This window comes from Microbacterium sp. (assembly GCF_031179285.1).
Taxonomy (GTDB): domain Bacteria; phylum Actinomycetota; class Actinomycetes; order Actinomycetales; family Microbacteriaceae; genus Microbacterium.
On record NZ_JAPSHY010000028.1, the window covers coordinates 1 to 41,195 of the forward strand.

At 67.5% G+C, this 41,195-nt stretch carries 54 protein-coding genes and 1 pseudogene; 32 read left to right on the forward strand and 23 right to left on the reverse strand.

Annotated elements, in window-relative coordinates; translation table 11 throughout:
- A pseudogene (locus RIN18_RS14435) lies at positions 1 to 359 on the reverse strand (ABC transporter substrate-binding protein); the annotation flags it as partial.
- A 261-nt stretch (positions 360 to 620) separates the two neighbouring features.
- Between RIN18_RS14435 and RIN18_RS14440 the strand changes: the two are divergent.
- Positions 621 to 1,097 carry a carboxymuconolactone decarboxylase family protein gene (locus tag RIN18_RS14440; RefSeq protein ID WP_309104682.1) on the forward strand — a complete coding sequence of 159 codons (477 nt, stop codon included), beginning with the start codon at positions 621 to 623 and terminating at the stop codon, positions 1,095 to 1,097.
- A gap of 80 nt (positions 1,098 to 1,177) precedes the next feature.
- Entirely contained in the window at positions 1,178 to 1,912 is a 735-nt protein-coding gene (locus RIN18_RS14445) for a MerR family transcriptional regulator (protein WP_309104683.1), read from the forward strand.
- Positions 1,913 to 1,974: 62 nt separating this feature from the next.
- Here the strand turns inward: RIN18_RS14445 and RIN18_RS14450 are convergent, their stop codons facing one another.
- Positions 1,975 to 2,658, reverse strand: a complete 684-nt coding sequence (locus tag RIN18_RS14450) for a GPP34 family phosphoprotein (RefSeq protein ID WP_309104684.1) — start codon at positions 2,656 to 2,658, stop codon at positions 1,975 to 1,977.
- 152 nt (positions 2,659 to 2,810) lie between these two features.
- Here RIN18_RS14450 and RIN18_RS14455 point away from each other — a divergent pair, with 152 nt between their 5' ends.
- Entirely contained in the window at positions 2,811 to 3,431 is a 621-nt protein-coding gene (locus RIN18_RS14455) for a small multidrug efflux protein (protein WP_309104685.1), read from the forward strand.
- Between the two features lie 53 nt (positions 3,432 to 3,484).
- Here the strand turns inward: RIN18_RS14455 and RIN18_RS14460 are convergent, their stop codons facing one another.
- The 7 genes from RIN18_RS14460 to RIN18_RS14490 form a co-directional block, all read right to left on the reverse strand.
- Positions 3,485 to 3,940, reverse strand: a complete 456-nt coding sequence (locus RIN18_RS14460) for an NUDIX domain-containing protein (RefSeq protein ID WP_309104686.1) — start codon at positions 3,938 to 3,940, stop codon at positions 3,485 to 3,487.
- 51 nt (positions 3,941 to 3,991) lie between these two features.
- Positions 3,992 to 4,393 carry an HNH endonuclease signature motif containing protein gene (locus tag RIN18_RS14465; protein WP_309104687.1) on the reverse strand — a complete coding sequence of 134 codons (402 nt, stop codon included), beginning with the start codon at positions 4,391 to 4,393 and terminating at the stop codon, positions 3,992 to 3,994.
- Between the two features lie 108 nt (positions 4,394 to 4,501).
- The gene (locus RIN18_RS14470) at positions 4,502 to 5,041 is read right to left on the reverse strand and encodes a pyridoxamine 5'-phosphate oxidase family protein (RefSeq protein ID WP_309104688.1); all 540 of its coding nucleotides are present in this window, start codon (positions 5,039 to 5,041) and stop codon (positions 4,502 to 4,504) included.
- A 212-nt stretch (positions 5,042 to 5,253) separates the two neighbouring features.
- The gene (locus RIN18_RS14475) at positions 5,254 to 6,165 is read right to left on the reverse strand and encodes an alpha/beta fold hydrolase (protein WP_309104689.1); all 912 of its coding nucleotides are present in this window, start codon (positions 6,163 to 6,165) and stop codon (positions 5,254 to 5,256) included.
- Between the two features lie 90 nt (positions 6,166 to 6,255).
- Positions 6,256 to 7,266 (reverse strand): alpha/beta fold hydrolase, encoded by a 1,011-nt coding sequence (locus RIN18_RS14480; RefSeq protein WP_309104690.1) that lies wholly within the window; start codon positions 7,264 to 7,266, stop codon positions 6,256 to 6,258.
- A gap of 50 nt (positions 7,267 to 7,316) precedes the next feature.
- On the reverse strand, positions 7,317 to 8,318 hold the full coding sequence (locus tag RIN18_RS14485) for an alpha/beta hydrolase (protein WP_309104733.1): 1,002 nt from the start codon (positions 8,316 to 8,318) through the stop codon (positions 7,317 to 7,319).
- A 17-nt stretch (positions 8,319 to 8,335) separates the two neighbouring features.
- Complete coding sequence (locus tag RIN18_RS14490; RefSeq protein WP_309104691.1) at positions 8,336 to 8,953, reverse strand: TetR family transcriptional regulator; 618 nt, start codon at positions 8,951 to 8,953, stop codon at positions 8,336 to 8,338.
- A gap of 126 nt (positions 8,954 to 9,079) precedes the next feature.
- Here RIN18_RS14490 and RIN18_RS14495 point away from each other — a divergent pair, with 126 nt between their 5' ends.
- Positions 9,080 to 9,694 (forward strand): TetR/AcrR family transcriptional regulator, encoded by a 615-nt coding sequence (locus tag RIN18_RS14495; protein ID WP_309104692.1) that lies wholly within the window; start codon positions 9,080 to 9,082, stop codon positions 9,692 to 9,694.
- Between the two features lie 50 nt (positions 9,695 to 9,744).
- Positions 9,745 to 10,563 (forward strand): MerR family transcriptional regulator, encoded by an 819-nt coding sequence (locus RIN18_RS14500; protein WP_309104693.1) that lies wholly within the window; start codon positions 9,745 to 9,747, stop codon positions 10,561 to 10,563.
- Here the strand turns inward: RIN18_RS14500 and RIN18_RS14505 are convergent.
- Entirely contained in the window at positions 10,541 to 10,855 is a 315-nt protein-coding gene (locus RIN18_RS14505; protein WP_309104694.1) for a LacI family DNA-binding transcriptional regulator, read from the reverse strand. The two genes, RIN18_RS14500 and RIN18_RS14505, sit on opposite strands and share 23 nt — an antisense overlap.
- Before the next feature lie 212 nt (positions 10,856 to 11,067).
- Between RIN18_RS14505 and RIN18_RS14510 the strand changes: the two genes are divergently transcribed.
- Together RIN18_RS14510 and RIN18_RS14515 are read left to right on the forward strand one after the other, a co-directional pair.
- Positions 11,068 to 11,478, forward strand: a complete 411-nt coding sequence (locus RIN18_RS14510; protein WP_309104734.1) for a VOC family protein — start codon at positions 11,068 to 11,070, stop codon at positions 11,476 to 11,478.
- Complete coding sequence (locus RIN18_RS14515) at positions 11,471 to 11,869, forward strand: hypothetical protein (protein ID WP_309104695.1); 399 nt, start codon at positions 11,471 to 11,473, stop codon at positions 11,867 to 11,869. Before RIN18_RS14510 ends, RIN18_RS14515 begins: the two co-directional genes overlap by 8 nt.
- Positions 11,870 to 11,899: 30 nt before the next feature.
- Here the strand turns inward: RIN18_RS14515 and RIN18_RS14520 are convergent, their stop codons facing one another.
- The gene (locus RIN18_RS14520; RefSeq protein WP_309104696.1) at positions 11,900 to 13,111 is read right to left on the reverse strand and encodes a sensor histidine kinase; all 1,212 of its coding nucleotides are present in this window, start codon (positions 13,109 to 13,111) and stop codon (positions 11,900 to 11,902) included.
- Between the two features lie 42 nt (positions 13,112 to 13,153).
- A complete protein-coding gene (locus RIN18_RS14525) occupies positions 13,154 to 13,849 on the reverse strand; it encodes a response regulator transcription factor (protein WP_309104697.1) in 696 nt (231 codons plus the stop codon).
- Between the two features lie 211 nt (positions 13,850 to 14,060).
- On the opposite strand from RIN18_RS14525, the gene RIN18_RS14530 reads away from it, so the two are divergent.
- Genes RIN18_RS14530 through RIN18_RS14540 form a run of 3 tightly spaced genes read left to right on the forward strand, consistent with a single transcriptional unit; the run spans position 14,061 to position 15,672 of the window.
- Positions 14,061 to 14,621 carry a dihydrofolate reductase family protein gene (locus RIN18_RS14530; RefSeq protein ID WP_309104698.1) on the forward strand — a complete coding sequence of 187 codons (561 nt, stop codon included), beginning with the start codon at positions 14,061 to 14,063 and terminating at the stop codon, positions 14,619 to 14,621.
- Positions 14,618 to 15,115 (forward strand): hypothetical protein, encoded by a 498-nt coding sequence (locus RIN18_RS14535; protein WP_309104699.1) that lies wholly within the window; start codon positions 14,618 to 14,620, stop codon positions 15,113 to 15,115. The genes RIN18_RS14530 and RIN18_RS14535 overlap by 4 nt, the downstream gene beginning before the upstream one ends.
- 32 nt (positions 15,116 to 15,147) lie before the next feature.
- Positions 15,148 to 15,672, forward strand: a complete 525-nt coding sequence (locus tag RIN18_RS14540; RefSeq protein WP_309104700.1) for an AAA family ATPase — start codon at positions 15,148 to 15,150, stop codon at positions 15,670 to 15,672.
- A gap of 38 nt (positions 15,673 to 15,710) precedes the next feature.
- On the opposite strand, the gene RIN18_RS14545 is transcribed toward RIN18_RS14540, so the two are convergent.
- Together RIN18_RS14545 and RIN18_RS14550 are read right to left on the reverse strand one after the other, a co-directional pair.
- Complete coding sequence (locus RIN18_RS14545) at positions 15,711 to 16,007, reverse strand: hypothetical protein (RefSeq protein WP_309104701.1); 297 nt, start codon at positions 16,005 to 16,007, stop codon at positions 15,711 to 15,713.
- Between the two features lie 123 nt (positions 16,008 to 16,130).
- Positions 16,131 to 17,165, reverse strand: coding sequence for a hypothetical protein (locus RIN18_RS14550; RefSeq protein WP_309104702.1), 1,035 nt, complete (start codon positions 17,163 to 17,165; stop codon positions 16,131 to 16,133).
- 187 nt (positions 17,166 to 17,352) lie between these two features.
- Between RIN18_RS14550 and RIN18_RS14555 the strand changes: the two genes are divergently transcribed.
- The 4 genes from RIN18_RS14555 to RIN18_RS14570 are packed head-to-tail and all read left to right on the forward strand — an operon-like array spanning position 17,353 to position 19,476.
- Positions 17,353 to 17,775 (forward strand): DUF6463 family protein, encoded by a 423-nt coding sequence (locus RIN18_RS14555; protein ID WP_309104703.1) that lies wholly within the window; start codon positions 17,353 to 17,355, stop codon positions 17,773 to 17,775.
- 37 nt (positions 17,776 to 17,812) lie between these two features.
- Entirely contained in the window at positions 17,813 to 18,526 is a 714-nt protein-coding gene (locus RIN18_RS14560; RefSeq protein WP_309104704.1) for a class I SAM-dependent methyltransferase, read from the forward strand.
- The gene (locus RIN18_RS14565; protein ID WP_309104705.1) at positions 18,523 to 18,996 is read left to right on the forward strand and encodes a DUF2867 domain-containing protein; all 474 of its coding nucleotides are present in this window, start codon (positions 18,523 to 18,525) and stop codon (positions 18,994 to 18,996) included. The genes RIN18_RS14560 and RIN18_RS14565 overlap by 4 nt, the downstream gene beginning before the upstream one ends.
- A gap of 45 nt (positions 18,997 to 19,041) precedes the next feature.
- Positions 19,042 to 19,476, forward strand: a complete 435-nt coding sequence (locus tag RIN18_RS14570; RefSeq protein ID WP_309104706.1) for a DUF6463 family protein — start codon at positions 19,042 to 19,044, stop codon at positions 19,474 to 19,476.
- A gap of 17 nt (positions 19,477 to 19,493) precedes the next feature.
- On the opposite strand, the gene RIN18_RS14575 is transcribed toward RIN18_RS14570, so the two are convergent.
- Positions 19,494 to 20,471, reverse strand: a complete 978-nt coding sequence (locus RIN18_RS14575; protein ID WP_309104707.1) for an NAD(P)-binding domain-containing protein — start codon at positions 20,469 to 20,471, stop codon at positions 19,494 to 19,496.
- Between RIN18_RS14575 and RIN18_RS14580 the strand changes: the two genes are divergently transcribed.
- Complete coding sequence (locus RIN18_RS14580; RefSeq protein ID WP_309104708.1) at positions 20,385 to 20,735, forward strand: MerR family transcriptional regulator; 351 nt, start codon at positions 20,385 to 20,387, stop codon at positions 20,733 to 20,735. The genes RIN18_RS14575 and RIN18_RS14580 overlap by 87 nt on opposite strands.
- A gap of 12 nt (positions 20,736 to 20,747) precedes the next feature.
- Here the strand turns inward: RIN18_RS14580 and RIN18_RS14585 are convergent, their stop codons facing one another.
- Entirely contained in the window at positions 20,748 to 21,533 is a 786-nt protein-coding gene (locus RIN18_RS14585; protein ID WP_309104709.1) for a DNA/RNA non-specific endonuclease, read from the reverse strand.
- Between the two features lie 140 nt (positions 21,534 to 21,673).
- Between RIN18_RS14585 and RIN18_RS14590 the strand changes: the two genes are divergently transcribed.
- The 4 genes from RIN18_RS14590 to RIN18_RS14605 all read left to right on the forward strand — a co-directional run bounded on the left by RIN18_RS14590 (position 21,674) and on the right by RIN18_RS14605 (position 23,399).
- Entirely contained in the window at positions 21,674 to 22,150 is a 477-nt protein-coding gene (locus tag RIN18_RS14590) for a nucleoside deaminase (RefSeq protein WP_309104710.1), read from the forward strand.
- 71 nt (positions 22,151 to 22,221) lie between these two features.
- The gene (locus tag RIN18_RS14595) at positions 22,222 to 22,560 is read left to right on the forward strand and encodes a hypothetical protein (protein ID WP_309104711.1); all 339 of its coding nucleotides are present in this window, start codon (positions 22,222 to 22,224) and stop codon (positions 22,558 to 22,560) included.
- The gene (locus RIN18_RS14600) at positions 22,557 to 23,015 is read left to right on the forward strand and encodes a MerR family transcriptional regulator (protein WP_309104712.1); all 459 of its coding nucleotides are present in this window, start codon (positions 22,557 to 22,559) and stop codon (positions 23,013 to 23,015) included. Before RIN18_RS14595 ends, RIN18_RS14600 begins: the two co-directional genes overlap by 4 nt.
- Before the next feature lie 30 nt (positions 23,016 to 23,045).
- Positions 23,046 to 23,399, forward strand: coding sequence for a YnfA family protein (locus tag RIN18_RS14605; RefSeq protein WP_309104713.1), 354 nt, complete (start codon positions 23,046 to 23,048; stop codon positions 23,397 to 23,399).
- 27 nt (positions 23,400 to 23,426) lie between these two features.
- Here RIN18_RS14605 and RIN18_RS14610 read toward each other — a convergent pair whose 3' ends face one another.
- Complete coding sequence (locus RIN18_RS14610) at positions 23,427 to 24,122, reverse strand: O-methyltransferase (RefSeq protein WP_309104714.1); 696 nt, start codon at positions 24,120 to 24,122, stop codon at positions 23,427 to 23,429.
- A 268-nt stretch (positions 24,123 to 24,390) separates the two neighbouring features.
- Between RIN18_RS14610 and RIN18_RS14615 the strand changes: the two genes are divergently transcribed.
- The 3 genes from RIN18_RS14615 to RIN18_RS14625 all read left to right on the forward strand — a co-directional run bounded on the left by RIN18_RS14615 (position 24,391) and on the right by RIN18_RS14625 (position 26,995).
- Positions 24,391 to 25,044 (forward strand): phenylalanine--tRNA ligase beta subunit-related protein, encoded by a 654-nt coding sequence (locus RIN18_RS14615; protein ID WP_309104715.1) that lies wholly within the window; start codon positions 24,391 to 24,393, stop codon positions 25,042 to 25,044.
- 78 nt (positions 25,045 to 25,122) lie between these two features.
- On the forward strand, positions 25,123 to 25,488 hold the full coding sequence (locus RIN18_RS14620) for a cupin domain-containing protein (RefSeq protein WP_309104716.1): 366 nt from the start codon (positions 25,123 to 25,125) through the stop codon (positions 25,486 to 25,488).
- Between the two features lie 163 nt (positions 25,489 to 25,651).
- Positions 25,652 to 26,995, forward strand: coding sequence for a DUF222 domain-containing protein (locus RIN18_RS14625; RefSeq protein WP_309104717.1), 1,344 nt, complete (start codon positions 25,652 to 25,654; stop codon positions 26,993 to 26,995).
- Positions 26,996 to 27,107: 112 nt separating this feature from the next.
- On the opposite strand, the gene RIN18_RS14630 is transcribed toward RIN18_RS14625, so the two are convergent.
- Positions 27,108 to 28,052, reverse strand: coding sequence for an NADP-dependent oxidoreductase (locus RIN18_RS14630; protein WP_309104718.1), 945 nt, complete (start codon positions 28,050 to 28,052; stop codon positions 27,108 to 27,110).
- A 242-nt stretch (positions 28,053 to 28,294) separates the two neighbouring features.
- Here RIN18_RS14630 and RIN18_RS14635 point away from each other — a divergent pair, with 242 nt between their 5' ends.
- Complete coding sequence (locus tag RIN18_RS14635; RefSeq protein ID WP_309104719.1) at positions 28,295 to 29,545, forward strand: MFS transporter; 1,251 nt, start codon at positions 28,295 to 28,297, stop codon at positions 29,543 to 29,545.
- Here the strand turns inward: RIN18_RS14635 and RIN18_RS14640 are convergent.
- Positions 29,538 to 30,230 (reverse strand): hypothetical protein, encoded by a 693-nt coding sequence (locus RIN18_RS14640; RefSeq protein ID WP_309104720.1) that lies wholly within the window; start codon positions 30,228 to 30,230, stop codon positions 29,538 to 29,540. The genes RIN18_RS14635 and RIN18_RS14640 overlap by 8 nt on opposite strands.
- Before the next feature lie 79 nt (positions 30,231 to 30,309).
- Entirely contained in the window at positions 30,310 to 31,473 is a 1,164-nt protein-coding gene (locus RIN18_RS14645; RefSeq protein WP_309104721.1) for an MFS transporter, read from the reverse strand.
- A 31-nt stretch (positions 31,474 to 31,504) separates the two neighbouring features.
- Here RIN18_RS14645 and RIN18_RS14650 point away from each other — a divergent pair, with 31 nt between their 5' ends.
- Positions 31,505 to 32,500 (forward strand): LacI family DNA-binding transcriptional regulator, encoded by a 996-nt coding sequence (locus RIN18_RS14650; RefSeq protein ID WP_309104722.1) that lies wholly within the window; start codon positions 31,505 to 31,507, stop codon positions 32,498 to 32,500.
- Between the two features lie 48 nt (positions 32,501 to 32,548).
- Here RIN18_RS14650 and RIN18_RS14655 read toward each other — a convergent pair whose 3' ends face one another.
- Together RIN18_RS14655 and RIN18_RS14660 are read right to left on the reverse strand one after the other, a co-directional pair.
- The gene (locus RIN18_RS14655; protein ID WP_309104723.1) at positions 32,549 to 32,761 is read right to left on the reverse strand and encodes a helix-turn-helix transcriptional regulator; all 213 of its coding nucleotides are present in this window, start codon (positions 32,759 to 32,761) and stop codon (positions 32,549 to 32,551) included.
- Position 32,762: 1 nt separating this feature from the next.
- Positions 32,763 to 33,263: a DUF2975 domain-containing protein gene (locus tag RIN18_RS14660; protein WP_309104724.1), complete on the reverse strand. Its 501-nt coding sequence runs from the start codon at positions 33,261 to 33,263 to the stop codon at positions 32,763 to 32,765.
- A gap of 226 nt (positions 33,264 to 33,489) precedes the next feature.
- Here RIN18_RS14660 and RIN18_RS14665 point away from each other — a divergent pair, with 226 nt between their 5' ends.
- From RIN18_RS14665 to RIN18_RS14685, 5 genes are all read left to right on the forward strand, one after another.
- On the forward strand, positions 33,490 to 34,482 hold the full coding sequence (locus RIN18_RS14665; RefSeq protein WP_309104725.1) for a hypothetical protein: 993 nt from the start codon (positions 33,490 to 33,492) through the stop codon (positions 34,480 to 34,482).
- 101 nt (positions 34,483 to 34,583) lie between these two features.
- A complete protein-coding gene (locus RIN18_RS14670) occupies positions 34,584 to 35,057 on the forward strand; it encodes an SRPBCC domain-containing protein (RefSeq protein ID WP_309104726.1) in 474 nt (157 codons plus the stop codon).
- Entirely contained in the window at positions 35,054 to 35,371 is a 318-nt protein-coding gene (locus RIN18_RS14675) for a metalloregulator ArsR/SmtB family transcription factor (RefSeq protein ID WP_309104727.1), read from the forward strand. Before RIN18_RS14670 ends, RIN18_RS14675 begins: the two co-directional genes overlap by 4 nt.
- Positions 35,372 to 35,452: 81 nt before the next feature.
- Positions 35,453 to 36,049 carry a PadR family transcriptional regulator gene (locus RIN18_RS14680; RefSeq protein ID WP_309104728.1) on the forward strand — a complete coding sequence of 199 codons (597 nt, stop codon included), beginning with the start codon at positions 35,453 to 35,455 and terminating at the stop codon, positions 36,047 to 36,049.
- Between the two features lie 113 nt (positions 36,050 to 36,162).
- Positions 36,163 to 37,908, forward strand: a complete 1,746-nt coding sequence (locus tag RIN18_RS14685) for an AarF/UbiB family protein (protein ID WP_309104735.1) — start codon at positions 36,163 to 36,165, stop codon at positions 37,906 to 37,908.
- A gap of 59 nt (positions 37,909 to 37,967) precedes the next feature.
- Here the strand turns inward: RIN18_RS14685 and RIN18_RS14690 are convergent, their stop codons facing one another.
- Positions 37,968 to 38,642: a hypothetical protein gene (locus RIN18_RS14690; protein ID WP_309104729.1), complete on the reverse strand. Its 675-nt coding sequence runs from the start codon at positions 38,640 to 38,642 to the stop codon at positions 37,968 to 37,970.
- A gap of 135 nt (positions 38,643 to 38,777) precedes the next feature.
- On the opposite strand from RIN18_RS14690, the gene RIN18_RS14695 reads away from it, so the two are divergent.
- From RIN18_RS14695 to RIN18_RS14705, 3 genes are all read left to right on the forward strand, one after another.
- The gene (locus RIN18_RS14695; protein WP_309104730.1) at positions 38,778 to 39,617 is read left to right on the forward strand and encodes a cytochrome c oxidase assembly protein; all 840 of its coding nucleotides are present in this window, start codon (positions 38,778 to 38,780) and stop codon (positions 39,615 to 39,617) included.
- Complete coding sequence (locus tag RIN18_RS14700; protein WP_309104731.1) at positions 39,598 to 40,116, forward strand: DUF2243 domain-containing protein; 519 nt, start codon at positions 39,598 to 39,600, stop codon at positions 40,114 to 40,116. Before RIN18_RS14695 ends, RIN18_RS14700 begins: the two co-directional genes overlap by 20 nt.
- Before the next feature lie 74 nt (positions 40,117 to 40,190).
- A complete protein-coding gene (locus RIN18_RS14705) occupies positions 40,191 to 40,943 on the forward strand; it encodes an MBL fold metallo-hydrolase (protein ID WP_309104732.1) in 753 nt (250 codons plus the stop codon).
- The last annotated feature ends 252 nt before the right edge of the window (positions 40,944 to 41,195 follow it).

Genomic DNA, 41,195 nt, shown 5'->3' on the forward strand with positions numbered 1-41,195 from the left:
TAGGCGGTGATGGCCTCTTCGGCCTTCAGCTGCTCGAAGAACATGTTGTTCAGGCCGAACACGACGTCGCCGACGGGGTTGTTCTTCTCGGCGATGATGCGGTTGGTGAGGTCGGCGCCACCGAGGCCGACGATCTCGATCTCGAAGCCGGCTTCAGCCGCCTGCTCGGTGATCCATTCGCCACGGCCGTCGCTGTTGGAGTTGGTGTAGACGATGAGCGTGCCGCCCTCACCGCCGCCTTCGCTGCTGCCGGTCTCTTCGCCGGTCGGCTCTGCACCGGCAGAGCATCCCGCGAGGGCGATCGCCGTCGCCGCCGTGATTCCGATGAGTGACCAGCGCTTCTTCCGCATGTCGACCATGTTCGTCCTTTCTCGCCTTCGAGGTGTGTCAGGGATGACATTACCTCTGAATTGTATTGAGTACACAAAGATCTGATGGATTCCTAGCCGCGGTCGCGCGGCCGCACTCAATCTAGGGCGAAGAGGTGAACGTCGAGACACGGGGGGGTGAACGTTCTGGCGTGGGAACTGCGGACCCCGATTGTTGACCATGTGCCGACAACAGGGAGTTCACTGCGCGGATACTGATATCAAGGAGTCCACGTCCCTAGGAGGAGTCACATGCGCCCGTTCATGGACAAGGTCATGCCCGACGCGTGGCAGGCCGCAGTGGCTTTCTCGGCAGCGATACGGGAGGGGGCGGCGCAGGGCGGGGTCTCGCCGCAGGAGTCTGAGCTCATCAAGCTGCGAGCATCGCAGATCAACGCATGCGCCTTCTGCCTCGATCTGCATTCCCGGGAGGCGAGGCAGTCCGGGATCCCTCAGCAGAAGCTCGACATGCTCCCGGCATGGCGGGAGAGCTCCCTGTTCGATGAGCGGGAGAAAGCGATACTCGCGGTGACCGAAGCCACCACGACGCTTCCGCTGACCGAGGAGTCGACAGCAGATCTGTCAGGGGCGCTCTCCGTCCTGGGAGAGACGACCTTCGTAGCAGCCGAATGGGTCGCGGTGATGATCAACGCGTTCAACCGCATCTCCATCCTCAGCGAGCATCCCGTCCGCCCTCGAGATGTCGACGGCAAGGTCATCCGATCGTGAGACCGCGAGGGTGCAGCCCTATCGCGTCCGAACCGGCGTGAGAATGAGGCAGGCGAAGAGAGCGGAAGGCGGGGCCGGTCATGGTGTGGAGCACGAGGCAGGTCGCTGAACTAGCCGGAACAACGGTGAACACGGTTCGGCACTATCACCGGGTGGGCTTGCTCGAGGAGCCGCAGAGGTCGTCGAACGGGTACAAGAGTTACGAGGTGCGGCACCTCGTCGAGCTGCTGCGCATCCGTCGTCTGCGCGAGCTCGGGGTGCCGGTCGATCAGATCGACCGTGTCGCCGCGGGTGACGATCGTGCGGCCGCGGCGCTGGAAGACATCGATGCCGAGCTCGCCGCCACGATCGAGCGTCTGCAGGAGGCGCGGATCCAGATCCGTACGATCGTCGATGGAGCGACGACCGCCGATCTGCCTCCGGGCTTCGAGAACATGGGTTCGCGTCTCACCGACACCGACCGTTCCTTGATGCTCATCTACTCCCAGGTGTACGACGACGAGGCCATGCGCGACATCCGCGCGATGCTCGAGTCCGACCCCGAGGACGTGCGTCTCGATTTCGATGCGCTTCCTCCGGACGCTGACGAGGAGACGCGCAGCGCTCTGGCGGTGAGATATGCGGTGGGCCTGGCGCATGACCTTCAGGCGTACCCGTGGTTGCGTGATCCGCTCGCTCACCACAAGAGAAAGCCGCGGATCACCTGGGAGATGGTGGCGGAATCGGTCGCCGCGCTCTACAACCCCGCGCAGCTCGACGTGATCGCCCGTGGCACCGCCATCGCGATGGCGGTGGTCGCCGCATCAGAGGAGTGAGCGCCTCACGTTCGGCCTGAGAGGCGCAGCTCACCGGCACCGACGGATGATGTGTACTCGGCTCACAGCCGGGGGAGCACCGTTGCCGCGATCACCGTGTTCATGATGACGGCATTCATCGTTCGCACCACCGCGCTCGAGGCCGCAGCTGCTCCCCAGTCACCGTTCTCCAGCGCTTTGGCTCGCGTGTGGACATCGCTGCCCCAGGGGATCTCCGCGTGGAACTGGGGGAGCGTGCCGCTTGCCGACAGCAGGGCGATGCTCGCCGCGGTCCGGGCGCTGGGCTGTTCGCCGTCGATGAGCGCGGCCCGCACGTTCCGGATCAGGCCGTCTCGGCGATCGCTCGCCAGCGTGATCTTCGTCGTGGGGAAGAATCGGAGGAACTTGCCCTCCGTGCGGCGCAGGTCGCCGCGGGCGATGACACGATCGAGGACCGGTTCGCGCAGGAGCGGACCCGCACCGGCGAGCACGGTCTGCACGTCCTGCGGCTTCTTCGACAGCGATGACAGTGCCGGCTCCAGCAGCGGGTCGGGGGCTTCACCGACTCCGACCGCCCGTACCCGAGTGACGGACCCATGTTCCTCCGCCTCGACTCGGCCGGCGAGAGCCAGATCGGCGAGCACCGCGCCTCCGAGCACATAGAAAAGGATGTTCTCTCCGGCGATGGTGCCGGAATCGGGCTGGAACAGCAGAAGCAGCGTGTCTTCGACGATCAGGGGTTCTTCCGACATCAGTTCATCTGTCATACGTCAAGTCAAAACCGCGCTCCCAGGACCAGGTCAAGCTCCCGCGGTGCCGGGACCCCTCGCTTGACCGTGTTCTGGGCACACGGTCTTGACTTCTGCAGAGCGACCGGCACCCGCCCGTCGCCGCACCCGACATGAGGAACGAATAACCGATGGACAACCCCTATCCCTGGCTTCAGGACTTCATCAACCAGGTTCCTGACCTCCTTCAGCCGGTGATGGTCGCGCTGGTCGCGTTCATCCCCTACATCGAGGGCGAGGGTGCCGCTGCCTTCGGCATCATCGCCGGCATCCACCCGGTGGTCGCGGCTCTTGCCGCGGTGGCGGGCAACTTCCTCTGTGTGGTCGGCGTGGTCCTGCTCGGGTCGCGCATCCGCGGAGGTGTCGTCGCGCGACGCGCGGCGCGATCGGCCGCGTCGGCCCCGGCTGCGGCCGGTACGGCGCCACAGGGTGACGCGAGCGCGGCCCCGTCGTCGACGGCCGCCACCGCATCGACGGTCACGGCCGATGCGCCGGAAGCAGACGGCGAAGAGGATGCGACGCGACGCGGCAAGGGGCGCACCAAGCTGCGGCGCTGGATGGTCAAGTTCGGCGTTCCCGGCGCCAGCATCCTCGCCCCTCTCGCGCTACCGACCATGCTCACCGCAGCCTTCTTCGTCGCATCCGGAGTGCGCAAGGAATGGGTCCTCCTCTGGCAGCTCATCGCGATCGTGCTGTGGACGGGCGCTGCGGCAGCTGTCGCAGCGGGCCTGCTCGCTCTCCTGGGGTGGTGAGACGCCGTCAGTCGGCAGCGACTCGGACGGCGTCCACCACGGTATCCGGCCGGCTACTCGTCGAACCGGCTCGGCTGGGGACCGGCATCGATGCGGCCGAGGAATGCTGCCTGACCTCCGCTGATGACATGCGCTTTCGCGAGGGGGATCCAGTACAACTCGAAACGGATGCGTTCGCCGACACCATCGTTGTCCTCGAACGCCTCCCACCGTTCGGGAATGTCGCTGTGGTCGGTCGTGAGGTGAAAGTAGTGACGAGCATGGATCGCGTCGGCGTAAGGGCGCATGTCGTACTCCCCGACACCCAGGTGTCGCACGATGCGCAGCCCATCCAAGCCGGTCTCTTCGCGAGCTTCTCGAAGCACCGCGTCCTCTGGTAGTTCGCCCGCTCTGATCGTCCCGGCCGGAACCTGAAACCCGGCTTCGTCCCAGGCCAGATCGGCGTGGCGCAGCACCACCAGCCGGCCGTCTCTGACGATGTAGGCGATCACTTTCTGCGGACGGTGCACGGTTTCCCCCGACTGTCGCGGTTCAAGCTCCTGATGAAGGGCGGGTGGCGTTCACGCGTCGCCCTGGTCTTCTGTGGGGTCGCCCTCGGACAGAAGCGCTTCCAGTATCGTCGCGTGGCGGATGAGGAAGGTACGCTCGTCCAGCCGCCTTCGCCGAAGCCAGGCAGTGACCTCGCCGTTGTGTTTGCTGGCGTTGCACGACGCGCAGGCCGGCACCACGTTCTCGAGGGTGTACCGACCGCCGCGAGAGATCGGCATGATGCAGTCGCGCTGCATGGCGGCATCCGTTGCCCGGCAGTATGCGCAGCCGCCCCACGCATCAAGGATACGGGCCCATTGGTCGGATGTCAGGTCGTTGTCGACGCGTGCCAGCCGTTGCTTCCGGCGCTTCGCATACCTCGCTTGAGCCGCAGGCGACCGCCGCGCAGCGGGGAACTTGCGACCGGAAGGCACGTCTTCACCGTAACGCGCAGACTGGTCGCCACCGGATCGATTCTGCCGCGTGGCGAGTGCTGTGAGGCGGACGACGGCGGTCTCTAGCGCACCGTTGGCAACTCTTCCCTACAGGCCCGGCAGGCCGTCGATGCTGACGGCATTCCTCTCGCGCCGGTAACCATCCATCCACTCCGGGCCCTTCGTCTCGGCTCGGCGCCGCAGAAGATCGCGCTCCTCGGTCACGTCCATGACAGGCACACCCCACCCGCACGAGTCGCTGATCCTGGTGACGTCGACGGAGATGACGGCACGCGTGCTCGGGTTGTCGGGGTGCAGATCGACGACCTCGTGGAAGCCGGGGTCGCCGGGGAGGAGGACGGAGCCCGTGCCGTGAAGGCGGACGATTCGGGGGCGGTGGCCGTACGAGGCGAACATCAGGCAGATGCGTCCGTTCTCGCGAAGGTGCGCGATCGTCTCGACGCCGCTGCCGGTGTAGTCGACCCAGGCGACGCGGCGTGGCCCAAGGACGGAGAGCGTGTCGTGCCCGCGCGGTGAGACGTTGACGTGTCCGGTTTCGGCGAGCGGGGCGGTGGCGACGAACCACAGTGGCTGTGCTTCGATCCACGAAGCCATCTTGGTGTCGATCTCATCGAAGAGTTTGCCCATGGTCCCACCGTAGTGCGGGCGTGAATCGCGGCTCGAAGCGCACAGGTGGTCGGACTCGCAAGCCGCCGGCATCCATCGAGTTCGACGGTGAAGCTCACCGCGTTCTGCGCACCGACGCTCACGTGCACGACGACGGACCCCGTCACGGTGGCGGCACAGGAGGATTCGGTAGGAGCGAGATGCGCGCGCGTCCGGTTCGCTCCGGAGTGTGTTCACACGTCCCCGTCGCCAGCGGTCTCGATGTGATCGTGATGGGCGAGAAATTCCTGGATTCGTGGGCGGACGAGATGTGGCAGCTGTGGGTGGACGCCATGCCCACCACCAGGAATGATGACGGTCTTGACGTCGCGGAGGCGCGTCGTGAGGCGTTGTGCCGCCGCTGTCGGCTGACTCAGGACCGACTCAGCGCCGAAGATGGCGAGCGTCGGCATTGTCAGGATTTCCAGATCATGGTCGGAGAGCACCTTCGCCCAGCCGATCCCGGGTCGGAACCGCATCGCCGCTTTCGCACAGGCTGCTTCTTCGGCGGTCAGGCTGACACCCGGCGTCAGCCACTCAGCCATCCGGCGCCAGCCCTCCGCTGTAGGTCGAGCAGACAACCGCGCGAACTTCAGCAGCGCACGAGTGGATGGGCGCACGATGAAGCCATTCGGCTCGATGAGGGTCAACGAGCGCAGACGTGAGCCTGCGCTCAAGGCGAGGCGCGCGGCATGCCAGGCGCCGTTGGACTCGCCGAGGAGGTGCACCTGTCCCAGGCCCAGCCCGGTGAGCATCTCGTCGAACCATTCACCGAAATCGGTTTCCCGCCCGAACGGTGTTGTCTGCACGCTCCGACCTGCGGTGCCCAGCACGTCCACCGCGATGACCGTACGCTCCTGCGCGAGGTCTTCGACTGCGAAATGCCATGACAGCCCAGTGCCGTTCAACCCGTGGAGCAGGATCAGCGGCGGACGTTTCCCTGAGCCGGACCGTCGAATCCGCGTCCTCCCGTACCTGGTGGGGATGTCGAGCAGTTCGACAGGGATCGGCCACAGACGCTCCATCGCCTCGTAGGCCAGGTGGTAGTCCTGTTCGGCGCGTTCGGTCACGAACCGACCGACGCCTTTCGCTGTCGTCTTCGTCATCACTACCTGCCCTCGCCGTTGATACGAACGTATCATGCTGATGATATGCACGTATCATAAACGATGGCGCGGCGGCCACCGCCACCAAGCTCAGCCGGCGATGGCGTGCGGCAATGCCAGGTTCACGAGACTCACGACGAACTTGCCGGGCTCTTCATGCATGCAAAGATGTGCGGAGTTCTCGAACCAGACGACGTCCTTCGACGGTGCCGTCACTCTTTCGATCCAGCGCTCGACGGGCGCCGTCGGTGTGGTGAAGTCATGGCGTCCGAGGAACATCAGCACGGGCACATCGAACGCGATGCGGTCCCGGGCGTCGAAGCCGAGCAACTGCGGAAGCACCTGCGGCATGGTCGCCTGCTGGCCGACGCCGATCAAGTCCAGATCGTCTTCTGTGTAGTACGGCGACAGTTCCGCCGATCCCATGAAGTAGTCGGATTCCGATCGATGCGCAGACAATCCGCCGTAGTGGTGCGCCCACTTCCGGCAGGTCACGATTCGTTCCAGGGTCAACGGCTGCGCGCCGGGATACTCGCCGAGCGCGTGAAGTTCGGCGAGGGCCTCCTCATTCTGATCGGCCGTCGCACTGCGGAGCGCATGTTCGAAGCTCTCGACCTCATTCTCGGGACCGGAGATCACCTGACCGACACCGATGTAGCCCCAGAGCAGGTCGGGTCGCTGCTCGGCCAGCGTGATGCCGATGATGGTGCCCCAGCTGTGTCCGAGGACGCCGACCTTCGTCACGCCGAGCTCACCCTGAATCCAGGTGATCAACTCCTCAAGATCATCGACGTACCGGTCGACACTCAGGTCCATATCGGCGGTCGCACCGGCCGCCGATTTACCACTGGCGCGCTGGTCATAGTTGACGACGGTGAAATACTCTTCCACTCCGCGCTGCCAGATCCATGACGATGCCAGCAATGTAAGGGCCGGGCCGCCGTGGCAGACGATGAGCACCGGATTCGTCCTGTTCCGACCTCGAATCGAGATGAACTGTTCGACTCCGCCGAGTTCGACGTATGTCGTGCGGTCGATCGCTTCCGGGTTAGGAATGCGACACAGATCCGCGATCACTGCTCGGCCGGATTCATCAGTCATGCCGGTCAGTCTAGGAGGACGGTCTCCCCGCGACTTTCACTCTCGCCTTCTCACCCGTCCGCGGCGGGGAGCACTGACTCGACGAGGAATCGCTCGAATGCCTCCGGGCGAGTGAACGCTGCGAGGTGTCCGCAATTCGGTGCCAGTTGCCATCCTTTTACTGGTGCGGTGACAAGGTCGAAGTACTCGCGGGCGAATTCGGTGGGAGTGACGGCGTCGGAGTCGCCCTGGAACACGAAGAACGGCACGGCGAACCGCGTCGCCACGGCCCTCGCGTCGAAATCGACGAGCTCCCGGTACAGCGCCGTCATCGAGTCTTCAATGCCCGTAGAAATGTCGTGAATATCGCGCATTGTGTGTAGCGGTGACGTCATCATCGCGGGGAACATCACGTCCATAACCATGTCCGGGATGCCCCGATCGGCCGAGATCGCCCAGCGGACGATCCGGTCGAACTCGGCCTGAGACCACCGGCGATGGCCGGGGCCAATCCGTTCGAGTTCGCGGACCCCCTTCGCCCGACCGCTCCGTCTCAGCGTCTCGAGCGTGAGCCGATAGGTCTCGTCGCCCGCCTCGGGAATGCTGTTTTGATCGACGCCGATGTACGCACTCACGAGGTCGGGACGCTCCGCTGCGACTTTGAGCCCGAATGTGCTGCCGACGGAGCTCCCCGCGAGGATCACGCGGTCGATGCCAAGCCGTCGCCTGAGTTCCTCGACGACTTCGACCACGTCCTTGGCCAGACGATCGAGCGTGAGCTCGCCGGGTGCTGGAGCGCCATTGCGGCGACGGGTCTTGCCGGTGCCGCGTTGATCGTACTCAACGATCGTGACGTGGTTCTCCCACCCGAGCGTGGTCCTTCCGAATATGGTCTGCGAGGCCCCGGGTCCTCCGTGGAGGAAAACCAGGACGGGGTTAGTTTCCCGAGTGCCTCTGATCGTGGCGAAGTGGTCAATACCGGCGGCCTGAATCCACACAACTTCGTCGATCGCTCGCCCGGCGTCGCGCAGCGCACGCGCGTTTCTCCGGCGCAGGAACGGGCGAAGCATCATCGTCGACACGATTCCGCTCATGACTCGCCCATCCCGGAGTTCCGTGGTGTACGTGGGCGAGCCACAGCGTCCGCCATCTCGAGCAGGGTGGAGGCGAAGGCGTCGACATCGAGATCGGGCCGGCGCGCGAAACTCGCGAGAAACTGAGTCTTGGCACCGTCCAGGATCCGCGCTGTCATGGACGCATCGAACGACCGATCGAAGGCGCCCGCGTCCTGCCCGTCCTGCAGTACAGCCCGGATAGTCGCCATCTTGCCGACTTCGTCGTCGCCGAGGTGGCGAAGCCGGCCGTCAGCAGACCGCAACTCGTGAAATGCCTCGACGACAGCACCGAACAGGGTCGGTTGCGAAGTGAGCGGCTCGAGATCGGCCGTGAGCACGGCAACCAGTTTCGCGCCATGATCGGCAGGGTCGATCATGGCGAGTGCTCGCTGGGTCGCATCTGCCCGGAGCGAGCCGACGTGCTCGAGGACCGCCTCGAGCAGTTCGACGCGGTCGCGGAAGTGGTAGGAGATGAGTCCGGGGCTGCTGAGCCCACCCGCCGCCACGATGTTGGCGAAAGTCGCGCGCACACCGTGCTCGGCCAACGCTTTGATCGCGGCTTCGACGATCTGATCCCGACGTGCACGCTGCAAGACTGACGGTTTTGTTCGCATGAACTAATAGTAGTTCAAATGAACAAGAATCGCATGTGATCCCGGTCAGGAGTTGCGTGCAGCGATGTATGTACACTTCAACCGGACCGAATGCGAGGAGCGCCGATGGGTGAGGCAGTCGTTCGTCGGACGCAGGCCGACCGGCGTGCGAAGACACGAGAGGCGCTGCTGACCGCTGCGGCCCGCGGGCTCGCGACCTACGGCTACGCCAATCTCGCCCTCGAACGCGTGGCGAAAGAGGCCGGATACACCCGTGGCGCGCTCTATCACCTGTTCGCGAACAAAGAGGAGCTCACCCTCGCGGTGGTGCAGTGGATCCAGGAGACGTGGGATGCCGAGGTGCGCCGCCCCGCGCTCGCCGAGGGCGATCCGCTCGCCTCGCTCCTCGCGATGGCGCGAGGTCATGCGCTGTACTGCCGCGAACACGACGGCGCCAGCGTGATGCTCACCCTCCGCGTCGAGTTCGCCGGGCAGCAGCACACGATCGGCGGCGAGTTGGGCGAGGTCTACGAACGGCTCGAGGGCGAGGTCAGCGACCTCATCAGCGCCGGCCGTCGCGACGGGACGATCCCCGTCGGACCCCCGGCACAGCTGTCGGCTGCCGCCTTCCTCACTGTGCTCGAGTCGCTCGGCATCGAAGTGCGCGGGCATCGACCGCACGACGTCGAACTGGTCGAACGCGCCGTGCGCGGCATCCTCGGGGTGGCGCCTTCGGCCTGATCCAGGGCACCGATTGACCCTCCTGCTAGGGGAGGCGGGATGCTGGATCCATGTTGGGAATCGGTGAGTTCGCGGGATTGACGGGGTTGAGCGTGAAGGCGCTTCGCCACTACGACGAAAAGGGCGTGCTGGTCCCCGCGGACAAGGATGAGCGCTCCGCGTATCGCCGCTATGCGGAGGCACAGGTACGCGCGGGTGTCGTGATCCGTGCGCTTCGGGATGCCGGAGTGTCCTTGCCTGCCGTCTCTGCGGCGATCGCTTCCGGTGGGGCAGAGGATGCGCTGGCAAACCATCGACGCGACGTTCTCGAGCAGCGCGAGCGCGAAGACCAGGCCTTCCGCGCAGCCGAGGGGGTCCTTCGCGCTCTCGCGGTACCGGTGGACGTCAGGGAGCGGACCATGCCGGCCCAGCCATTCGTCGGTCAAGCCATCATCGTCGCGGTGGACGACGCCGAGGCGGTGACGGACGACGACGCCAATCAGGTCTTCGCTGCACTATTTGCGCAGCTTCACGCATCAGGCCTTGGTCCGTCAGGTCAGTTCTGGACGGCGTTGCGCGCGGGCGAGCGGGGGACCATCGAAGTCGTGTGCTGCTGGCCGACTCTGACTCTCGCGCCCGAGGGCGCAGGTGGTCCGGAGACCTTCTCCGGCGTGCTTCCCGCGCGCACGGAGTTGGTGGCCACCTGGCGAGCGGTCGAGGGCGAGGAATTGCCCGAGGGCTCGCTTCACCCCGCGGTCGTCGGGCTTTTCGACTCGATCGCCGCGCGCAGTCTGAATCTCGGCGACGCCGAGGTGAGACAGGCCGTCATCGGTCAGAGTGAGGACGACTTCGCCGTCGAGGTGTCGGTCACGGTCTCGCGCCGAGCGTGACACTGACGTCAGCCCGCGCCTCTCGGGATCGGGGCGTGCTCCGACGGGCCAGCTGTCGCGCGTGCTCATTCGGCACGTAGTTCAGTGAGGCCATCGACTCGAGCACCGCATTCCGTGATTCCTCACTCAGCGCCGATGACCCGTTGAGCACGCGAGAAACGGTCGATCTTGACACGCCGGCAGTCCGCGCGACGTCCGCGATCGTCGGTGCTCGCGACAGGGGCTCCACCGCGCCCTGCACGTCACGGCGTTCATCCGGGGCGTTGCATTCGGCGGTCTGTCTCTCACGCACAGTCCGCTCCTTACCGGCATCGCGAGGTGCACGGCTTCGAGATTAGTCAGGCACCGTCGGGTCACGGAGGTGCTGAAGGTCACGACATCGCCATCCGAGGCGAGGCGTGACTGATGGCACCTGTATCGATGTGAGCGCCGCCATAGCCTCGGAAACGCTCATGACGAAAGAAAGGACCTGGGGTGAACGTGACGAGCATGTATCCCGTGTTGATGACCGCCGATGTCGCCGCCGGTGCGGCGTTCTACCGAGAGCATTTCGGATTCGAGGTGACGTTCGATTCCGAGTGGTATATCAGTCTCAAGAGCGGCCAGTGGGAGCTCGCCCTTCTCGACGCGCGCCACAGCACCATTCCCGAGGCGTATCGCGGCACGACGGCGCGCGGCATCCTGATCAATTTCGAGGTCGCCGACGTCGACGCCGTCCACGACCGCCTTGTGGCGGCAGGGCTCGACCCTGTGTTGCCGCTGCGATCAGAGGACTTCGGTCAACGCCATGCGATCTTCGTCGGGCCCGACGGCGTCCTGCTCGACATCATCACCCCCATCCCGCCCTCAGGCGAGTTCGTCGAGCAGCTCTCCGAGGCGGCGCTCGCGGAAACCGAAGGAGTCACACATGACTAGCACTGCCCCCACATCCACACCACGCCGTAGCGGCTACCGCCGATGGTTCTTGATCGATGGCGTCGTCACCGGTGCGAACGCCGTCCTGTACCTGGTGCTGAACCAGCTGCTCCCGGGCTGGATCGGCGGCACCAGCGCGCTGTATCTGACCGTCGGTGTCTTCCTGCTCGTCGTCACCGTGGGGCTGCTCGCCGTGGCGCGGTCGGCACGACGGCCCGCGGGGCTCGCGTGGCTGCTGGTGATCATCAACGTCCTGTGGGCTGCGACGTCGTTCGTGGTCGCGCTGGTCAATCCGTTCGGTGCGAACGGATTCGGGACGGTGTGGACCGTGTTGCAGGGTGTCATCGTGCTCGCTTTCGGGATCGTTCAGGCACGCTCACTTCGTGTCTAGCTCCGAGGGGTGGCACGGCGTTCGCGCATGTCACCCCTCGGCAGCTGTGTTCCCGGCATCCGTCGGTCGCGATCGCGTGCGCGGAATCACCGCCGAGACGGTGAACCCCGCCTGCGGCGCCGACTCCACCGCCAACGTTCCGCCGAGCAGCTCGACGCGCTCACGCATACCGGTCAAGCCGTGACCGGGGAATACTCGAGCCGTCCCGGCACCGTCGTCCGCGATGATCACCCGGGCATCCTGCGCGGTGACGTCTACGCGGATCCGCATCGATCGCGCGTTCGAATGCCGAAGGGCGTTGGTGATCGACTCCTGCACGCAGCGCAGGATGACGGTGGTCTGGGCTGTGGTGACGTGCGACTCGCCGGTCAACGCCAGCGACACCGCCAGTCCCGGAGCGCCGGCCACGAGCTGGTTCAGCGCGGATGAGAGATCGGATGGCGTCTCACGCATCTGGGTGACCGCGTTGCGAACGGTTCCGAGCAGGTCTTTCGCGATGGATCGCGCTCGAAGCACATGCGCGCTCTGGGCGTCGTCGTCGGCCAGGTGCGATGCCACCTCGAGTTCCAGGGAGAGTGCGGTGAGCTGATGGCCGGCCAGATCATGGAGGTCACGTGCGATCCTCAACCGCTCTGCTTCTCTCGTCGAGGACTCCAGCAGGGCTGCGGTCGACCGCAGCTCCGCGTGCGCGAGAGCAAGGGCATCGTGAGCCGACGCGAGCTCCTTGCGCGCTTCCGACTCGTTCCTCAGAGCGAACACCACCAGCGAACCGAACGCCTGGAAGTTGGCATACGCGAACACCCCCATCAGGACGTCGGCGAGCGGCCAACCTGCCAACCCGAAGATGAGCCCGACCGTCGCCGTCTGAGCTGTCGCTACCGCGACGACGGTGCGCAGGGGCCAGTAGTACGAGATCGCCGCCACCGTGACGACGCCGAACAGCAGCGCGTTGCCTCCCTGTTCGGGGTAGAGCGCGACGAGGGCGATGCCGATCGCGATCAGCCCGATCAGCAACGCGTTCACCCGCACCGACTGCGGCCGAGGCAATATGCCGTGAACGAGCATCAGGGTGAGGATGAAGAGGAGGAACGCAGACCACCACACCCACGGCAGGGCCGGGCCACCGAGATCGGTGAGGAGCGACTCGAGCAGCACGATGAGGGCAGGAACGTCCGCGCACGCAATGCTTGCCCACGCGAGTTTGCGTTGCGGAGTCCATCGCGACCGCCGTGCTCGGGTCATGGCAGCATCCCGACGCGACGCGACGGGACAGCGGGACGCCAGTCACGCATGGTGATCGCCTCCATCGATGGGCTGGTTCGATCCCGGGGTGAGGATGCCGAGCTCCAGCGCGCGCAATACGGCACGTGTCCGATCGGTGACGTCGAGCTTCATCAGGACGCTGGACATGAGGTTCTTGACGGTGCCCTCGGCCAGGAACAGCCCTCTCGCGATCTGGCGATTGGACCAACCGCTCGCCGCCAGGCGCAGCACTTCGCGTTCACGATCGGTGAGGTTCTCGAGTTGCGGCGCCGGAGCGAATTCGTGCGGGTACCGTGCGACCGCGCGCAGCAGGCGGTCGGTCAATGCAGGCTGAAGGAGGGTTCCGCCTGCGGCGACGGCATGAATGCCCGTGAGGAGGTCACCGAGGGTGACGTCCTTGAGCATGTACCCTTTCGCGCCGGCCTCGAGGGCGCTGAGGACGAGGTCATCGTCGTCGAAGGTCGTGAGCACGAGCACAGGAATGCTCAATCCCCGTCCGCGCATCGCCTCCAGCGTCGCGATTCCGTCCAGGCCGGGCATTCGCAGATCCAGCAGGATCACGTCCGCCTTGCCGGCCGTCATGTACTGCAGAGCTTCGTTGCCGTCAGAACAATCTCCGACGACCTCGATGTCCGGGCTCAGCTCGAGGAGGCTGCGGATGCCCTCACGGACCAGATGCTGATCGTCCACGACCAGTACGCGAAGCGGGGCAGTCACGTCGACCTCCTCCGTGGTTTACCAGGAGTGTAGACAATCGCCTCGCGGCGCGAACGTGCCATCAGTCACCTGTCACGCTTCCGGTCTCTCATCGCCGTCGCCGTGACGTGACCGTCGCCGTCGCCGTGACTTCTGGCACGTGTGACCCCGCTCCCAGCGAGATTACGTTGCGAGGAGCACATCGTCATCCATCTCGAGAGAAAGGGCCGCCATGGCCAAGCTGATCAATTCCACCTACATCACGTTGGATGGAATCATCAAGGACCCGCAGAACTGGCCGTCGCTCGGGAGTTTCAGCGACGAGGGCAACCGCGTGCAGATCGAACTGCTGGAGCAGTGCGACGCCGTGGTGATGGGTCGTCACACCTACGAAGGGTTCGTGCCCGTGTGGTCGAAGCTCTCCGGCGATCCGTTCAGCGACCGGATCAACGCCCTCCCCAAGTACGTCGCTTCCACGACGCTGACTGATCCGACGTGGCAGAACACGACGGTCCTGCGTGAAAACGCGGTGGATGCGATCCGCGAGCTCCGGAAGAAGGAGGGCGGCGACATCGTGCAGTACGGTTTCGGCGACCTCTCCCGCGATCTGCTCGCAGCGGGGATCCTCGACGAACTGCGCCTGTGGGTGCATCCGTTCCTGCTCGGCACAGGCACCTCGGACGACCTGCTGTACCGTACCGGGGTTTCAGGCTCATTCGACCTGACGGACTCCACTGTGCTGTCGAGCGGAATCATCATCCTCACCTTCGCCGCGAAGGAATCGGAGGGGTGACGCATCTGAGGTTGATCAGGCGGCTGATCACCCCTCCCGGCTGGCAGGCGCCGACCGTGCTGCGCCACGGTGGGCTTCGCGCTGAAGCGTTGACTCGCCATCACCTGGTTGACGACGTCCGCGGCATCAACGCCAGCATCCGCCTCATCCGCAGAACGCGCGGCGGCCGATGGCCCACCGCACCCGTCACCGAAGAGTCCAACTACGTCGATCTGGTCTGGCATGAATGCGAGTTCCGCGACAAAGAGTCCTTCGCGTATGCCGTCTTCGCCGAGGAGCGATACATCGGTAACTGCTACCTCTATCCCGTCGGACGCCGGACGCCTGCCACCCCCGAGCTGCTCGAGCACGACGTCGACCTCAGCTGGTGGGTGACTCCGGACGCCTATGCCGGCGGTCTCTATGCGGCCCTGCACCGAGCGCTGAACGAGTGGGCGACGACCGACTTTCCTTTCACCCATCCGCACTTCTCGAACATCGAGATGCCGGCCTAGCTGCCGAGCTCGTCGACGGGTAGACAGGAAACATGAGCACGGAGGCAGTCTTCATCAACGGCACTTCCGGCGTGGGTAAGAGCAGCACGCTGCAGGCGCTCTCCGCGGCGCTCAAGAGGAAGGGCACCCCGCATGCGGTCGTGGACTTCGACTACCTTCGGCTGGCGTGGCCCGCACCACCTGACGACCCGTACAACCTGCAGCTCGGCCTGGCGAATCTCGCCAATCTGGCCGACAACGCCAGGCAGGCAGGAGCGGAGAAGCTGGCGGTCGCCTACGTCGTCACTCGCCCGGAGGACGTCGCGGCGTTCGCCGCTGCGCTGGGGGTGCCGACGATGCACGTCATCCGGCTGCGAGCGGAACCGGAGGTCGTCGAGGCGCGGCTGCGCCGCCGTCACGAGATCGATGCTCCGTGGGAGCTGGCCGGATTCCTGGAAGGGATGCAGGAACTGCAGCACCGTCTCGACGCGGTCGCGCTCGATGATCTCGTCATCGACGTCACCGATCGCAGCCCGGCCGAGGTCGCGCAGGAGATCCTCGTCGCGGCGGGTTGGTGATGACGGATGGTCGATGACGCCGCTCGTGCGCCAGAGAGCTACATCAGTTGATCGAGTACGAGCTCTCCACGAGCGTTCAGGTGCTCCATCATGCGTTGAACCCGCTCCGGGTCGATCGTCGGCAGTTTTGCCTCATCGAACTCGAAGACAAGGGGGATGCTCGGGTGCATCCAGATCGTGAGACGACCGGCGGACGTGCTCTCTTCCGGAAGCCATGTCATCATGAAGCTCTCCTGGCGGCGCAGCTTCGTCCCGATCACGATCTTCAGGTGCGCCAGAGTACTGTCGTCCACCTCGATCGAAGGTCGAGCGCTGTTGTACTCGAGTTTTCCCATGGAGTGAACCTTACGCGTCCTTCGTCGATGCGTGCGCCCGGACAGCAATCGGGCTCGGCGGGGGTGGGTTCGACACCGGTCCCTTGCGCGCCTCCAGGTGCTGCGCCCCCGTGATGCCATTCCTCACCCGATGAGTTCGAGAGCCTCGTCGCACCAGCCGGCGAGATGGGACAACACGATGCCCCGCTGGCGGTAGAGCTGCCCAGCATCCGTACGCTGGTGGTAGGCGCTGTGCTGTTCGGCGCTTGCCCGCTGCAGCAGAAGAGGCAACAGCCAGGCGTACTTGACGCACGACGCGACCACGCCCAGCCGCGCCTCGCGCTCCGAGCCCGCCCAGCCCGCTGAGCGCAATCCCTCGAGATATGCCGGCCAGCATGCTGCCTCCAGCTCGGCCAACTGTTCGGCCGGCCAGAAAAGATCGAGGACGGCATCCGGCAGGTAGTTCCCCAAATCCTCACCGACAGCGCCGTCGCCGGCGAAGGCCCAGTCGAGCAGCACGACCTCCCCAGACGGGCGGCGGATGACGTTCGAGACCCAGGCATCCAGGTGGCAGAGCGTCCGCGGCAGATCCTCCATCACACTCAGCAGCTGCTCGCGGTGGGCGAGGAGCCGTGCCCACCCGTCGCGGAGTTCGACGGGCCAGGTGTCGCGGACCAGCGGCTGCCGCCACGCAGCGTCATCGTCGACGACGCTGATGTCGCCGGGCCGACTGGTCGAGTACGCGCGGAGGAAGCCGCGCGATGCGCAGGCCGGCGGGGGCTCGAGGGGACGAGCTTGCCAACGGCCCAAGGCGGCGGCGGTGGCGACATGGTCGGTCAGAGCGAACTCGACCCCAGCGGTGCCGCGAACATCCTCGAGCCACAGATCGACGGTCTCGTCGTCAGTGGTGACGTCCGCCGCCGGAAGGTCGAGGCCGGTGCCCTCCAGTGAGGCCCGCAGGCGCCGGTCGGCGTACACCTCTGCCTCGCGTGCCCAGTAGTTCCACTCCTGTGGGTTCGCGGAAGAGTTCCAATGAGAGGGCGTGGTGGGAACCGTGCCGGCACGCCGCAGCTGCTTGTGCACGCGGCTCGACCCGTCGGCGGCGAAGACGCGCTCGACGACCCCGGTGGTGGCGTTGTTCGGATTGAACCGCAGCGTCTCGCGCCGCTCGGATGGCATCCCTCGATTCTGGCAGCACCGGTGGCGTCGAACGGCCGGATCGCGCGGGGCCCGACATGCATACGTACACGTCTGTATGTTATGGTGAGCAGGCGGGCCATCGCATGGCTCGTTCCTCCCGCTCACCCGAGCGGTCGATCCGTCTGAGCCGCGCGTCCGGGCTCGGCAGCACGAATGGAGCGTGCGTATGGCGAAATGGGCTGGTTGGATCATCACCCTGGCCGGTGCCGGGCACACCGTGGGAAGCCTCATAGAGACGGTGCCCGCTCATCTCGGCACCTGGTTCGACGGGCAGCTGTGGAGCGAGACAACGTACACGGCGCTCAGCGAGGCCGGCGTCGCGTTCTGGTACTCGGCATTCAGCTTCGGCCCGCCGCTGCTGCTCGTCGGCGTAACTGTGCTGTGGCTCGACCGCCGCGGCATCACTCCGCCCGAATTCATCGGCTGGGCCATCGCCGCCTGGGTGGTGCTGACCTTCGCCGCGACCGGACCATCGCCCCTCCTCCTTCTGCTGATCGCGGCCACGCTGCTGATCATCGAGGCTCGCGGAAGCAGCCGGCGAGCAATCGGGCGGACGGCTTCGACCGGCCAGCTCAGCACCGCCGCATGAGCGCCGCCTACGGCGCGACCGCCGTATGAACGAGCGGATGCCGGAAGCCACGCGTCCCGGCCTCGATCGGCAGCCTGCCGCCGTCACCGCGATGTTCGACCGCGTCGCGCCGCGATACGACCTGCTGAATCTCGTGATGACCGGCGGCTACGTCACGCGGTGGCGTCGAGCGGTGACGGCAGCCATCGCGCCGCAGCCGGGCGAGCGCATCCTCGATGTCGCTGCGGGCACGGGCACCTCCGCCGTGCCGCTCGAGCGGGCCGGCGCCGAGGTGGTCGCGTCGGATCCGTCGCCGGGGATGCTGGCGGCAGGCCGGCGCCGGCATCCGCACCTCACCTTCGCGAATGCGGACGCGCTCGACCTGCCCTTTGCCGATGCGAGCTTCGACGCCGTCACGATCTCGTTCGGGCTCCGCAACATCGGCGACGCCGAGCGGGCGCTGCGTGAGATAGCTCGCGTGTGCCGACCCGGCGGACGCCTCGTGATCTGCGAGCTCTCAACACCGACGACCCCGCTGTTGCGCGCGGGCCACCGTGCCGTGGTGCAGAGGTTGCTTCCCGCGCTCGGGCGCCTCGCGTCGGCTGATCCGCCCGCCTACCGGTACCTCGCCGAGACGGTGCTGACCTGGGCTGACCAGCGGGCGCTCGCCGCCGTGATCAGGGAGTGCGGCTGGCATGACGTCGAATACCGCAACCTCAGTCGCGGCGTCGTCGCCATCCATCGCGGCACTCGTCCGATGGATGCCGCGTGACTCGGTCGCGCGGACGGGGCTCTGCCTTCGCCTGCGAGATCACGCCGCTGCTTGCAGCATCCGGCGTCCGTGGCGACTGGATCAGCTGGCAGCGCCAGCAGGTGACTTCCGGCTCCTCGACGGACCCGGCCGAATGGGCTCGGCGGATCTTCTCCGACCCGCCGCGATGGGTCGGCGCCGCCCTGGCGTTGCGCGACCGGCTGGTCGGGCTCGTCGGCATCCGGCCCAGCTCACGCGAGACGTTCGCCGTGCTGGCGCGAAGCGGGGACGAGGTGATCGTCGGCACCGACGACCGGCACATCGACTTCCGCGCATCAGTGCGCTGCAGCGACGGCTTCGTCGACGTGACCACGATCGTGCAGGTGCACAACCGGCTCGGGTGGTTCTACCTGCTGCCGGTGCGGCTGGTGCACGCTTCGATGGTGCGGAGCATGCTCGCTCGCGCCGCGCGACTCGAACGCGCCGCGTGATACCCCGGGCCGAACATCATTGGGATCAAGAGGAAGAGGACGCAGATGAAGAAGCCAGGTTTCACGGCCGCGGGCGGATGGATCGCGATGGCGGGCGCGCTCGTTCACCTGACCCTGACGTCGATCGCCCGCGCCGAGGTCTGGCAGCGGATCGTCGCAGAGGGATGGTGGAGCACCGTCAGCATGCGGCCGGATGCCGAGCAGCTGCCGATCGCCGAAGCGTTCTGGATCACTCCCGGAAGCTTCGCCGTGCCGCTGTTCGTCGTCGGCCTCCTCGCCGTCACCGCGGCGCGCGAAGGACGCGGGATGCCGCGCATCGTCGGCTGGATCTTCATCGTCTGGGGCGTGTTCTGCACGAGTCTGCTGCCGGTCTCCGGCGCGCCGCTGTTCGCCGTGGTCGGTGCACTCTTCCTCACCGGGGCGTCAGGGAAGGAGCGCGCCCAAGCCTTGGCCGCCGACGGCATCCGAGCGTCCGCCTGACCGCGCGACGCCGCTGATCATCGCAGCGTCGCGAGCCTGCCGAACCCCTCGGAGCCGTAGCCCGCATCCACGGCCCTCTGCACATGCGCCCGAGCGGCCGTCAGCACGCTGTCGTCCAAGCCATTGGCGCGAACGGTGTCGAGGATGTTGTCCATCACGACTGCCGCCGAGTCGATCGAGCCCGCCTCGCCTGCGAACTCGCCGGAGCGCAACTGCTCGTCGAGCATGTCGATCATGTCGGGGAAGAACCCGACCAGCCCCTTCGCGTGCGTCGAGACGAACTGCGGGGAGATGCCCTCCGCCGCCGCGAGCGAGAACATGTGCGCCACACCGGTCATCGATGTCCAAAGCATGTCCTGCAGAGCCACATCGAGTGCGGCAGCCCGGCCGGCATCCGCGCCGAGGAATTCCGAGTTCGGGCCGAGCGCTGCGAGAGTGTCGCGGTGCCTCTCGAGCGCGGTCTCGGATCCGCTGTAGAAGAACGCGGCACGGTCGCTTCCGATGGCATCCGGAGTCGACATGATGACGCCGTCGAGATAGGCGATGTCGTGAGCGGACGCCCAGGCCGCCATCGCTCGCGCCTGAGCAGGTGACCCGCCCGTGATGTTCAGCAGGGTCCGGCCCTTGAGCGCGGATGCGTCGATGACCGACGCCACGACGTCATAGTCGCGCAGGCAGGCGATGACGAGCGGACTGGATTCGATGGCTACTGCCGCGGTTGCGGCGACGGTAGCGTCGAGGTCTTCCGCTTTCGAAGGGGTGCGATTCCAGACGGTGGTGCGATGGCCCGCGGCTGCGAACGTGATGGCAAGGGCGTGTCCCATCGGGCCGAGCCCGAGAACGGTAACGGATGTCATGGCGGTTACGCTAAACCGTGACGCCAATGTCAGAGTCAAGAAGAGGTCGGGATGCGCATCGGTGAGCTGTCGCGACGGTCGGGTGTGAGCGTTCGGGCGCTGCGGTACTACGAGCAGCAGGGGTTGCTTGCACCGCAACGACGACCGAGCGGATATCGCGTCTACGGTGCGGATGACGTCGCCACGGTCGGCCGTATCAGGACTCTGCTGGCTGCAGGACTCAGCACCGCGCAGATCCTCGAGGTGCTGCCGTGCGTCGTCGAGATCGAAGACCTGCTGGCCCCTGGATGCGAGGGGCTGGTGACAGGGATGATCGAGCAACGCGACCGGATCGACGGCGCCATTCACGAGTTGCAGACGACTCGCGCGCGTCTGGATGACATCATCGCCCGGGCGATGTGAGCGGCCCGCTGGTCACACGATGATGTCGGCGGGCGACGCCAGTGGTCGCCACGCGGCGGGTTTCGCTGTTCGCCTCGGCAGGACGTCGGCATCCGGCAGCGGCCCGAGGTCGATCCTGGTGATCTCGGCGATGTCGGACACCGGCACCTGAAAGGTGCGGAAGGCGCCGAGCGGAGGCGCGGCGAGCAGTCCCTCGGGTGTGCCGACAAGTTCGGTCTGGTCGAGCAGGAAGCCGGCGGCGGCGAGCCCGGCCGATCCCTGCCAGGCGGCGACCTTCCAGAAGCGGAGGGGGATGCGGATGCCGCGGTACGGCGGGTCCGCCTCGGCGAGCACCGGTGCGGTGAAGACCGACAGGCGCTGGTCGGTGGTCTCGGCATACGCGAGGACATGATCTTCGAGGCCGAGCCAGAGCTCCTTCGACTGGTTGAAGCCGGCGGCTTGCGGGGCAGCATTCGGGTAGAAGAAGGTCGCTTCGGTGGCATCACGAGCCTCACCGGCGTCTCCCCACCCGGGGTCGCGGCGCCGCACGAGGTGCCCGCGGTCGAGGTCATTACGGGCGTAGACCGCAGGTCCCGTCTGCTCGCGGTCGTCGACGCGCGGGTCGAGCTGCCAGTCGCCCGTACGCGGCACATTGCGCAGCGCCGCGCCGTCGATGTTCACCCCGGTGACGGCGGCCAGACGCCGCTCGGGGTCGAGCAGCACCGAGAACCGCGGATAGGGGAGAGTGCGCACCTCGTTCGAGGGCCGAGGCATCGGCAGCGCGGTCGTCAGGAAATCGGGGTCGTAGCCGTCTGCCATGACTCCATCGTGTCGGATGCCGCCGACACCTGGCGCGCTGCTGTACGAGGTGTTCACCCGCCTGTTGCCTGCGGAGGAGCCGCTCCCTTGCGGACGCAGAGGAGTAGCGTTCCGTACCACCGGTGCACGAAAGGGAAGTCATGACTGTTTCTGATGTCGATGTGCAGCACCTGCGGCGCTGCGTCGAGCTCGCGCGGGAAGCGCTCGACGACGGAGACGAGCCGTTCGGGTCGATCCTCGTCTCAGCTGACGGCGAGACGCTGTTCGAAGACCGCAACCGGGTCAAGGACGGAGATGCGACGCGGCATCCGGAATTCGAGATCTCGCGGTGGGCCGCTGAGAACCTGACCCCGAGCGAGCGCGCCTCCGCCACCGTCTACACCTCCGGTGAGCACTGCCCGATGTGCGCGGCCAGTCACGGCTGGGTGGGGCTCGGGCGCATCGTCTATGCCGTCTCGTCGGAGCAACTCGGATCCTGGTTGCGCGAATGGGGCGTTCCCCCGGGGCCCGTCGCTTCGCTGCCGATCACCGCGGTCGTGCCCGGCGCCGTGGTCGACGGACCGGCACTCGAGCTGGCACCCGAGATGCAGGAGCTTCATCGCGCCCGGTTCGCGTGATCGAGGCTGCTGTCATATTTCTCGATCTCACCCTTGCATCCCGTACCCGGGTACGGGTTTAGCCTGAGATCATGACCGACACAGAGCTGTCCTGGGCGCCGGCGTCGTGCTCCTTGCCGACCGTGGAACGGCCGCTCCGAGAACGGGAATTCGATGACCTGTTCCGCGAGCAGTTGCGCTCGGTGGCCTCGATCTCGCCGGTGCAGGCCGAGTTGCGTTTGAACCGCGGCAGCAGAGCTCGCGCCGAAGAACTGGTCGCGAGGGAAACCGAGTGCTGCTCGTTCTTCACATTCGCGCTGACTGACGACGCCGAGCACCTCACCATGACGGTCGGCGTGCCCGATCGGCATTCGGATGTGCTCTCCGGCCTGATCGCATCGGCGGAACGAGCCGCCGGTACCCGCTCATGATCCGGGCGGGAGAGCTCGCGTCTCGAGCCGGAGTGAACCCCGAGACCATCCGCTACTACGAGCGGAGAGGTCTGCTCGGAGATCCGGAGCGGACCCTCGGCGGGCACCGCACCTACGACGAGAACGCGGTCACGCTGCTGCGGGTCATCAAAGCCGCTCAAGGGTTGGGCTTCACCCTCGACGAGATCGAGGAGCTCATCGATGCAGGAACCCATGCTCATCGCCGACGACCACGTCTCGCCGAGCGAGCGAAAGCGAAGCTCGGCGAGGTCGAGTCGAAGGTCCAGGCGCTGGAGCAGATCGCCGGCACCCTGCGCGAGGTGATCGCCAGCGACTGCGACGACCTCGAACAGTGTGCGCTCGAAGACAACTGCCCGATTCCGTTCGCCGGCATCGCAGGTGTGGGCGACGGCGAGACGCCCGACCGGGCCCGTGCCGGCGCAACGACGACGTGACGATGCCCGCCGCGCTGGCATCATGACAGCATGACGGTCGCACGCATCATCATCCTGTTCGTCATCGCCGCTGCGGCCGAGATCGGCGGAGCCTGGCTGATCTGGCAGGCGGTGCGGGAGAACCGCGGCTGGTGGCTGGCGTTGCTCGGCATCGTCGCCCTCGGCGCGTACGGGTTCGTCGCCGCGTTCCAGCCCGACGCGAACTTCGGCCGCGTGCTCGCCGCGTACGGCGGCATCTTCGTGGCGGGTTCGCTCGCCTGGGGCATCGTGGTCGACGGTTTCAAGCCCACCACGTGGGACTACGTCGGCTCAGTCGTCTGCCTCATCGGCGCCGGCATCATCATCTTCGCTCCCCTGCTGCAGCAGGCAGAAGCATCCGAATGAGCCCGGTGGCTCGTTGCGAGGCGAGCCCTACTTGCGTCGGAGCACGATCACGCCGTCCCAACCCTTGACGCCGACCGTCTGCAGGGCCGTCGCCTCGAGCCGTGGATCGGCGGCGATGTCGGCCACGACCTGGCGGACGCCCTGCACGCGCGGATCGTCGCTGTCGGGATCGGCCACCGCGCCGTCACGCACGACGTTGTCGATCACGATGACCGCCCCGGGTCGGGTGAGCTCGAGCGCCGCGGCGAGGTAGGCGGGATTGCTCGGCTTGTCGGCGTCGATGAAGACGAAATCGAACGGCTCGGCGCCGCTGTCGATGAGCTGCTGCGCCGAGTCGGATGCCGGGCCGACGACGACGTCCACTCGGTCGGCGACGCCGGCACGCGTCAGGTTCTCGCGCGCGACCGCGGCGTTCTGCTCCTCGAGTTCGAACGTCACGACGCGTCCGGTCTCTCCGACGGCCCGCGCGAACCAGATGGTCGAGTAGCCGGCCAGCGTGCCGAACTCCAGCACACGCCGAGCCCCGGCGATCTGCACCAGCATCCCGAGCAACGCGCCCTGGTTCGCGGCGACCTCGGCGTTCGGCATCGTGGTCGAAGCGCCCGAGTCGCGAGCGGCGACGAGGGCGGCATCCTCGCCCACGAGGGCATCCGAGAAGTAGTCGTCGACGGCACGCCAGAGCGGGGCCGCGGGGTAGCGATTCGCCGGGGTGGTCTGTGTCATGACTCCCACGGTAGGGGCTCGTCCTACCGGCCGTGGGAGGGGTACAGCTGCACGAGGGAAGTACCGATGCCGGACGACTCGCCGCGGTTGGGTCCGGCAACTGTTCCCTCGTCGTGCGTGCGTACCGGCATCCGCGGATCCCAGCCCGAGGACGCGCGCCCGTGCGGTACTGTGCGGAAGCAACGACTCTGAAAGTGAGCCCATGAGCATTGCCTTCCTGATCACCACCCTCTCAGGCGGTCACCTCGCCCTCGAGAATCGCTGATCCGTGCGCTTCACCCATTCCCCGCAGCTGATGGCCGACTTCCCGCAGTTGTCCGTCGCCACACTGCGGCTGACGGACGTGACCGATCACGCCGACGTCGCAGCGACAGCGCAGCCGTTCTTCGACCGGGCGGCGGCGAGGCTCGCGGAGCGGTCGGAGAGCGAGTTCCCCGAGATTGCCGCATGGCGACGAGCGTTCGCGCAGATGGGGCTCAAGCCCACCCAGTACCGATGCGCGTCGGAGGCACTGCTGCGCCGGTTCAAGAAGGAGGGCGCCCTGCCCTCGATCCACCCCTTGGTCGACCTCTGCAACGCTGTCTCGATCGCCTATGCCACGCCCATCGCGGTGTTCGATCTCGAGCACGTCGACGGCGACCTCACGGTGCGGCGCGCGGACGGCTCCGAGACATATGCCACGTTCGGCGGCGAGCAGGAGAACCCCGCCCCCGGTGAAGTGATCTTCGCCGACGATGCCGGCAATGCCCACGCGCGCCGCTGGACCAATCGCCAGAGCGCGCTGTCGGCGATCCGACCCGCGACCAGATCGGTGCTCATCGTGAGTGAGGCGATGCATGAAACGGGTGCGGACGACATCACCACGCTTCGTGGTGAGCTGCGGGAGGCGCTGAGCGCGCACTGGAGCGTTTCGGGCGACTGAGCCTCTGTCGTCCGCTCGTGATGCCAGTCGTCTCGGATGGACTGCGCCGCGAGCCCCGCCCGATCGTAGGCTCGGATCATGAGCGATGACGTACGCAATGTCGATGCGGCACTGGCCGCGATCTCCGAGCACTGGCAGCCGCACCGGCTGACCAGCATCAACGACTACGACGTCAAGGTGGTGAAACTGCAGGGCGAGTTCGTCTGGCACACGCACCCCGACACCGATGAGTTGTTCATGGTCGTCCGCGGCGAGCTGACGATCCAGCTGCGCGATCGTGATGTCGTGCTCGGGCCGAACGACGTGTTCGTCGTTCCGAAGGGTGTCGAGCACTGCCCGAAGGCGGCGGACGAGGTGCACGCGATCCTGTTCGAGCCGAAGGGCACCGTCAACACCGGCGATGCGGGCGGCGTCATGACGGCGGAGTTGCGCGAGCTCGGATAGTTCTGGCGACCGGATGCCGCGGGCAGCGGTGGCGATCTCTCGTATATGTGTTCGTATTTGCCTCCGGGATCGAATGGATGCCAGAGGCATGGAATTGTGGAAGTCACGGGACTAGTTCGAAAGGATGTTCGACAAAGCGGCTTCCTTGCGGTAGACTGTCGATATGTCGAAGTTGACCGCGTTGCACGAGGCGATGTCCCGCCTCGACGCGGCGTGGGCTGACGCCGGCGACTCGAACGATCTCTCGAGAGACCAGCTCATGGCGGTCACGAACGCGATCGGGCTGTTGCAGCGCCGGCTGGATGCCGTGCACGTCGATGTCGCGGCGGTGATCTCGCGTGAGTCGCGCCCGGAGCTCGGCGCAGACGGTCTCGCCAAGCAGCAGGGGTATCGCACCCCGGCGAAGCTCATCGCCGCGACCACAGGCGTGTCGACGGGCGATGCATCACGACTGGTCAGGGTCGGCGAGGCGACGGCGCCGCGTACCGACCTGCTCGGCGACAGGCTGCCGGCGAAGTATCCGCTCGTGCGTGAGGCGCTCGCCTCCGGCGCGCTCAGCGCCCAGGCTGCGGCGCTCATCATCGCGCTGCTCGACCGGTGTCGCATCGCGGCCGGAGCAGAGCGGATCGCCGAGGGCGAGCGCGCGCTGACCGAGACGGCCGCGGGGCTCGACCTCGACGATGTGCGCCGTCTCGTCCTGCGTGCAGAGGCCTGGCTCGACCCCGACGGTGTCGAGCCGCGGGCCGAAGAGCAGCGCGGCAAGAGATCGCTGACGATGTTCGAGCGCGACGGGATGGTGCATCTCAACGCGCAACTCGACGCAGAGACGGCAGCGCCGGTCGTGACGGCGATTCGGGGGTACGTCACGGCCGCGTTCGCGGCGCGGAAGGATGCGCCCGACGCGGACGCTCCGGATGCTGATCGCCGCAGCGTGCCGATGATCCAGGCTGATGCGCTCGCGGTCTTCTGCGCTCACGTACTCGGATGTGAGAACGACAGGCTTCCACTCGCCGGAGCGACGGTCATCGTCCGCGTGGCCCTCGACGATCTGCAGTCCGGCACCGGCTCGGCCGAGATCGACGGCCTCGACCAGATGATCGACGTCGGGGCGGCTCGACGGATGGCGGCCGGAGGCGGGGTCATCCCTTGCGTCCTCGGCGGCGACAGCGAGATCCTCGACTGGGGCCGCGAGAAACGGCTGTTCACCCGAGCTCAACGACTCGCACTGGTCGAGCGCGACGGAGGATGCGCGATGTGCGGACTCCCGCCCGAGATGACCAAGGCGCATCACATCCGATGGTGGCAGCGACATCACGGACGAACCGACCTGGCAAACGGCGTCCTGCTCTGCGAGAGCTGTCACCATCGCATCCACGACAACGGCTGGGAGATACGCGTCGACGGTACGGGAACGGCCGCGCATGTCTGGTTCATCCCTCCCGCCTACGTGGATGCCGCACGCACGCCGCGTCTCGGCGGCAGAGCGCGCTTCGACATCGCGGCATAGCACCGGGCGGAGCGCGCTTCGCATCGTGGCATGGCCCCGACGGAAGAGCGCGCTCCATATCGGGCGTACCGATGCGGGGAGGCGGTCGACCGGATCGCCGATGCGGCGCCGCTCACACGGTCAGGACGATCTTCCCTGCGACGTGTCCGGTCTCGCCGAGTTCGTGGGCCTGGCGTGCCTCCGCCAACGGGAACGACGCGGCGATCACCGGGCGGATGGTGCCGGCCTGCAGCATCCGGCCCACCCCCTGCATCCCGGCCTGGTCGCCCTCGACGAGCATCATCTCGTGACGAGCCCCGACGGCCGCGGCCTCGGCGGAGTGGTCACTGGTTCTGCCCAGTGCGAGCGATACGACGACGCCGCCGGGCCGGAGCGTGCGCAGCGACCGCGACACATAGTCGCCACCCCTCGTGTCCAGCACGACATCGATGTCGCGCGCGACCTCCGCGAAGTCCTCCCGGGTGTAGTCGATCACCTCATCCGCCCCCAGCGACAGCACCAGTTCGTGGTTCTTCGAACTCGCCGTGCCGAGCACGTACGCACCCTTGGCCTTGGCGATCTGCACGGCGAGATGGCCGACACCGCCGGCCGCCGCATGGATGAGCACCCGCTGCCCCTCCTGCACGTCGGCGACATCGACGAGTGCCTGCCATGCCGTGAGCGCCGCGAGCGGCACCGCGGCTGCCGTCTCGTGATCGACGTTCGGGGGCCTCGGAACCAGATGCCGCGCCGGCGACAGGACGAACTCCGCGGCGGCGCCATGTCCATGGGGGTACGGCAGCATCCCGAACACCTCGTCACCCGGGCGGTGGATCGTGACGCCGATGCCGACCTCCTCGACGAGCCCCGACACATCCCAGCCGAGTACCTTCGGACCCTCGCCGAGGAAACCCGAGATCCGCCGATGCCCCCAGTCCGTGGGGTTCAGTCCGCTCGCGCGGACTCGGACGAGAACCTCACCGGGCCCTGGCGTCGGCCGTGGCTGCTCCGCCAGATGAAGGACCTCCGGTCCGCCGAGGACATCCTGGGTGAGTACCTGCATGGTGCGACCTGTCATGGTACCCATCTTGCGCCTCGCGCGCCGTGCGAGGAGGCGCAGCAAGCGGGATTCTCGGACCGCCTTCACGCTCGCGACCGCTTCCGCACGTCGCTCGGCACATTCCCCCGTCGGTATCGGAAGAGCTTCCACTGCTACGTGGGCGCGCTTGACCTCGTCGCGAGGGGTCCGTAGCATTGGACCCCCCCAGCGACGATTCGACGCTTTCGGGAAGGGGTTTCACCTTCCACGAAAGGCACGACATGTCCGCCCGCACCCCGCTCCGTCGCTCCCGGGACTTCCGCCTCCTCCTCGCCGGCCAGACGACCAGCCAACTCGGAGCCCAGATCAGCGGCGTCGCGATCCCGCTCCTGGCTGTCACCACGCTCGACGCCTCTCCGCTCGAGGTCGGCCTGCTCGGTGCGGCATCCACGATCCCCTTCGCCGTGATCGGCCTTCCCGCGGGGGCGTGGCTCGACCGCATGAGACGCCGTCCCGTGCTGATCGCGAGCGATATCGCACGCGCGCTGTTCCTCGCGAGCATTCCGGTCGCCGCGTGGCTGGGCTGGCTCACGATGGCCCAGCTGCTCATCGTCGCCTTCCTCGTCGGGTTCGCGCGCGTGTTCTTCGACGTCGGCTACCGCAGCTACATCCCGACCGTGGTCGGGCGAGACAACGTCCTCGCCGGCAACTCCGCGATGGAGTTCCTCCGCGCCGGCGGACAGGTGGCGGGACCGGGGCTCGGGGGCATCCTCGTCTCATTGATCGGAGCGGCCAACGTCGTCGCCGCGCAGGCGGTGACCTTCGCCGTCTCGGCACTGACCCTCGCCGGAATCCGGGTACGCGAGGAGCCGCGGGACCCATCCGCCGACTCCGGCACCCTCTGGTCGCGCGTCGCCGAGGGACTGCGGTTCGTCATTCACCACCGGGTGCTGCGCGCCACCGCGATCGCGAGTGCCACCAGCAACTTCTCGTTCGCGATCTCGTCGGCCGTGACCATCGTCTTCCTGTCGCGCGATCTCGGGCAGCCCGCCTGGGTCGTCGGACTCGTCCTCGCCGCAGCATCCGTCACGGTCATGCTGGGAGCTGCTACCACGCCTCGAGCCGCCCGAGCAGTCGGATCGGCCCGGATCGTGTGGGTGTCGCTCGCCGTGACCAGCCCGTTCACCCTCATGGTCGCATTCGCGACCCCCGGCTTGGGGCTGGCGATCGCCGTCGTCGGGATGGCGGCCGGCGAGATCGGTCAGATCGTGTACTCGATCAGCAACGTCAGCCTGCGCCAGAGGGTCGCCCCCGACGCGATCCTCGCCAGGGTGAATGCGACCATGCAGTTCGCGATCATGGCGCTGTTCCCGCTCGGTGCACTCGTCGGCGGCATCCTCGGAGAACTCATGGGCACCCGGCTCACTCTTCTCGTGGCGGGCGCTGTCGGCCTCATCGCCCCTGTCGTGCTCTACCTGGCGATCCGCGGCTACCGCGATGTCGACGATCTGCCGGAACAGGTGATCAGCTGAGAGACCGCTCGCGTCCGGCCCGTCGATTGCCGGCATCCCGGTCCTGAAAGGCGATCGTCGCCATGATGCCGATCAGGAGGATCAGCTCGAACGCGTTCGTGATCGCCGCGCTCGGGATCGGCAGGCTCACCGCACTGCCCGCGACCATCAGGATCGTCACGATCGCCAGCCAGGGCCACTTCTCACGCACCCAGATGAGGATGCCGGCCAGCAGTAGCGCCAACGCCACGATGAGCACCATAATCGGCGGCCCGGCGGGGGCGTCGTCGTTGCCGTAGCTGAGCGCTCCGTACTCCCAGTCGGCCGAGAGCCGCATCGGCAGGGCGCCGACGATCATCTCGTAGACCATGAGCGCGGCCGTCGCCCCGAGGGCGATCGCGGCGGCCCACACCGTCCGCGCCCACCGCACTCCGGTGCGGATCACCACGTGCCACGCGACCAGCACCAGCAGGGGCGTCAGAAACGCGTGCAACCAATACCGCGCCGCGTTCAGTCCCTCGAGCGTGCCGCTCTCACCGATGGTCCCACCGAGCCCGATGACGGAGTTGTCGTAGACGAGACCGAGCACCACGAGCAGGGCGAGGTCGGAGGGGATGAGCCGTTTCCGCCGGACGAGCAGCGCGAGCCCCCAGACGAGCAGGGCCAGATACGCGACGGCGAAGCCGAGGAAGATGAGACTGTCCATGCCGCTTCACCGTAGAGCGGACGTGCGAGAGGCGCCCAGCCCTTGACGCGAGCCGGAGCCGCATGGCACGGCGGCGGCATCAACGCGCGATCGATGCACTCCTGCTGCGTGCCACGAGCCGACCGATCAGCGGCGCGACCACGGCGAACACCGCCGTGAGCAGCGCGACGCCGACCATCGCGCCGCGTAGCCCCACCCATCCCGCGAGCGCACCGACGTAGACCGGCCCGAACACGAAGCCGAGGTACGCCGTGGTGCCGATCGTCGACGTCGCCCTGCCGCGACGGTCGTCAGGCACGCCTCGGAGCGACGTGCTCAGAAGAGTGGGAAAGAGCACGGACGTCCCGATCGCCGAGAGCGCGAGGCCCGCGAGCGCGACGAGGATGCTGGGAGCGACGGCGACCACGAGGGTGCCCGCCGACGCGACCGCAGCGCCACCGATGAGCAGTGCCCGGTCGGGGATGCGGTTCGACGCACCGGCTGCGAACCGCGCGAGCGCGGCGGCAGCGGCGAAGGTGGCGGGAGCGAGGGAGGCGATACCGACCCCGGCGAGCAGTTCGTCCTCGAGGAAGATCGCGCCCCAGCTCTGGTGCGCGTTCTCGGCGGCGAACCCGAGCGCGCCGACGAGCCCGACGATGATGAACGGCCATGCCAGGCGCAGGTCGCCGAGCCCGATCGGCGAGACCGGGGTAGCGGTGACCGGGCGGCCGTCGCTGCGAACGAGGATGGCCACGCCGGCGGCCGCGATGAGGACCCCGGCCACGGCGAAGACGATGAGGGCGCTGTGGCCGGCGGCGCGGAGCGCCCCGACCCCCAGGCTCGACACGACCACGAACGACGAGAACACGGCGTGACCGAGCGTGATCACCCGGCGCCTCGACCGTGCCTCGCCGAGGGCCGCGAGCGCGTTGGCTGCGACATCCGACGCGCCCGACGTCGCGCCGACGAGCAGCATCCCGATGACGACCGAGAACACGTCCCGCGCCTGCCAGGCGAGCAAAATGCCGGAGGCCGCCAGGGCGACGAGGAACACGCCGGTGATGCGCACACCGAAGCGGTCGACGGCCCGGCCCGTGAAGAGCATCGCGGGAAGTGCCCCGGCTCCCACGCAGAGAAGGGCACCGCCCAGCTGCGCGTCGGTCAGTGCCGCCGCGTCGCGGAGGGCAGGCAAGGCGGCACCCCACGTGCCCCAGAAGATGCCGAAGGCGGCGAAGGCGAAGTACGGACCGAACGGGAAGCGCATGTGTGTAACGATACACAGCTAGACTGATCCCGTGAACACCAGACGGGTGACGATGCGCGATGTCGCGGCGGAAGCCGGTGTCGCACCCATGACGGTGAGCTACACGTACACGCGCCCTGGCCGCGTCGCGCCCGCCACGAGGGACCGCGTGCTGGCGGCAGCCGAACGGCTCGGATACACCGGGCCCGATCCCGTGGCCCGATCACTGCGCAGCGGCTCGACCCGCAACCTCGGGGTCGTGCTCGGCGAGCACCTCGGGTACGCGTTCGAAGATCCGCAGGCCGCCCGGTTCCTCGCGGGGGTCTCTCGCGTCTGCGTCGACAACCGGCTCGGTCTCGTCCTCATCCCGAGCACCGGCGATGCCGACGACGTCGAGCGCATCCGTGAGGCCGCCGTCGACGGGTTCGTCCTGTGGACCACCGAGCAGTCGGATCCGGTACTGGATGCCGTCGCGGCGACCGGTCGGCCGGCGGCGATCCAGGGCGGGCCTGCGGCCCCCGGCATCTATGCCGTCGCCGCCGCCGACCGCGAGGCGGCTCGCGCGATCGCCCAGCACATGCTGGCGGATGCCGCATCGCCGCTGATCCTCTCGCACCCGTTCGACCGCGAACGGTGGACCGGTGTCGTGCGCGGGCCCAGCCCCGACGTCCGCTTTCCGGTCACCGCCGTCCGTCTCGCCGGCTACCGCGACGCGGTCGAGCAGGAGAGGAGAGCGTGGGATGCGGTGCCCGTGGCCGTCGCGTCCCGCAACACCCGCGAGGAGGGGCGCCGGATGCTGGAACTGGCCCTCGAGCAGGGCAAGCCCGATGTCGTCATCGCGATGAGCGACCAGCTCGCCGCCGGGGCGCGGGACGCGCTCGGCGCCTCGGTGCGGATCAGTGGCTGGGACGACAGTGAGACCGCTCAGGCCCTCGGCTTCTCCAGCATCCGTCAGTCGTTGTACGACCAGGGCGCGGCCTGCGCGACCATCGCCGCCGGCCTCGGCGTTCCGGACGAGCGGCCCGCCTGGTCGCTGGTGCGGCGCTGACGTGCCCGGGGTTAAGAAGCTTGCGGATCGGGGCTCCGCATACGGCGGCTATGCCTCGTCGGGCACCCACCGCAGCAGGTCACCGGGCTGACAGTCCAGGGCCTCGCACAGTGCGTCGAGCGTCGTGAAGCGCACAGCCTTGGCGCGTCCGTTCTTCAGCACGGCCAGATTGGTCGGAGTGATTCCGATGCGCTCGGCGAGCTCGCCGACAGCCATCTTCCTGCGAGCGAGCATGACGTCGATGTCGACGATGACCGGCATCTCAGACCACCTCGTCGAGCTCCGAGCGCAGCGTCTGCGCTTCGTGCTCGCGGTCGATCGCCTGGCGAAGGAGCGCCTTCATCACTACGACCAGCAGCGCGATGCCACCGAGTACGAGGGCCGCCCCGCACACGAGCGCCACGATCCCGGGGGCGATCGAGCCGGGCGCGAGAAGCACAGCGAGCGCGAACGCGAGCACCGCGGCGGCCGCGAACGCGCCGATGATCAGATTCACCCACCGGAACGACGACGCCGAGAAGATCGATCCGCGGCGCACCTTGGTCAGCAGCATCCACACGCAGACGGCGAAGAGCTGCATGGTCATCACGCCGAGCACCGCGATCGTGACGAGCGCGACGCGCCCCCACAGCACCTCGCCCTCGAGATCGATCCAGACCAGCGGCACGATGACCGTCTGCACCACCAGTGATCCGGCGAGGGCGAGAGCGATCACCACCTGAAGTATGACGATCGTCGACTTTCCCATCGCGATTCCTTTCATCGAGAGACAGTAGGAATCTATCGTTAATCGTTCGATTTGTGAAGGCCTTGAGGTTTCACACCGCCTGTCTCGGCCTGCCCGATCGTTGATCGACGCCTGAGCGGGGGCCGCCCAGTTTCAAAGTGCGCGAACCGCTCGATATCGGCCGAAATGCAGCACTTTGCGCACGTCGAATCGCCAGAGCCGACGCCGGCCGGGTGGGCATTCGTGTGAGAACCTGTCCGCTATGACTTCCGCCGGACCCACCGCCGCCCGCCGCGACGGGCGACCTCTCCTCAGCCTCACGATCGGCGTGGTCGCCGCACTTCTCGGCCTCATCCCCGGTCTGATCGGTGGCGGCCGCCTGCCGCTGCAGAACCTCTGGGCGACGCAGACGCTGCCGGAGGACATGCCGTTCGCGCTGCTGCCGGTCAGCCAGTACTACGCGACATCACTGCTCGCCCTGCTGCTGATCGGCGGCGTGCTGGCGGGGCTCGGCATTCGCTGGGCGAATCGGCGTGTACCCGTTGCCGTCTGGCCCGCTGCCGCCGGCGTCGCCCTCGTGCACGCCATCGCGATCATGCAGACGTTCGGCGTGCTCGCGCTCGGGCTCGGCCTCGGTTCCGGCGGCGCGCGTGCCGCGTTGTACTTCGGCGGGATGCTGGGCGGCACGGTGATCGCGGCTCTTCTCGCGCAGGTCGGTCTGCGACTCACCTCGAGAGCATCCGTCGGGCCGGTCGCCCTCGGTGTCGCGCTCGCGGCCGTGCCCCTCGTCTCGTGGGTGAGCTACGGCGTCAACGCCGTGACGGGTCCGATCACCCAGCCGCCGCTGCTCGTCGAGCTGGTGCGCTGGCTGCCGGCGGTGATCGTCGGGCTGGCGCTCGCATGGTGCGGCGTGCAGCCGCTGCGACGCCTCGGCGTGTGGGCGGCGGGCCTGCTCGCGCTCTGGCTGCTGCCCGCTCTCTTCGTCGCCGCCCAGTACGGGCTGGGAATGCGCGTGCTGCAGGGCGACATCGTCGAGATGGCCGGGGCGAGTGCACAGCTCTTCCCACTGGTGCTGGCCGAGGGTGGGATGCCGGTGCTCGTCGCGGCGGTCATCGGAGTCGTCGGGGTGGTGGTGCGCGCGGTCGCTTCGCCACAAGCACCAGAGGCTGCGGTGCAGGCAGGCGCGGGCCCGGCCGCGGGTGCGGCGGACGGGCCCGCTGCGGATGATGTACGAGAAATCAATACCGCAACCTAAGGGTTGCAGTAATACGCCAATCGTGCAACTCTTGGATTGCGATCGATCGATGATCGACGAAACAGACACCCCAATGGCTCGAAGGGAGCATCATGGTGAGCATGACCGAGAACGAGGGATCCGTCGTCGACGAGGAGACCTTCTCCGTGCGCCGCACGATTCGCATCGCGGCACCGATCGACAAGGTGTGGCAGGCCGTGACCGAACCCGAGCACATCTCCCGCTGGTTCGGCCACACGGTGCTCGAGGGAACCGGCGTCGGCGCGACCGGCATGATGACTTTCCCGAACGACGGGTCGGTGCCGCTGCGAGTCGAAGCGCGGGAAGAGATGCGCCTGATCTCGTACCGCTGGGGCAACGGCGACGCCGCGTCCGAGCGGCCTGAGATCGTCGACGAGGCCACATCGACCGTCTTCACGTTCACGCTCGACGAACTCGCCGACGGTACGCAGTTGACGGTCGTCGAGACTGGCTTCGACCGTACATCCGACCCCGCCGCCAACCTCGAGAGCCACCGCACCGGCTGGGAGATCGAGCTCGACAAGCTCGTCGCCCTGCTCGAGGGTGACGCATGAGCACAGGGACACTGGTTCCGATGTTCGCCGCTCTCGGAGACGAGACCCGGTGGAGCATCCTCACGGCGCTCGGCGAGGGGGATGCCTCGGCATCCGCCCTCGCCGGGCGCCTGCCGGTCACCCGCCAGGCCATCGCCAAGCACCTCGCCATGCTGCAGCAGGTCGGGCTCGTGGAGCCCATCCGGGTCGGGCGAGAGGTGCGCTTTCGCGTGGTCGGGGCTGAACTCAGCGCGACCGCGAAACGACTCGACGCCATCGGCCGGGACTGGGATCTCCGCCTCGCTGCGATCAAGGAGATCGCGGAAGGCCTCTGAGGCGTGCCCCTTGGAATTGAGAGCGATTCTCCAGGTTAACGATATATCGTTGACTATCGTTCGACACTCTGGGAGGTCATCATGAACAACAACTCGTTCTCTTCGAACCCGTTCGGTGAATCGGGATTCGGCGGCTTCGGCACCGGAGCCGGCGGCCCGGCATCCGCGATCTTCGACGCCATGGATCAGCTGCGCAAGACCTTCGAGCCGCGCCCCGGAGGCGGCTCGCGCATGGCGCGCGGTGACGTGCGCTCCGCCGTGCTCTCGCTGCTCGCCGAGAAGCCCATGCACGGCTACCAGATCATCAATGAGATCGCCGAGCGCAGCGGCGGAACGTGGAAGCCGAGCGCGGGCTCGGTCTACCCCACCCTGCAGCTTCTCGCCGACGAAGGCCTCATCGAGGCGCAGGAGCAGAACGGCCGCAAGACCTACTCGCTGACCGAGGCGGGCCGGGCTGTCGCCGCCGAGTCGGGAGAGACTCCCGCTCCCTGGGAGTCGACCGCCGGCAAGGACGGCCATCGCGACGCTCGCTTCAGCGCGCTGCCCAAGGCCGGCGTCGACCTCGCCGCCGCGGCAGCCCAGGTCGGTCGCAGCGGCAGCCCCGAGCAGGTGCAGCAGGCCGTCGAGGTGCTCGACGAGGCCCGCCGTAAGCTGTACTCGATCCTCGCCCAGGACTGACGAGTGGGGTGCTTCGGCCGGCTTCCGAGCCGGTCGTCGATGAGGAGCGGCGAGAGGGTGGCGCGATGACGGATGCCGCGACCGGCGCGCCCGAAAGCCGTCCGATTCCCGGAATGGCGCTCGTGAGCCGTCCGGCTCCGCGGGTCGCGCCGCAGAAGCCCGTGCACCGCGCGCGCTACCGTCGCATCCTGTCGTTCGCCGCCCGTGAGTTCATCAAGATCTGGTGGTATGAGCTCGTGCTGCCGCGCTTCGGGCTCACCTCGGTCTCGGAGCGCACGCGCGCCAGGCGGATGCAGCGGTTCGCCCGCCGTTTCCACACGCTCGCCGTGAGCCTCGGCGGGCTCATGATCAAGGTCGGGCAGTTCATGTCATCGCGACTCGACGTGTTGCCGCCCGAGATCACCGCCGAACTCGAAGGCCTCCAGGACGAGGTGCCCGCCGTCCCCTTCCCGGCGATCAAGCAGCTCGCCGAGGCCGAACTCGGCATCCCGCTCGAGCGGGCGTATTCGTGGTTCGACGAGACGCCGGTGGCGGCGGCATCCCTCGGGCAGGCGCACCGCGCCCGTCTCTCCGCACTCGACGCGGCCGACACCGGACTCGAACACGTCGTGGTGAAGGTGCAGCGACCCGGCATCGACGAGATCGTCGCGGTCGACCTGGCGGCTCTCCGCCGTGTCGCCCAGTGGCTGACGAGGGTGCGCATCGTCGCCGACCGCGTCGATGCGCCAGCCCTCGTCGAGGAGTTCGCTGCGACGAGCTTCGAGGAGATCGACTACCTGCACGAAGCCGCGAGCGCCGAGCGGTTCCGCGAGAACTTCGCCGACGACCCTCGCGTCGACACCCCCGAGATCGTCTGGGAGCGATCGACTCGCCGGGTTCTCACCCTGTCGGATGTCACCGCGATCAAGATCAACGACACCGGCGCGCTCCGTGCCGCCGGGATCGACCCCTCCGAGGTCGCCGACGTGTTCGCCGAGGTGATGTTCGATCAGGTCTTCACCCACAGCTTCGTGCACGCCGACCCGCATCCGGGGAACATCTTCGTCACCCCTCGTCCCTCGGCCGGATGGGAAGGCGACGAGCCGGGCGCACCGCAGCGGAACTTCCGGCTCACCTTCATCGATTTCGGGATGATGGCCGAGGTGCCGGACAACCTCCGCGACGGTCTGCGGACACTCCTCATCGCGGTCGCCGGCCGTGACAGCCGAGGGCTCGTGGCCGCAGCGCAGGAGATCGGGGTCCTGCTGCCGTCGGCCGACACCGCCGAGCTCGAGCGCGCTCTCACCGCCCTCTTCGCCCGCTTCGGCGGCATGGGATTCGCCGAGCTGAGCAAAGTCGACCCGAGGGAGTTCCGCGACTTCGCCGAGGAGTTCGGCGACATGGTGCGATCACTGCCCCTGCAGCTGCCCGAGAACATGCTTCTCCTCATCCGCGCCGTCTCGCTGACCTCGGGCATGTGCAGCGGCCTCGACCCCGCTTTCAACGTGTGGGACGCCGCCGAGCCGTACGCCGCTCGGCTGCTGCGCGACGAGAGCGGCAATCTCCTGCAGGCTTTCGCGAATCAGGCGATGGGGACGGCCGCGACCACCATGCGACTGCCGCAGCGCATCGACGACGTCATCACGCGGATCGAAGACGGATCGGTGACGTTCGACACCTCGCGGCTCGAGCGTCGCCTCGACCGGCTCGAGGGGATCGCCCGCCGCATCGCCTCGGGTGTGCTGTTCGCGGCGATGCTCATCGGCGGCGCGCTGCTCGTGGCGCCGCTGCCGCCGCTGGGCATCACGCTGATCTGCGTCTCGGCGTTGCCGCTGCTGCATTCGCTGTTCGCAGGGGTCGGGCGGCGAGGACCCCGCTAGCGGCGAGGACCCGCCGAGCGGATCGGATCCGCGTCGCGGGCAGCCGCCGACCCGACGGCTCACGTGCGGGAGAGGCGGCGCGCGTCGGCCGCGGCGAGCCCCGCCCGCACCTCGGCCCGCGACGCCGCATCCCACGGACCCGAGGTCGCGAGGGGGATCTCGGTCATGAACCGGCGTTCGGACTCGGGTATGCGGTCGGCCACCACGTCCGGCTCCTTCGCCGCCGTCTCATACAGTGCAGGGCCGTCGGCATAGAAGAGGTCGGTGACGACCAGGCGGCCATCCCCACCGCGCATGACGTTCGAGGGATTGTCGTCGAGGGGTCCGCACCAGGGGAGCTCCGCCTGCGCGCGGTCATGGATGCGACGGATGATGTCGACGAGCTCCTCGACGGCGTGCGCACGCTCGGCGATGGAGCGGTGGAATGCCACGGCATCCGCCTCGTCCACGGCGTCGAGCCACTCCATCACCTGCAGGTCGCCGCCGCCGGCGAGGCGTCGGTGCGCGTACAGCACGGGGACCTGGCGGGTGAAGGCGGCCTCGCGGTAGAGCGCAGCGGTGTACGGTCCGGTCGGATCGAAGGGACTGATCCTCACGGCGGCGGTGCCGTCGGGAGCGCGCAGTGCGATCGCCCAGTCGCCGGCGCCGCACGGCGTCCAGCCCGCCGCGAGATAGGCGCGCTCGGCATCACGATGATCGGCGTCAGGGGCGAGTGCGATGGGGGCGGAATCCATGCGTCCAGTCTCCGACATGGGAGGAGGATGCCGAATCGGTGGCCGCCGAAGATAGGGGATTGACGGCGGGTCGACGCGCGACCTAACTTCGGCGGAACGGCGGCATCCGTCGGATCGCGAACCGAAGGAGCAGAGGTGACATCGGCACATGTGCACGCCCATTCGTCCGGCGGCGCAGACGGCATCCTCTGGATCGTCGCCGTCCCCTTCGCCGTCGCGATCATCTGTTACGCCGCCGGCGTCGCGATCCAGCGACGCCGCGGGCGCAAGTGGTCGACGGCTCGGACCTGGTGCTGGATGCTGGGATGCGCTGCCGCCCTGATCGGTATGCTCGGCCCCCTCGTCTCGCCCGCGTTCAGCGGCTTCGCCGGGCACATGGCGGCTCATCTGCTGGTCGGCATGGTGGCTCCGCTGCTGTTCGTCCTCGCAGCTCCCCTCACGCTCGCCTTCCGAACACTCGATGTCGATCCCGCGCGTCGGCTGAGCCGCATCCTGCGGAGCGCCCCGTCACGTCTGCTCACTGCACCGTTGATCGCCGCGGCGCTGAACCTCGCCAGCGCCTGGGTGCTGTACTTCACGCCGCTGTGGGAACTCGCCCAGGTGCCCTTCTTCCACCTCGTGGCGATGCTTCACGTCCTCATCCTGGGCTTCCTGTTCACGGTGTCGATCGTCGGCGTCGACCCGAACCCGCACCGCGCATCGCTCACCGTGCGGGCGATCGTCCTCGTGCTCGCCCTCGCCGCCCACGGCGTGCTGGCCAGACTCATCTACGCCGACCCGCCGCCCGGGGTGAGCCGCGGCGACGGCGAGGTCGGGGCTCAGCTGATGTTCTACGGAGGCGATCTGGTCGACCTCACGCTCATGGTGCTGCTGTGCGCCGAGTGGTATCGACGCTCGGGGCGGCGCTTGCCGTCGGCGCTGAAGCGGCGCAGTGAACCGAAAGGAATCGACGATCATGTCCGCGCACACCGATGAGCCCGATTCTGGGCGCAGGACCGGCCCGGTGCTGCGGAACCGCGCGTTCTGGGCAGCGTTCCTGCTGGGTGCGGCCTCCATGGCCGCCATCGACGAGATCGTGTTCCACCAGATCCTCGCCTGGCACCACTTCTACGATCGGTCGACGACCGAGATCGCCCTCCTCTCCGACGGGCTGCTGCACGCCGCGGAACTGTTCGCCTTCGCGGCGGGCTTCTTCCTCATGCTCGACGCCCGACGGCGTGGTGTGTTCTCAGCCGCCGTCGCGTGGAGCGGGTACTTCGTGGGGCTCGGCGTGTTCCAGCTCTGGGACGGCGTGATCGACCACAAGGTGCTGGGTGTCCACCAGATCCGCTACGGCGTGGACCTGCTGCCGTACGACATCGCGTGGATCATCTCGGGGCTCGTTCTGCTGACGATCGGATGTGTCCTGACGGTCGTGAGTTCGCGGCGGGCCCGCGGAATCGACCGCACGTCCGCGACGCCCCGTTCGCGCTGAATCGCGGCTATCACCGCCACGGTCCGGATGCAAGGCTCCTGCATCCGCGGAACGGACGGCGCAGGCTGGCAGCCATGAGCACTCCCAACCACGGCTGGAGCCTGGTCGCCCCGAACATCTATCGCCTCGATGTCGCAGATGTGAACTGCTACCTCGTGGTGACGTCCGACGGGATGACCCTCATCGACGCAGGGCTCCCCGGGACCACCCGAGCGCTCGAGGAGCTGCTGCTTCACCTGGGCGCGAGAGCCACCGACATCGACGCCCTCGTGCTGACCCACGGGCACTTCGATCACGTCGGCATGGCCCGGCAATTCCAGCTGAGGCGCACTCCGATCCTGGTGCACGCGGGCGACGAGGCGCTCGCCCGCCACCCGTATCGCTACGCTCACGAATCGTCTCGACTGCCGTATCTCTTCCGCCCTCGGGCGGTGCCGATCATCGCACGGATGACGAAGAACGGGGCGCTGATGGTGAAGGGCGTACAGGCACAGCCTCGGGTCCGCGACGGCGAGGTCATCGACGTGCCGGGGCGCCCGCTCGCGCTGTGGACGCCGGGGCACACCGCCGGACACTGCGGCTACTACTTCGCCGATCACGGGGTGCTCATGTCGGGCGACGCGATCGTCACGCTCGATCCGTACACGGGTGCGAGAGGTCCTCGTATCGTCGCGAACGCCGCGACGGCCGACAGCGAAGAGGCACTCCGCTCGATCGGTGCGTTCGAGGCGAGTGACGCACGCGTCGTGCTGCCGGGGCACGGAGAGCCCTGGGAGGACGGCATCCGCGCGGCGGTCGCGGCGGCGCGCCGGGCGGGGAAGAGCTGAGCTGGCGCGGCGCGGTCCCGTGAGTTCGGCCGGTGAATCCGCGCCGGTCCGTATACGTATTCAGTGCTGAAAAATTCCGGGAACATAGGCTTCCCTAAGCCGACTGCATACGTATACCATCGGGTCATGGCACACATGAAGCAACGCGCACTGCCGGTTCTCGCGCTCGCAGCGGTGGGCATCGTCGCCCTCACCAGCTGCGGAGCGGGTACCCGCACCGACAATGAGAACGCGACAACGGTGTCGTGCGAC

Bases quoted from the DNA above. Each gene is read 5' to 3' on its own strand.
- RIN18_RS14440 (WP_309104682.1), top strand. From the start codon at position 621: ATGCGCCCGTTCATGGACAAGGTCATGCCCGACGCGTGGCAGGCCGCA.
- RIN18_RS14445 (WP_309104683.1), top strand. From the start codon at position 1,178: ATGGTGTGGAGCACGAGGCAGGTCGCTGAACTAGCCGGAACAACGGTG.
- RIN18_RS14450 (WP_309104684.1), bottom strand. From the start codon at position 2,658: ATGACAGATGAACTGATGTCGGAAGAACCCCTGATCGTCGAAGACACG.
- RIN18_RS14455 (WP_309104685.1), top strand. From the start codon at position 2,811: ATGGACAACCCCTATCCCTGGCTTCAGGACTTCATCAACCAGGTTCCT.
- RIN18_RS14470 (WP_309104688.1), bottom strand. From the start codon at position 5,041: ATGGGCAAACTCTTCGATGAGATCGACACCAAGATGGCTTCGTGGATC.
- RIN18_RS14475 (WP_309104689.1), bottom strand. From the start codon at position 6,165: ATGACGAAGACGACAGCGAAAGGCGTCGGTCGGTTCGTGACCGAACGC.
- RIN18_RS14480 (WP_309104690.1), bottom strand. From the start codon at position 7,266: ATGACTGATGAATCCGGCCGAGCAGTGATCGCGGATCTGTGTCGCATT.
- RIN18_RS14485 (WP_309104733.1), bottom strand. From the start codon at position 8,318: ATGATGCTTCGCCCGTTCCTGCGCCGGAGAAACGCGCGTGCGCTGCGC.
- RIN18_RS14495 (WP_309104692.1), top strand. From the start codon at position 9,080: ATGGGTGAGGCAGTCGTTCGTCGGACGCAGGCCGACCGGCGTGCGAAG.
- RIN18_RS14500 (WP_309104693.1), top strand. From the start codon at position 9,745: ATGTTGGGAATCGGTGAGTTCGCGGGATTGACGGGGTTGAGCGTGAAG.
- RIN18_RS14510 (WP_309104734.1), top strand. From the start codon at position 11,068: ATGACCGCCGATGTCGCCGCCGGTGCGGCGTTCTACCGAGAGCATTTC.
- RIN18_RS14515 (WP_309104695.1), top strand. From the start codon at position 11,471: ATGACTAGCACTGCCCCCACATCCACACCACGCCGTAGCGGCTACCGC.
- RIN18_RS14520 (WP_309104696.1), bottom strand. From the start codon at position 13,111: ATGACCCGAGCACGGCGGTCGCGATGGACTCCGCAACGCAAACTCGCG.
- RIN18_RS14530 (WP_309104698.1), top strand. From the start codon at position 14,061: ATGGCCAAGCTGATCAATTCCACCTACATCACGTTGGATGGAATCATC.
- RIN18_RS14540 (WP_309104700.1), top strand. From the start codon at position 15,148: ATGAGCACGGAGGCAGTCTTCATCAACGGCACTTCCGGCGTGGGTAAG.
- RIN18_RS14545 (WP_309104701.1), bottom strand. From the start codon at position 16,007: ATGGGAAAACTCGAGTACAACAGCGCTCGACCTTCGATCGAGGTGGAC.
- RIN18_RS14550 (WP_309104702.1), bottom strand. From the start codon at position 17,165: ATGCCATCCGAGCGGCGCGAGACGCTGCGGTTCAATCCGAACAACGCC.
- RIN18_RS14555 (WP_309104703.1), top strand. From the start codon at position 17,353: ATGGCGAAATGGGCTGGTTGGATCATCACCCTGGCCGGTGCCGGGCAC.
- RIN18_RS14560 (WP_309104704.1), top strand. From the start codon at position 17,813: ATGCCGGAAGCCACGCGTCCCGGCCTCGATCGGCAGCCTGCCGCCGTC.
- RIN18_RS14570 (WP_309104706.1), top strand. From the start codon at position 19,042: ATGAAGAAGCCAGGTTTCACGGCCGCGGGCGGATGGATCGCGATGGCG.
- RIN18_RS14580 (WP_309104708.1), top strand. From the start codon at position 20,385: ATGCGCATCGGTGAGCTGTCGCGACGGTCGGGTGTGAGCGTTCGGGCG.
- RIN18_RS14585 (WP_309104709.1), bottom strand. From the start codon at position 21,533: ATGGCAGACGGCTACGACCCCGATTTCCTGACGACCGCGCTGCCGATG.
- RIN18_RS14590 (WP_309104710.1), top strand. From the start codon at position 21,674: ATGACTGTTTCTGATGTCGATGTGCAGCACCTGCGGCGCTGCGTCGAG.
- RIN18_RS14595 (WP_309104711.1), top strand. From the start codon at position 22,222: ATGACCGACACAGAGCTGTCCTGGGCGCCGGCGTCGTGCTCCTTGCCG.
- RIN18_RS14600 (WP_309104712.1), top strand. From the start codon at position 22,557: ATGATCCGGGCGGGAGAGCTCGCGTCTCGAGCCGGAGTGAACCCCGAG.
- RIN18_RS14605 (WP_309104713.1), top strand. From the start codon at position 23,046: ATGACGGTCGCACGCATCATCATCCTGTTCGTCATCGCCGCTGCGGCC.
- RIN18_RS14610 (WP_309104714.1), bottom strand. From the start codon at position 24,122: ATGACACAGACCACCCCGGCGAATCGCTACCCCGCGGCCCCGCTCTGG.
- RIN18_RS14620 (WP_309104716.1), top strand. From the start codon at position 25,123: ATGAGCGATGACGTACGCAATGTCGATGCGGCACTGGCCGCGATCTCC.
- RIN18_RS14625 (WP_309104717.1), top strand. From the start codon at position 25,652: ATGTCGAAGTTGACCGCGTTGCACGAGGCGATGTCCCGCCTCGACGCG.
- RIN18_RS14630 (WP_309104718.1), bottom strand. From the start codon at position 28,052: ATGACAGGTCGCACCATGCAGGTACTCACCCAGGATGTCCTCGGCGGA.
- RIN18_RS14635 (WP_309104719.1), top strand. From the start codon at position 28,295: ATGTCCGCCCGCACCCCGCTCCGTCGCTCCCGGGACTTCCGCCTCCTC.
- RIN18_RS14640 (WP_309104720.1), bottom strand. From the start codon at position 30,230: ATGGACAGTCTCATCTTCCTCGGCTTCGCCGTCGCGTATCTGGCCCTG.
- RIN18_RS14645 (WP_309104721.1), bottom strand. From the start codon at position 31,473: ATGCGCTTCCCGTTCGGTCCGTACTTCGCCTTCGCCGCCTTCGGCATC.
- RIN18_RS14655 (WP_309104723.1), bottom strand. From the start codon at position 32,761: ATGCCGGTCATCGTCGACATCGACGTCATGCTCGCTCGCAGGAAGATG.
- RIN18_RS14660 (WP_309104724.1), bottom strand. From the start codon at position 33,263: ATGAAAGGAATCGCGATGGGAAAGTCGACGATCGTCATACTTCAGGTG.
- RIN18_RS14665 (WP_309104725.1), top strand. From the start codon at position 33,490: ATGACTTCCGCCGGACCCACCGCCGCCCGCCGCGACGGGCGACCTCTC.
- RIN18_RS14670 (WP_309104726.1), top strand. From the start codon at position 34,584: ATGACCGAGAACGAGGGATCCGTCGTCGACGAGGAGACCTTCTCCGTG.
- RIN18_RS14675 (WP_309104727.1), top strand. From the start codon at position 35,054: ATGAGCACAGGGACACTGGTTCCGATGTTCGCCGCTCTCGGAGACGAG.
- RIN18_RS14680 (WP_309104728.1), top strand. From the start codon at position 35,453: ATGAACAACAACTCGTTCTCTTCGAACCCGTTCGGTGAATCGGGATTC.
- RIN18_RS14685 (WP_309104735.1), top strand. From the start codon at position 36,163: ATGGCGCTCGTGAGCCGTCCGGCTCCGCGGGTCGCGCCGCAGAAGCCC.
- RIN18_RS14690 (WP_309104729.1), bottom strand. From the start codon at position 38,642: ATGGATTCCGCCCCCATCGCACTCGCCCCTGACGCCGATCATCGTGAT.
- RIN18_RS14700 (WP_309104731.1), top strand. From the start codon at position 39,598: ATGTCCGCGCACACCGATGAGCCCGATTCTGGGCGCAGGACCGGCCCG.
- RIN18_RS14705 (WP_309104732.1), top strand. From the start codon at position 40,191: ATGAGCACTCCCAACCACGGCTGGAGCCTGGTCGCCCCGAACATCTAT.